Annotated in this window: 62 protein-coding genes and 1 riboswitch (2 of these 63 cut by a window edge); of the genes, 24 read left to right on the forward strand and 38 right to left on the reverse strand. The window is 47.7% G+C overall.

Annotation, left to right across the window (positions count from 1 at the left end; all coding sequences use genetic code 11):
- Nucleotides 1–203, forward strand: the 3' portion of a protein-coding gene (locus BBR47_RS22935; protein WP_015892814.1) for a Fur family transcriptional regulator. Its footprint begins 94 nt before the window's first position; 203 of the gene's 297 nt are visible here — the last part of the coding sequence; its start codon lies beyond the left edge, outside the window; its stop codon occupies nt 201–203.
- Between the two features lie 71 nt (nt 204–274).
- Here BBR47_RS22935 and BBR47_RS22940 read toward each other — a convergent pair whose 3' ends face one another.
- Nucleotides 275–1,117 (reverse strand): aldo/keto reductase, encoded by an 843-nt coding sequence (locus BBR47_RS22940; protein ID WP_015892815.1) that lies wholly within the window; start codon nt 1,115–1,117, stop codon nt 275–277.
- Nucleotides 1,118–1,291: 174 nt separating this feature from the next.
- Here BBR47_RS22940 and BBR47_RS22945 point away from each other — a divergent pair, with 174 nt between their 5' ends.
- Together BBR47_RS22945 and BBR47_RS22950 are read left to right on the forward strand one after the other, a co-directional pair.
- Nucleotides 1,292–1,651, forward strand: a complete 360-nt coding sequence (locus BBR47_RS22945; protein WP_015892816.1) for a winged helix-turn-helix transcriptional regulator — start codon at nt 1,292–1,294, stop codon at nt 1,649–1,651.
- A gap of 75 nt (nt 1,652–1,726) precedes the next feature.
- On the forward strand, nt 1,727–2,671 hold the full coding sequence (locus BBR47_RS22950; protein WP_015892817.1) for an aldo/keto reductase: 945 nt from the start codon (nt 1,727–1,729) through the stop codon (nt 2,669–2,671).
- 13 nt (nt 2,672–2,684) lie between these two features.
- Here BBR47_RS22950 and BBR47_RS22955 read toward each other — a convergent pair whose 3' ends face one another.
- Nucleotides 2,685–3,494: a serine hydrolase gene (locus BBR47_RS22955; RefSeq protein ID WP_015892818.1), complete on the reverse strand. Its 810-nt coding sequence runs from the start codon at nt 3,492–3,494 to the stop codon at nt 2,685–2,687.
- 166 nt (nt 3,495–3,660) lie between these two features.
- Here BBR47_RS22955 and BBR47_RS22960 point away from each other — a divergent pair, with 166 nt between their 5' ends.
- On the forward strand, nt 3,661–4,773 hold the full coding sequence (locus BBR47_RS22960; protein ID WP_015892819.1) for a GerAB/ArcD/ProY family transporter: 1,113 nt from the start codon (nt 3,661–3,663) through the stop codon (nt 4,771–4,773).
- Between the two features lie 20 nt (nt 4,774–4,793).
- Here the strand turns inward: BBR47_RS22960 and BBR47_RS22965 are convergent, their stop codons facing one another.
- The gene (locus tag BBR47_RS22965; RefSeq protein WP_015892820.1) at nt 4,794–5,474 is read right to left on the reverse strand and encodes a copper homeostasis protein CutC; all 681 of its coding nucleotides are present in this window, start codon (nt 5,472–5,474) and stop codon (nt 4,794–4,796) included.
- 18 nt (nt 5,475–5,492) lie between these two features.
- Complete coding sequence (locus BBR47_RS22970; protein ID WP_015892821.1) at nt 5,493–6,518, reverse strand: asparaginase; 1,026 nt, start codon at nt 6,516–6,518, stop codon at nt 5,493–5,495.
- Nucleotides 6,519–6,672: 154 nt separating this feature from the next.
- Nucleotides 6,673–6,716, forward strand: a riboswitch (PreQ1 riboswitch).
- 97 nt (nt 6,717–6,813) lie between these two features.
- On the opposite strand from BBR47_RS22970, the gene queC reads away from it, so the two are divergent.
- The 12 genes from queC (at nt 6,814) to BBR47_RS30575 (ending at nt 13,316) form a co-directional block, all read left to right on the forward strand.
- The gene (gene queC, locus BBR47_RS22975) at nt 6,814–7,482 is read left to right on the forward strand and encodes a 7-cyano-7-deazaguanine synthase QueC (RefSeq protein ID WP_026134122.1); all 669 of its coding nucleotides are present in this window, start codon (nt 6,814–6,816) and stop codon (nt 7,480–7,482) included.
- On the forward strand, nt 7,482–7,970 hold the full coding sequence (queD, locus tag BBR47_RS22980) for a 6-carboxytetrahydropterin synthase QueD (protein WP_015892823.1): 489 nt from the start codon (nt 7,482–7,484) through the stop codon (nt 7,968–7,970). Before queC ends, queD begins: the two co-directional genes overlap by 1 nt.
- Nucleotides 7,967–8,686: a 7-carboxy-7-deazaguanine synthase QueE gene (gene queE, locus BBR47_RS22985; protein ID WP_015892824.1), complete on the forward strand. Its 720-nt coding sequence runs from the start codon at nt 7,967–7,969 to the stop codon at nt 8,684–8,686. Before queD ends, queE begins: the two co-directional genes overlap by 4 nt.
- A 41-nt stretch (nt 8,687–8,727) precedes the next feature.
- A complete protein-coding gene (gene queF, locus BBR47_RS22990) occupies nt 8,728–9,225 on the forward strand; it encodes a preQ(1) synthase (protein ID WP_007729714.1) in 498 nt (165 codons plus the stop codon).
- Between the two features lie 138 nt (nt 9,226–9,363).
- The gene (locus BBR47_RS22995; protein WP_041749594.1) at nt 9,364–9,567 is read left to right on the forward strand and encodes a hypothetical protein; all 204 of its coding nucleotides are present in this window, start codon (nt 9,364–9,366) and stop codon (nt 9,565–9,567) included.
- A 131-nt stretch (nt 9,568–9,698) separates the two neighbouring features.
- A complete protein-coding gene (locus tag BBR47_RS23000) occupies nt 9,699–10,064 on the forward strand; it encodes an HsmA family protein (protein WP_015892826.1) in 366 nt (121 codons plus the stop codon).
- 222 nt (nt 10,065–10,286) lie between these two features.
- Nucleotides 10,287–10,823 carry a hypothetical protein gene (locus BBR47_RS23005; RefSeq protein ID WP_041749595.1) on the forward strand — a complete coding sequence of 179 codons (537 nt, stop codon included), beginning with the start codon at nt 10,287–10,289 and terminating at the stop codon, nt 10,821–10,823.
- Nucleotides 10,824–10,962: 139 nt separating this feature from the next.
- Nucleotides 10,963–11,319, forward strand: coding sequence for a group I truncated hemoglobin (locus tag BBR47_RS23010; RefSeq protein ID WP_015892828.1), 357 nt, complete (start codon nt 10,963–10,965; stop codon nt 11,317–11,319).
- Between the two features lie 178 nt (nt 11,320–11,497).
- Complete coding sequence (locus BBR47_RS23015) at nt 11,498–11,677, forward strand: hypothetical protein (RefSeq protein ID WP_015892829.1); 180 nt, start codon at nt 11,498–11,500, stop codon at nt 11,675–11,677.
- A 26-nt stretch (nt 11,678–11,703) separates the two neighbouring features.
- Nucleotides 11,704–12,174 carry a GNAT family N-acetyltransferase gene (locus tag BBR47_RS23020; protein WP_015892830.1) on the forward strand — a complete coding sequence of 157 codons (471 nt, stop codon included), beginning with the start codon at nt 11,704–11,706 and terminating at the stop codon, nt 12,172–12,174.
- Between the two features lie 111 nt (nt 12,175–12,285).
- Nucleotides 12,286–12,849 carry a signal peptidase I gene (gene lepB, locus BBR47_RS23025; RefSeq protein WP_015892831.1) on the forward strand — a complete coding sequence of 188 codons (564 nt, stop codon included), beginning with the start codon at nt 12,286–12,288 and terminating at the stop codon, nt 12,847–12,849.
- Between the two features lie 128 nt (nt 12,850–12,977).
- A complete protein-coding gene (locus BBR47_RS30575; protein WP_015892832.1) occupies nt 12,978–13,316 on the forward strand; it encodes a YmaF family protein in 339 nt (112 codons plus the stop codon).
- A 44-nt stretch (nt 13,317–13,360) separates the two neighbouring features.
- Here the strand turns inward: BBR47_RS30575 and cydC are convergent, their stop codons facing one another.
- The 6 genes from cydC to BBR47_RS23055 form a co-directional block, all read right to left on the reverse strand.
- On the reverse strand, nt 13,361–15,115 hold the full coding sequence (gene cydC / locus BBR47_RS23030) for a thiol reductant ABC exporter subunit CydC (protein ID WP_015892833.1): 1,755 nt from the start codon (nt 15,113–15,115) through the stop codon (nt 13,361–13,363).
- Nucleotides 15,112–16,857 (reverse strand): thiol reductant ABC exporter subunit CydD, encoded by a 1,746-nt coding sequence (cydD, locus tag BBR47_RS23035; RefSeq protein WP_015892834.1) that lies wholly within the window; start codon nt 16,855–16,857, stop codon nt 15,112–15,114. Before cydD ends, cydC begins: the two co-directional genes overlap by 4 nt.
- The gene (gene cydB / locus BBR47_RS23040; RefSeq protein ID WP_015892835.1) at nt 16,857–17,870 is read right to left on the reverse strand and encodes a cytochrome d ubiquinol oxidase subunit II; all 1,014 of its coding nucleotides are present in this window, start codon (nt 17,868–17,870) and stop codon (nt 16,857–16,859) included. The genes cydD and cydB overlap by 1 nt, the downstream gene beginning before the upstream one ends.
- Nucleotides 17,860–19,275 (reverse strand): cytochrome ubiquinol oxidase subunit I, encoded by a 1,416-nt coding sequence (locus BBR47_RS23045; RefSeq protein ID WP_015892836.1) that lies wholly within the window; start codon nt 19,273–19,275, stop codon nt 17,860–17,862. Before BBR47_RS23045 ends, cydB begins: the two co-directional genes overlap by 11 nt.
- Before the next feature lie 393 nt (nt 19,276–19,668).
- Nucleotides 19,669–20,403: a hypothetical protein gene (locus BBR47_RS23050; RefSeq protein WP_015892837.1), complete on the reverse strand. Its 735-nt coding sequence runs from the start codon at nt 20,401–20,403 to the stop codon at nt 19,669–19,671.
- Nucleotides 20,393–20,977, reverse strand: coding sequence for a sigma-70 family RNA polymerase sigma factor (locus BBR47_RS23055; protein WP_050763842.1), 585 nt, complete (start codon nt 20,975–20,977; stop codon nt 20,393–20,395). The genes BBR47_RS23050 and BBR47_RS23055 overlap by 11 nt, the downstream gene beginning before the upstream one ends.
- Nucleotides 20,978–21,105: 128 nt before the next feature.
- On the opposite strand from BBR47_RS23055, the gene BBR47_RS23060 reads away from it, so the two are divergent.
- Nucleotides 21,106–21,501, forward strand: a complete 396-nt coding sequence (locus BBR47_RS23060; protein WP_041749596.1) for a hypothetical protein — start codon at nt 21,106–21,108, stop codon at nt 21,499–21,501.
- A gap of 79 nt (nt 21,502–21,580) precedes the next feature.
- Here BBR47_RS23060 and BBR47_RS23065 read toward each other — a convergent pair whose 3' ends face one another.
- The 4 genes from BBR47_RS23065 to BBR47_RS23080 all read right to left on the reverse strand — a co-directional run bounded on the left by BBR47_RS23065 (nt 21,581) and on the right by BBR47_RS23080 (nt 26,098).
- Nucleotides 21,581–22,444, reverse strand: a complete 864-nt coding sequence (locus BBR47_RS23065; protein WP_015892840.1) for a pentapeptide repeat-containing protein — start codon at nt 22,442–22,444, stop codon at nt 21,581–21,583.
- Between the two features lie 145 nt (nt 22,445–22,589).
- On the reverse strand, nt 22,590–24,332 hold the full coding sequence (gene spoIIP, locus BBR47_RS23070) for a stage II sporulation protein P (RefSeq protein ID WP_041749597.1): 1,743 nt from the start codon (nt 24,330–24,332) through the stop codon (nt 22,590–22,592).
- A gap of 231 nt (nt 24,333–24,563) precedes the next feature.
- Nucleotides 24,564–25,508: a GNAT family N-acetyltransferase gene (locus BBR47_RS23075; protein WP_015892842.1), complete on the reverse strand. Its 945-nt coding sequence runs from the start codon at nt 25,506–25,508 to the stop codon at nt 24,564–24,566.
- Between the two features lie 380 nt (nt 25,509–25,888).
- Nucleotides 25,889–26,098, reverse strand: a complete 210-nt coding sequence (locus BBR47_RS23080) for a hypothetical protein (RefSeq protein WP_041749598.1) — start codon at nt 26,096–26,098, stop codon at nt 25,889–25,891.
- A gap of 167 nt (nt 26,099–26,265) precedes the next feature.
- Here BBR47_RS23080 and BBR47_RS23085 point away from each other — a divergent pair, with 167 nt between their 5' ends.
- On the forward strand, nt 26,266–26,799 hold the full coding sequence (locus BBR47_RS23085; RefSeq protein WP_015892845.1) for an acyl-CoA thioesterase: 534 nt from the start codon (nt 26,266–26,268) through the stop codon (nt 26,797–26,799).
- A gap of 73 nt (nt 26,800–26,872) precedes the next feature.
- Here BBR47_RS23085 and BBR47_RS23090 read toward each other — a convergent pair whose 3' ends face one another.
- Nucleotides 26,873–27,370 (reverse strand): GNAT family N-acetyltransferase, encoded by a 498-nt coding sequence (locus BBR47_RS23090; RefSeq protein ID WP_015892846.1) that lies wholly within the window; start codon nt 27,368–27,370, stop codon nt 26,873–26,875.
- A gap of 31 nt (nt 27,371–27,401) precedes the next feature.
- Between BBR47_RS23090 and BBR47_RS23095 the strand changes: the two genes are divergently transcribed.
- Complete coding sequence (locus BBR47_RS23095; RefSeq protein WP_231850512.1) at nt 27,402–27,590, forward strand: hypothetical protein; 189 nt, start codon at nt 27,402–27,404, stop codon at nt 27,588–27,590.
- Between the two features lie 51 nt (nt 27,591–27,641).
- Here the strand turns inward: BBR47_RS23095 and BBR47_RS23100 are convergent, their stop codons facing one another.
- Nucleotides 27,642–30,551, reverse strand: coding sequence for a WG repeat-containing protein (locus tag BBR47_RS23100; RefSeq protein WP_015892847.1), 2,910 nt, complete (start codon nt 30,549–30,551; stop codon nt 27,642–27,644).
- 203 nt (nt 30,552–30,754) lie between these two features.
- Here BBR47_RS23100 and BBR47_RS23105 point away from each other — a divergent pair, with 203 nt between their 5' ends.
- Nucleotides 30,755–31,816, forward strand: coding sequence for an AI-2E family transporter (locus tag BBR47_RS23105; RefSeq protein ID WP_015892848.1), 1,062 nt, complete (start codon nt 30,755–30,757; stop codon nt 31,814–31,816).
- A gap of 51 nt (nt 31,817–31,867) precedes the next feature.
- Here the strand turns inward: BBR47_RS23105 and BBR47_RS23110 are convergent, their stop codons facing one another.
- Nucleotides 31,868–32,761, reverse strand: coding sequence for an NAD(P)-dependent oxidoreductase (locus BBR47_RS23110; RefSeq protein ID WP_406797827.1), 894 nt, complete (start codon nt 32,759–32,761; stop codon nt 31,868–31,870).
- 182 nt (nt 32,762–32,943) lie between these two features.
- Between BBR47_RS23110 and BBR47_RS23115 the strand changes: the two genes are divergently transcribed.
- Nucleotides 32,944–33,642 (forward strand): cyclic nucleotide-binding domain-containing protein, encoded by a 699-nt coding sequence (locus BBR47_RS23115; RefSeq protein ID WP_015892850.1) that lies wholly within the window; start codon nt 32,944–32,946, stop codon nt 33,640–33,642.
- Between the two features lie 23 nt (nt 33,643–33,665).
- Nucleotides 33,666–34,094: a DMT family transporter gene (locus BBR47_RS23120; protein WP_015892851.1), complete on the forward strand. Its 429-nt coding sequence runs from the start codon at nt 33,666–33,668 to the stop codon at nt 34,092–34,094.
- Between the two features lie 25 nt (nt 34,095–34,119).
- Here the strand turns inward: BBR47_RS23120 and BBR47_RS23125 are convergent, their stop codons facing one another.
- The 3 genes from BBR47_RS23125 to BBR47_RS23135 form a co-directional block, all read right to left on the reverse strand.
- Nucleotides 34,120–35,232 carry an aminopeptidase gene (locus BBR47_RS23125; RefSeq protein WP_015892852.1) on the reverse strand — a complete coding sequence of 371 codons (1,113 nt, stop codon included), beginning with the start codon at nt 35,230–35,232 and terminating at the stop codon, nt 34,120–34,122.
- Between the two features lie 574 nt (nt 35,233–35,806).
- Nucleotides 35,807–36,280 carry an MgtC/SapB family protein gene (locus BBR47_RS23130; protein ID WP_016740341.1) on the reverse strand — a complete coding sequence of 158 codons (474 nt, stop codon included), beginning with the start codon at nt 36,278–36,280 and terminating at the stop codon, nt 35,807–35,809.
- Between the two features lie 189 nt (nt 36,281–36,469).
- Nucleotides 36,470–36,862, reverse strand: a complete 393-nt coding sequence (locus BBR47_RS23135) for a hypothetical protein (RefSeq protein ID WP_015892854.1) — start codon at nt 36,860–36,862, stop codon at nt 36,470–36,472.
- A gap of 187 nt (nt 36,863–37,049) precedes the next feature.
- On the opposite strand from BBR47_RS23135, the gene BBR47_RS23140 reads away from it, so the two are divergent.
- Complete coding sequence (locus BBR47_RS23140) at nt 37,050–38,018, forward strand: MraY family glycosyltransferase (protein ID WP_015892855.1); 969 nt, start codon at nt 37,050–37,052, stop codon at nt 38,016–38,018.
- Between the two features lie 66 nt (nt 38,019–38,084).
- Here BBR47_RS23140 and BBR47_RS23145 read toward each other — a convergent pair whose 3' ends face one another.
- From BBR47_RS23145 to BBR47_RS23225, 18 genes are all read right to left on the reverse strand, one after another.
- Nucleotides 38,085–38,948 (reverse strand): GNAT family N-acetyltransferase, encoded by an 864-nt coding sequence (locus tag BBR47_RS23145; protein ID WP_015892856.1) that lies wholly within the window; start codon nt 38,946–38,948, stop codon nt 38,085–38,087.
- A 25-nt stretch (nt 38,949–38,973) separates the two neighbouring features.
- Nucleotides 38,974–39,693, reverse strand: coding sequence for a 3'-5' exonuclease (locus tag BBR47_RS23150; protein ID WP_015892857.1), 720 nt, complete (start codon nt 39,691–39,693; stop codon nt 38,974–38,976).
- A gap of 152 nt (nt 39,694–39,845) precedes the next feature.
- Nucleotides 39,846–40,748: a serine hydrolase gene (locus BBR47_RS23155; protein ID WP_041749599.1), complete on the reverse strand. Its 903-nt coding sequence runs from the start codon at nt 40,746–40,748 to the stop codon at nt 39,846–39,848.
- 74 nt (nt 40,749–40,822) lie between these two features.
- Complete coding sequence (locus tag BBR47_RS23160; protein WP_015892859.1) at nt 40,823–42,460, reverse strand: peptide ABC transporter substrate-binding protein; 1,638 nt, start codon at nt 42,458–42,460, stop codon at nt 40,823–40,825.
- Between the two features lie 223 nt (nt 42,461–42,683).
- A complete protein-coding gene (locus tag BBR47_RS23165) occupies nt 42,684–42,965 on the reverse strand; it encodes a DUF2325 domain-containing protein (RefSeq protein ID WP_015892860.1) in 282 nt (93 codons plus the stop codon).
- Between the two features lie 36 nt (nt 42,966–43,001).
- A complete protein-coding gene (locus BBR47_RS23170) occupies nt 43,002–43,196 on the reverse strand; it encodes a YezD family protein (protein ID WP_015892861.1) in 195 nt (64 codons plus the stop codon).
- Nucleotides 43,197–43,363: 167 nt separating this feature from the next.
- The gene (locus BBR47_RS23175; RefSeq protein WP_015892862.1) at nt 43,364–44,329 is read right to left on the reverse strand and encodes an ABC transporter ATP-binding protein; all 966 of its coding nucleotides are present in this window, start codon (nt 44,327–44,329) and stop codon (nt 43,364–43,366) included.
- Entirely contained in the window at nt 44,319–45,305 is a 987-nt protein-coding gene (locus BBR47_RS23180) for an ABC transporter ATP-binding protein (protein ID WP_015892863.1), read from the reverse strand. The genes BBR47_RS23175 and BBR47_RS23180 overlap by 11 nt, the downstream gene beginning before the upstream one ends.
- Nucleotides 45,306–45,616: 311 nt before the next feature.
- Nucleotides 45,617–46,543 carry an oligopeptide ABC transporter permease gene (opp4C, locus tag BBR47_RS23185; RefSeq protein WP_015892864.1) on the reverse strand — a complete coding sequence of 309 codons (927 nt, stop codon included), beginning with the start codon at nt 46,541–46,543 and terminating at the stop codon, nt 45,617–45,619.
- A gap of 13 nt (nt 46,544–46,556) precedes the next feature.
- A complete protein-coding gene (locus BBR47_RS23190) occupies nt 46,557–47,513 on the reverse strand; it encodes an ABC transporter permease (protein ID WP_015892865.1) in 957 nt (318 codons plus the stop codon).
- A gap of 86 nt (nt 47,514–47,599) precedes the next feature.
- The gene (locus BBR47_RS23195; RefSeq protein ID WP_015892866.1) at nt 47,600–49,348 is read right to left on the reverse strand and encodes an ABC transporter substrate-binding protein; all 1,749 of its coding nucleotides are present in this window, start codon (nt 49,346–49,348) and stop codon (nt 47,600–47,602) included.
- A gap of 241 nt (nt 49,349–49,589) precedes the next feature.
- A complete protein-coding gene (locus tag BBR47_RS23200) occupies nt 49,590–50,537 on the reverse strand; it encodes a phosphotransferase (RefSeq protein ID WP_231850513.1) in 948 nt (315 codons plus the stop codon).
- Between the two features lie 651 nt (nt 50,538–51,188).
- Entirely contained in the window at nt 51,189–51,575 is a 387-nt protein-coding gene (locus BBR47_RS23205) for a VOC family protein (protein ID WP_015892870.1), read from the reverse strand.
- A gap of 58 nt (nt 51,576–51,633) precedes the next feature.
- A complete protein-coding gene (locus BBR47_RS32030) occupies nt 51,634–51,729 on the reverse strand; it encodes a DUF5710 domain-containing protein (RefSeq protein ID WP_015892871.1) in 96 nt (31 codons plus the stop codon).
- Between the two features lie 74 nt (nt 51,730–51,803).
- Complete coding sequence (locus BBR47_RS23210) at nt 51,804–52,529, reverse strand: metal-dependent hydrolase (protein ID WP_015892872.1); 726 nt, start codon at nt 52,527–52,529, stop codon at nt 51,804–51,806.
- A 15-nt stretch (nt 52,530–52,544) separates the two neighbouring features.
- Nucleotides 52,545–52,922 (reverse strand): carboxymuconolactone decarboxylase family protein, encoded by a 378-nt coding sequence (locus tag BBR47_RS23215; protein WP_015892873.1) that lies wholly within the window; start codon nt 52,920–52,922, stop codon nt 52,545–52,547.
- Nucleotides 52,915–53,334, reverse strand: a complete 420-nt coding sequence (locus tag BBR47_RS23220; RefSeq protein WP_015892874.1) for a MerR family transcriptional regulator — start codon at nt 53,332–53,334, stop codon at nt 52,915–52,917. The genes BBR47_RS23215 and BBR47_RS23220 overlap by 8 nt, the downstream gene beginning before the upstream one ends.
- Before the next feature lie 183 nt (nt 53,335–53,517).
- Nucleotides 53,518–54,582 carry a CapA family protein gene (locus tag BBR47_RS23225; protein ID WP_041749601.1) on the reverse strand — a complete coding sequence of 355 codons (1,065 nt, stop codon included), beginning with the start codon at nt 54,580–54,582 and terminating at the stop codon, nt 53,518–53,520.
- Between the two features lie 238 nt (nt 54,583–54,820).
- On the opposite strand from BBR47_RS23225, the gene BBR47_RS23230 reads away from it, so the two are divergent.
- Nucleotides 54,821–57,150: the 5' portion of a LuxR C-terminal-related transcriptional regulator gene (locus BBR47_RS23230; protein WP_041749602.1), read on the forward strand. 265 nt of this gene lie beyond the right edge of the window; only the first 2,330 of its 2,595 coding nucleotides appear in the window; its start codon is at nt 54,821–54,823; its stop codon lies beyond the right edge, outside the window.

Consider the following 57,150-nt stretch of genomic DNA (forward strand, 5'->3'; position numbering starts at 1 on the left):
CTACTCGGAAATTCTATACAGCCAAAGACATTTATCACGCTTTGAAAAACGAGATGCCAAACATCACACTCTCAACCGTTTACACCAGCCTGCGCTTTTTCGTGAAAATGGGTATTTTCAAGGAGCATGTTCACCACGACTCGCCCAATCAATTTGAATGTGTGGTAACGATGGACGAAATTCAGTTGCCAGAAGTCATTTGATTCCTATTCCTTTTTCCTCAACGCAAAAAAACTCCTGAAATCATCAGGAGTTTTTTGTTTGCTGTCAGCTATTAAAAATCAAAATTATCTGGGTCTGGACCAACACGGTGATTTTGATTCAGGGAATGAATCATTTCCATGTCTTCTTTCGATAGTTCGAAATCAAATACGGATGCATTCTCGACGATTCGATGCTCTTTGGTCGACTTTGGAATGGTTACGACGCCATTTTGCAAATCCCAGCGTATAATGACTTGGGCAATGGACTTCCCGTGTTTTTCTGCAATTCCTTTTAGTACTGGATTGTCCAATAGCTGACCTTGCATAAGCGGAGACCATGCTTCAAATTGAATCCCTTGCTCCTTGCAGTAGGCACGCAGTTCATCTTGGGACAAGCGCGGATGGAATTCCACTTGGTTGACCATCGGCTTAATTTCAGCGTCTTTAAGCAGCTCTTCTAAATGATGAACGTGGAAATTGCTCACCCCGATCGCTTTTACCAATCCTTTTTTGTACAGCGTCTCCAATGCTCTCCATGCTTCTTTGAACTTTCCTTCTACCGGCCAGTGAATGAGGTACAAGTCCAAGTATTCCAGCCCGAGTTTTTTCAGGCTCGTTTCATATGCTTGCAACGTTGACTCATACCCTAAATCCGCATTCCATACTTTAGAGGTAACAAAAAGATCTTCCCGAGTAATGCCCGCTTCCTGCAAACCTGCACGGATTCCACGGCCAACACCCTCTTCATTGTTATAAATAGCGGCTGTGTCGATACTGCGGTAGCCATGCTTGATTGCGTTTTTTACAGCTAGCTCAAGCTCCTGACCTTCCTCTACTTTAAAAACACCCAGACCCATCCAAGGCATTTTTACTCCGTTGTACAGTGTAGTTGTATCTTGCAAATGTTTTGGCATAACTTGTCTCCTCCATCCTTGTACTCTATGTTAGTATGACTGTTTCCAGTCACCTAATGTGCTTCATGTCGTTTGACAAGTGTTATTATGAGATAAACTAACGAAAAGAAAAAGTACGCACTTTTTTGTGTGATAGGCACTAATAAGTACCTATCGTTTAGGAGGAAATCAACAGTGAAAAAGAAGTATAACATTTCAGTGGAAGCTACACTTGAGGTCATCGGCGGTAAATGGAAATGCGTTATTTTGTGTCACCTGACTCACGGAAAAAAACGTACAAGTGAGTTGAAACGACTGATGCCGGGCATTACGCAGAAGATGCTGACACAGCAACTTAGAGAACTGGAAGAGGATGGTATCATCTGCCGGATCATTTACAATCAAGTTCCGCCCAAAGTGGAGTATGAGCTCAGCGAGTACGGCTGGACCTTGAAAAGTATTCTCGATTCGCTCTGCTTATGGGGCGAAAAGCATATCATTAAGGAGTACGGCGACAAGTATGCTGTATTGGAAGAAAGCATCTTAAATCAATAAGAGAACGGGAGTAGGTGAAGTGGCTTGGGAGCACTCGAAACGTCTGTCTTGCGTAAATTGGGGAGCTCAGACCTGATGCTTTCTCCACTAGGTCTCGGCTGCTGGCAGTTTAGCAATGGACACGGAATGGTGGGGAAGTTTTGGCCTGTCATTGGACCTGACGATGTTTTAAAAATTGTGCAGACGAGTTTGCATGGGGGCATTAACTGGTTTGATACCGCAGAAGTATACGGCAAAGGTCAATCAGAACAGATGCTGGCAAAAGCCCTTAAAGACGCTGGGACACTAGCTGATTCTGCTCATATTGCGACAAAATGGTGGCCTGTATTTCGCACCGCCAAAAGCATCGGGAACACAATCGACGAGCGCATTCGTTTACTCGACAACCGCACCATCCATTTGCATCAAGTCCACCAGCCCTACTCCTTGTCATCTGTTGCAAGCGAAATGAATGAAATGGCCAAGCTCGTCAAGCAAGGCAAGATACAGAACGTAGGCGTCAGTAATTTTTCCGCCAAAAACATGCGAGAAGCCGATCGCGTATTGCGCGAGCATGGCCTGCGTCTCATCTCCAATCAAATGAAATACAGCCTGCTGGACAGGAGAATCGAACAAAACGGGATTCTGGATACGGCAAAAGAGTTGGGCATTGCCATTATCGCCTATTCTCCGCTTGAGCAAGGGATTCTAAGCGGGAAGTTTCATAAAAATCCAGCCCTTGTTCAGTCCATTACAGGACCCCGAAAATGGACATCACCCTTTCGTTCCACCGGGCTAAAAAAGTCCCAGCCGCTCATCACAGTCTTGGAGGAGCTTGCACGTAAATACGATGCATCCGCTACACAAATTGCCTTGAACTGGTTGATTCACGCTCATGGCGAAACGGTCTTTGCGATTCCAGGCGCGTCCAAGGTCCATCATGCGGAGGAAAATGTCAAAGCTATGCGCTTTTCTTTGACCTCGTCGGAATTGCAAGAGATCGATAAGGTTTCCAAACAAGTTCTGTCCATCAACAATTAAAAAAGCTGCCGATCTAATTATCGACAGCCAAAATAGCGTAGTCATACACAGCTCTTCCCAGTAATCCCAGTGTGTTCAGAGCAGATTGAGCGGTTACATCTTTGGATAAGGCCGTAATCGAAAAGCAGCGATTGTTCGTATATAGCAAGCCTACATCATGCTGTCTGCCGGTATCCCAGCCGGATTTACACGGCAGTTCCCATCCATGATAATTGGATTCTTCCTCATTTGGCAATTGGGACGGCAGACCATTACGGACTTGCTGCTTTTTCATAATGGCGATCATCTCTTTGCAGGCACGCTGAGACAGAAAACTGCCCGTTGCCAAATGACCTAGCATACTCGCAACATCCCCAGCGGTTATCTTATTGTTTTCTGTGATATCGAGTGGATAAATCATGAGTTTGCGTGAATAACAGCTTTGGTGCATTCCCAAATCAATCATGGTCTGATCAATCTGATCTTTTCCTACCAAATCAATCAGCATATTTGTCGCCGTATTGTCGCTCTGAATAATCATGAGGGTCACCAAGTCGCGAATCGTGAGCCTCAAGCCTGGGGATAGCGCGTACAAAATCCCCGATCCCCCTACCAGATCCTCTTGGCGTAGAACAAGCTGATCATCCAAACGAAAATGCCCCTGCTCACTTGCCGCGAAAACGGCAGCCATGATCGGCACTTTGATGACGCTCTCCGCAATAAACAGCTCGTCCGGTACATGTTCAAAACGGGTTTCTTTCGCTGAGCCCTGTTCCTCCACAACGACGCCCCAAGTCCCCTCCGCTTGTCCGATAATAGCCGACAACCTTTTTTCCAGCTCCACAGCTTTTCTTCCCTTCTCCCGTTGCTCGTAGTTTTTTGTTGTCCCCTGATTATCATACTATTCCGAAAACAAATCAAACAAGAGACCGTACCCGCTTACCATTCGTTTATCCATCCTAAACTTGGAAATAATACGTAAGATAAACCTACGGACAAGGTGAGGCATCATGCAGAACTCCGATAAAATTGGCAGCCGTCAATTTGTCATCCTCGTAACATTCATCACCATAGGAGATTCCATCTTGATCTTACCTTCTGTACCTGCGACTGAAGCGGGTCACGATGGATGGCTATCAGGCTTGATCGGCATGGCGCTGGGGCTAGCCATCGTATACTTGTTTTGTCTAGTCGGTCGCATCTACCCCGAACAAACGCTGATTGAAAAAAACAAGCTCATATTTGGACGTTGGCTCGGGACAGTCTTTTCCATCCTCTTTATGGGGGCCGTGTTAATCAATGGCGCAGTCTATATACGAACAATTGGCGATTTCATGACTACGCACATTATGAAAGCAACACCTATCCAAGCTGTCATGTTTTTACTTGTTGCCTGTGCCATATACGCTGTTCGTTTAGGCCTTGAAGCTTTTGCACGGACCAGCGAAATCTTTTTCCTCTGGTTTGTCCTTACGTTCGTTTCGTTTTTTCTTTTGTTAACCCCTCAGTTCCAATTCGTGAACCTTCTCCCCTTCTTGGAAAATGGCATGAAGCCCGTTATAAGAGGAGTATTTTCCGTGACCGCTTTTCCCTTCTCAGAGCTGGTTATTTTCCTCATGATGACTCCACTCCTAGATGCAAAACAAAAGCTCACATCTGCATTTTTGCGAGGAGCGATATACGGTGGCGTTTGTCTGCTTGCCGTCATCTTCTTATCGCTTTTAGTGCTCGGCCCAGAATTGGTTTCCCGTGAGACGTTTCCTAGCTACTCCCTCGCCAAACGAGTCCATGTAGGAGAGTTCTTTCAAAGGCAGGAAGCAATGATGGCTCTCATGTGGTTTGTCTCCATTTATTTCAAAGTCGTACTGTATATGTATGGTTTCTGTGTAGGGATAAAGCAGCTTCTCCATTTAAAGGAGCATCAGTCGCTCACCTTGCCCATTTGCATCTTATTTGTCGCCATCGCGATTATCATCGTTCCAAACCAAGCTTTTTTATACGAAACGTATACGTACTGGCCATTCTTTGATTTAACAATAGGGTTCTTGTATCCGTTGATTCTTCTCGTCGGTTACTGGATACGGAAGCAAATGAACAACAAGCCGGCTACCCTCCAGAAGTAAGGTGTCGGCTTGTTTTATGCTTACAGTAGTTGTTTGATCGCTGCCACTCGCTCTGCATCGACGTATCGGAGAGCCTGTCCTTCTTCTCGTACTGCCGATCCAAAATGAACCTCTTTGACACCCGTACGTTTCACGAGGTCTCCCACGTTAGCTAGCGACAATCCGCTTCCTGCCAAAATCGCAAGCTGTGTGTTCTCTGTCAGCTTGACGAGCTGCCCGATGCAATCAGCTCCCTCGATTGCCGTTTTTTTGCCCCCAGAAGTTAGAATCGTACGAACCTGGGGATATTCCAGAAGAATACGTGCTGCTTCCATTTGATCGACGGCATTATCAAACGCACGGTGGAATGTCACATGTAATGAACCTGATTCACCAAGCACCTGCTCCATCCCCCTCTGATCAAGCCTATTTTCCGGAGTCAGCATGCCAATTACGACACCTGCCGCCCCAAGCTCACGGATGATACGTACATCCTGCCGCATGACAGAAAGTTCTTCTGCTGTATAGCAAAACAATTGGCTATGCGGTCGCACCATGACGTTTACGGGGATCGAAACCGCCTTGACCACTGCCTCAATCAATCCCCAGCTCGGAGTAATGCCTCCCTCCAAAATTCCCGAGATGAGCTCCAGCCTATCAGCTCCGCCCTGCTCCGCACGTTTTGCATCCTCAACTGAAGTCGCAATCACTTCCACTAGCATGATACTTCGCCTCCATTTTTAGCATTTGTTCAAGACAAAAACTGATCGTTTCTCCCCGACCACCAGCTGATTGTCGTTTTTAATGGCTTTTGGTGCCAGCGCATGGAGTCTGTCGATGGTTTCCGGATTATCATACTGAATCTGCTCCAAGATCGACGCGATTATAAGCGGCCATACTAGTTCAGAGCCATTCAGTACCTTCAGCGAAAAGCTGAGTCTCTCCTTTTTCAAAGCAAAGCCGTATACGCCCATTGCTCCGCCTTTGGCGATTATATTTTCATCCATTAAAAGGGCTGTACAGATGAAGTTGTGACTGGCAATGATCTCGGGACTGCTCGTCATCCAGCCTGTCACTCTCTCTACTGCCTCACGCGTCTTCTGATCCTCGATCAGATCCGGGCACGCGAGCTTTAGATAAGCAATCGCCAGGTTCTTGAGCGGCAATGCAAAAACCGGGAAACCACAACCGTCGACACTTAGCTGGACCTGCGCTTTTGGATAGTCAGCAAGGCTGGCAAACACCTCCAAGGCCTCTTGTTGCGCTGGATGCTCTGCCTTGTAGTAATCATGAGTGGAATATCCTTGATCCTTTGACAGCGCCAAGTACCCCAAATGCTTTCCCGCACAGTTATGAAAGAGCCTGCGCTTTTCTTTGCCTTGGGACAAGCAAGCAAACTTCGGCTCCTCGTTGAGTGGATAAGTCGGGCACGTAAGCAATTCGTTTTCCTGAATGCCGGTCTTTTGTAAAATCGACTCCAAGCGTTCTATATGATAGACTTCTCCACGATGTGAGGCTGCAAAGAGTGCTGCTTCGCCGTTATTCAGTCCGAATTTTTCATCAATTTTACGTTTGGCGATCGGAATGGCTTGAAAGGGCTTAGCTGCTGAACGCAATAAGGTGATATGATTCACATCTCCTGCCCGATAAGCCACCTCTCCTTTTTCATTCACGCCGCACACGATGCCGTTATGTACGTTCTCCAGAATACCACCGCGATACTCTTCTACTAAAGGGACGTCTCTTATCAAAATCACCAACTCCACTCCATGTTGATCGATTATGAAAAAACACTAGCAGTAGCACCCTCCATCCGTCAATCTTTTTCCAAGCGATAATCCCCCCACTTTTGCGGTGATTGTTGTATAATGTCTCAAGGCACCCACTTGGGTTCCACAAATAAGAAATCCGTGCATCTGCACGGGAGAGGTTCGCGAACTCCCTCTATAAAAAACTAAGCTGGATAACAGTACCTTTCTTTGGTATTGTTATTGTTTTTTTGCAGGAAAGTTCAAGAACTCTCTTTCTTCCCATTCAATTAAGAGGAGATGGAGAGCAATGATGAAAAAGGAAAAAGCCGTTGTTGTCTTTAGCGGAGGTCAGGACAGCACTACCTGCCTGTTTTGGGCAAAAGAGCAATTCGGCGAAGTAGAAACCCTCACATTTGACTACGGTCAGCGACACAAGCTGGAGATCGAGTGCGCCCAGCAAATTGCCGCAGAACTCGGCGTCAAAAACTCCGTATTGGACATGAGCCTGTTAAACCAGCTCGCGCCCAATGCACTCACCCGCACAGATATCGACATTACCCAGGAAGAAGGCCAATTGCCATCCACGTTCGTCGACGGACGCAACTTGTTGTTCCTTTCCTTTGCGGGCGTTTTCGCCAAGCAACGAGGAGCACGTCACTTGATTACTGGTGTATGCGAAACGGATTTTAGCGGTTATCCCGACTGCCGTGACGCCTTTATCAAATCACTCAACGTGACATTGAATTTGTCGATGGACTATCCGTTTGTGATTCATACGCCGCTCATGTGGCTGAACAAAGCACAGACATGGAAACTGGCGGACGATCTGGGTGCCTTCACCTATATTCGCGAAAATACCCTCACCTGCTATAACGGCATCAAAGGAGACGGCTGCGGCGAATGCCCTGCCTGCCACCTGCGAAAAGCCGGTCTGGACACGTATCTTTCCGAGAAAAATCAACCTGGAGAAAAAGCCTGATGAGCGCGAACTTTGATTTTCGTATCGTCGATCGCATGCAGGCACTGGGTACCCATATTCAAAAATCACAGCTTCGCTACCATAACAAACGCGTTTTGGTAAGCAAGGAATTTACTTTTGACGCTGCCCATCATCTGCACGCTTATGAAGGAAAGTGCAAAAACCTCCACGGCCATACGTACACGGTCGTCTTTGGCATCAGTGGCTTTCCGGACGAGATCGGACTCGTGATCGATTTCGGTGACATCAAGCAAATCTGGAAAGAGCACATCGAAATTTATTTGGATCATCGCTATCTGAATGAAATGCTTCCTCCGATGAATACCACTGCTGAAAACATGGTCGTGTGGATTTTCGAAGAGATGGAAAAGCAATTGCAGTCAGATGCCTACCGCGACCGCTACGACGGCGCTCGGGTGGAGTTCGTTCGCCTGTTCGAGACACCGACCAGCTATGCCGAGGCAAGACGGGAGTGGATGATGGAATGATCCCGGTCTTGGAAATATTCGGCCCTACCATTCAGGGCGAAGGAATGGTTATCGGACAAAAAACGATGTTTGTGCGAACCGCTGGCTGTGACTATCGTTGCAACTGGTGTGACTCCGCTTTTACGTGGGATGGATCTGCCCGTGATGAAATCCGGCAAATGTCGCCCGAGGCTGTCTGGGAGGAGCTCACTCGCTTAGGCGGGGACCGTTTTTCTCATGTCACGATCTCCGGGGGAAATCCTGCGCTTTTGGCTGGCATCGGTGACTTAATCTCCCTTTTGAAGGAGCATGGCATTCGCACAGCAGTCGAAACACAAGGCAGCAAGTGGCAAGCGTGGCTTCCACTGATTGACGATATTACGCTATCTCCTAAGCCGCCTAGTTCCGGGATGCAAACAGATTTTCAAGCGCTTGATCGAATTGTGCACGAGCTCCTGGATCAAAAGCATCCAGGACTTAGTCTGAAAGTGGTTGTTTTCGACGACGCCGATTTTGCCTATGCACGAACCATCCATCAGCGCTTTCCAGGGGTTCCCTTCTACTTGCAGCCAGGAAACAGCGATCTGACTGACGCTGATACGCCTTCGCTTCGGGATAAGCTTTTGGAGAGCTTTGAATGGCTGATCGATCAGGCGATGGAGACAGCTGACATGAATGACGCGAAGGTTCTTCCCCAACTACATGCGCTTGTCTGGGGCAATAAACGAGGCGTTTAAACGATATTTTACTTTCATGAAGAAAAGAGGACTGTACTCATATGGCACACCAACAAGAACGCGATTTATCCTCCCTCACTCTTTTGGGAAATCAAGGGACAACGTACAACTACTCCTATGATCCGAGCGTATTGGAGTCTTTTGACAACAAGCATCCGTACCGCGATTATTTCGTAAAATTCAACTGCCCGGAATTCACCAGCCTGTGCCCGATTACCGGACAACCAGACTTTGCGACGATTTATATCAGCTACATTCCTGATATCAAAATGGTAGAGAGCAAGTCGCTCAAGCTATATTTGTTCAGCTTCCGTAATCACGGTGATTTTCACGAGGATTGCGTCAATGTTATCATGAACGATTTGATCAAGCTGATGGACCCGCGCTATATCGAGGTATGGGGCAAGTTCACTCCGCGCGGCGGCATCTCGATCGATCCGTATTGCAACTACGGGAAACCGGGGACGAAGTACGAGGAGATGGCGAGCCATCGGATGATGAATCATGATATGTATCCGGAGAAAGTGGACAATCGGTAGAGCGAATAGGTGATGTGAAAGGAGAAACCCTTATTTTTTATAGGGGTTTTTTCCTTTTCTAATTGGAAATCAAGATCATGATCGTTGGTGAGATTCTACTCCTTCTGCTACGTTTTAGTGCGGAAGGAGGTGATTACCATGACCAAGCAACTGTATTTCTATGCAAGTTTCGAAGATGCAGCGCGACTCAATCGGGAGTTGATTCAGCTCGGCTACAGGAATTACTATCTGGAGCCACATGAACATCTGGTTGCTTTTGTTTTTGAACCAGTGACCGAAGTGAGTCAAGCGATCTTGAGACACTTGTTTCATGCAGATGGTCCATCGCACCTAGACAACTAGCTTTGCAGTACTGGTGCTCCTCATTTGAGGGGCATCGGTACCTCCATTTACACTGTCGTTCATCTTGTGTTCATGTTCAACGATTACACTTACAAGCGTAGTCAAAAGAAATGAACAGGAGATGATCTTACGTGTTAGTAGCAGCTGTGATTTTTATAAATCTTGCTCTCATTGCCTATACGATTGGGGTATGGAGCGAAAAACGTTCAGGAGAGCTAAAGTTAAAACACCTTATCTTTTTTGGTCTTGGCTTAGCATTCGATACGATCGGAACTACGTTTATGAAACTACTTGCTGAGAACTCCAGTTTAAATTTGCATGGCATTACTGGGTTGATCGCTCTGATCTTAATGTTTTTCCATACAGTGTGGGCCTGTGTCGTCCTATGGAAAAAGAAAGAACATCAAATCAAGCAGTTCCATAAATTTAGCTTGATCGTATGGATTTTATGGCTTGTACCTTATTCCATTGGCGTCGCTTTAAGCTTTATGAAATAAGAATGCTCTCCATTACGCTCCGCACGCGGACAGTCTACCTTTACCTCAACCCTCTCAACCGATGAGAGGGTCTTTTGCTTTTCTAGTGGCTGTTTAACCCATCGTCAACTTTGCCTACCATTCGACAATATCTCTTAAAGTAATCAGAATGATAATTGTATAAGATGTAATAAATTGGCATTTTCAGAATTATACTGAACCATTTCGGAAAGGTTGATGCCCATGTTTAAAAAAGCACTTATAATCCTGTCATTAAGTTCAGTCGTCGTAGTACCCTCTCTAGCCACACAAGTCCAAGGGGCGGCGCTCGCTCCACAGGAAAAAGCAGCCACGTATGGTGAAGAATTCTGGGTGTCGCTTACCTCACCTATTCCAGCCGGATGGGTTATCGTTAGAACGTTAGGAACGCAGAACCTGATCAGGAATGTGAGCGGTGCTTCTTATGGCACGGAGGTAGAGGTGATGCTAGCTTCGCCTATCCCCAGCGGATGGGTCATGGTTCGAGCCTTTAGAGGATCGAATGTCATCAAGAATGTGAACGGTGCTTCTTATGGTACGGAGATAGAGGTGATGCTCGCCTCACCTATTCCAGTCGGATGGGTCATGGTTCGTGCCTTTGGAGGATCGAATGTGATCAGAAATGTCAATGGTGCTCCTAACGGAACGCAGATTGAGGTAATGCAAGCCTCGCCTGTTCCTGAAGGATGGATCATTGTCAGTTCAGGTGGAAATTCGAAAGTAATAAGGAAAATTGGCTAAAACAAAGCGCACATGGCAGGTATCTAGTCCGCAGGCTGACGTCGAAATGCAATCGGCATCAGCTTGCGGGCTTTTCTTTAATAACTTTCCATCCATGGTGGAATATATAAGGGGAGCAACCGTCCTAAGGAGGCCAATGATGAGTACATTTTACGAGAAATACGGCGGGGAAGATACGGTCGCGAAAGTAGTGGACTACTTTTATGATTTAGTTTTAGCTGATGACACCGTGAACCACTTTTTCAAAAACACGGATATGGAAAAACAACGTAGACACCAAACTAAGTTCATCAGCTATGCCCTCGGTGGTCCGAATCAATACACTGGACAGTCCATGGCAAAGGTTCACGAAGGGATGAATCTGCAACCCATTCATTTTGATGCCATCGTTAAGCATTTGCGTGATGCCTTGGCTCACTTTGGTGTCAGCGAAGAGGATATTGTCGATGCTCTCGGCAAAGTAGGATCACTCCGGGATGATATTTTGTATAAATAACCGAGCATCAAAACGCCTGATGCAATGGTTCAAGACCCCCTTCCGTTCCCGAACCAGTTCCTCTCAGTGGCCCTCGTTTTCGAGTGGCCATTTTTACTTTTTTCTTACACATTTTGTAAAACTCTTAGCAACTCTATATAATAAGAGCAATATTTCAACAATGGAGGCTGATTCGCAAATGAAAGATCAATATGTTGTTGGTTGGGGTACATTGGCCCTCATCAACGCTGGACTCGCTCAAGGAAAAAATCGTAGCGGTCTTAATTGGTTTTTTCTCTCTTTATTCCTCGGCCCTATCGCAACGCTAATCATTGTAGTCTGGGAAAAATTGCCCGAGCAGAAGGACTTGTCACAGTAAGGCATGTTGATAAGGAGGCACGCATGATGCAAATCCGAAATATACAAGAGCAAGACTACCTCAAAGTTATTACCGTCCTTAACGATTGGTGGGGTGGGCGACAAATGTCTGATATGTTACCCAAGCTGTTTTTTATCCATTTCCAGTCAACGAGCTTTATTGTTGAAGAGAAGGGAGAAGTCATCGCGTTCCTCATCGGCTTCTTGTCCCAGACGTTGCCTGGCGAAGCTTATATTCACTTCGTCGGGGTACATCCAGACAAGCGAAAAGATGGCTGGGGACGCGAATTATACCACCATTTCTTTCAAACCGTAGAACAAAAAGGATGTAATACGATTCGATGCATTACCTCCCCTGTTAATAAAGGCTCAATCTCCTTCCACACGAAGCTAGGTTTTGTCGTTGAGAAAGGAGATAAAAGCGTGGATGGAATTGATGTGACTTCTAATTATGATGGAAAAGGAAATGACCGGGTTACTTTTGTTAAAAAGCTCTAATCTTATTTTGGCGCTGTTTTGCTAGCTTCTCTTTTTCATTAATGTAACCCAAAAGCACCATTTCACGTACTAATCAGTAGCCACACTAAAGTAAATCTTTCACGGGGAAGGATGCGGTCTGATTTGAAAAGCGCAAAAGAAATATGGGGCTGGACCAAAACATTGGGCATCTCCCTTTCACTCGCAATGCTGGTTAACGTATTTGTCCTCCAACCTTTTAAAGTGAATGGACAATCGATGGAGCCCACTTTGCAAAACGACGAACGCATCTATGTGTCGAAATTGTCCCACACATTCTCTTATCTCCCTGAGTACAACGATATTGTCGTGATCGACAGCCGTGTAAACCGAGATCGTACGTTAAAAGATGACATCCTTGAAAATCCTCTACTCATGCTTGCCATGGGGAAAAGCGAAGCCAAAACATTCTGGGTAAAACGAGTCATCGGAAAACCTGGCGATACGTTGGAGTTTAAGAACGAGAGCCTGTATCGGAATGGACAGCCGTTAAACGAGCCGTACATAAAAGAAAAAATGGTCGACTTACCTGACGCCAAGATCGTCATACCAGAAAACCATGTGTTTGTGATGGGGGACAATCGTAACAATAGCGATGATAGTAGAGTCATTGGCGTGATTCCACTCGATCATATTATGGGGAAAAAACTGTTTTAATCAGACGTGAGAGAGCCTTTTCCACTGAGGAGGGCTCTCTTTCCTTTTCCCAATAGACGAATGCCCGTTTCGAAACGGCTGACAAACGCATTTATTAGTGATAAATGCATGCAAAGGGGCGTTTCTTGATGAGCTCTCAGCACTCTCATTCATTACGCTTTATTCGATTTGCAGATCGACCCGGGCATTTTCATGGGTATGACACACTGACGAGCATTTCGGATCGTCATCGTCACCGAATCCGTGGCAGAACATCGCCCCCAGAAGGAATGAGAGATCGGCACGTCCATTACTACGAAGGTACCACTACTTTTAATGATGGACATGTGCATCACTACAGGGGATGGACGGGTCCGCCTATTCCGTTGCCAGACGGAAGTCATTACCACGAGTTTTCAGGGCAAACCACTTATGATGACGGGCACACTCATTACTACCGGGGTGTAACCAGCGAGGCCCTATCTTAAAAGAAAAAAGCTGTCCCTCTCCGGAACAGCCTCCCTTCCTCTTCTCATTTTTCCAACATGGACACCAACGGACAGTCCATTGTATACAGGTTGCGATACCTTGGATTGTCCTGATACAACTCCTCATGTGTCCCTCGCATCGAGATGAATCCCTGCTCCATAAAAATGATCTCGTCCATTTGCTCTAACCCGCTCAAGTGGTGCGTCACCCAAATCAATGTTTTCCCTTGCAAGACACGGAAGATCGTTGCCATCAAATCGCGTTCAGTCAACGGATCTAATCCCACCGTCGGTTCATCCAGGAGAACAATCGGCTTGTTTTGCAGCAAAATCCGGGCAAGGGCAATACGTTGCCTCTCTCCGCCAGAGAAGCGCAGACCGGTTTCCTGCATCCGTGTTTGATAACCGTCTGGTAGGGATTCAATCAGCTGATCCAGACCGACTTGAGCTGTCACGGCACGAACCTCTTCATCGGACGCATCGGGTCGACCAAGCCTAATGTTATTTGCTACGGTTGTGTCAAACAAATACGGCTGCTGATTCAACACGGAAAACAAACAAGCAGAAGCCTCTTCTGACTGGACAGGCTGTCCATTTACAGTCACCTGACCTACTTCCGGCTGTAAGGCCCCTCGAATCAAGTTCAGTATTGTCGATTTACCAGCTCCGCTGCGGCCGAGCAACGCAATTTCCCCCCCTTGAGGCACATCAAAAGACACGTCCTGCACACTCCAACTGCTGGCTTGTGGGTAGCGAAAACGAACATGCTCGAACTTCAAAATGCCCCCAGCTTGATCTGCCACCTTTTCCTTCTGCGCTTCCACAAAGGGACGACCGCCCTCGATCTCCCGAAGCCGCTCCAGAGACTCCTTGTATTCTGGCATTCGCACAACTGCATCAGAAATACGGGCAAACGCATCCATCAACGGAAATGCGACCAGCCCAATCGCAGCAATCAACGTAACAGGAATCTGATTCGCACCGGCAAGTCCACCCGCCCAGATGACCAGTAAGACAATGGCTCCACCGATTGCACACTGCGACATCCACTGTACTCGCCATTCTCCGCGTCGGATGCCGTTTTCGATCTGGGCAGCTGTCTTTTGCCGTCTCGAAAATAACTGGAGAAACTGCTGGGTACGACCACTAAGAATCCAATCACTCATGCCAAAAACAGCATCAGTCAACTCCCGATATGCGGCCTGTCTCTCCTGCTTGAACCGACGACTCTTGGCAATGGATGACCACAAGACTACTGCGGGTGCAACAAGCAGCAGAAAACCACAGTACAACGCCATCAGCAGCGCGAACATCCCGTCCATTCGTCCAAGTGCCACAATCCCTGCCCCGTAGAGGAGCACCGCCGAGACGGCTGGCAGCACAAAGCGCAGATAAACATTTTGTAGTTGCTCGATGTCATCCGCTAGTACACCAAGCAGATCTCCCGTACGAAAACGAGTGCGGAGGAGCTGATCTTGCAGTTCGATTGTCTGGTACAATCGCACACGCATACGCGACAACACACGCAGAGCTGCATCATGTCCAACCAAACGTTCCAGGTACTGAATGACTGCTTTGCTAAAGCCAAATGCCCGGACAAGTACGATCGGAACATAGACCATTAAGACGTTTTCGGGCTTGAGTGCGGAGCGGGAAATCAAATACCCGGACGTATACAGCAAAGCACTCGCACATGCCACTGCCAAGGTTCCCAGCAAAGCCGCTGCGGCAAACTGCCAGAAAAACTGGCGAAAGTATGGAAGAAACCACCCCTGATTGCCTTCTCGCGCTTCCTTCATCCTTTCTCCCCCTTGGCACTAGCTGTCAACAACCGATAAAATACGCCTTTTTGTGCAACGAGCTGTTCATAGGTACCCGTTTCTACCAGTCGTCCCTGGTCCATTACCCAAATCCAATCCATGTCTCGCATCCAATGCAAGCGATGTGTGGCCAAAAATACGCGCCTGTCCCCCAACACCGACAACATGGTCTGTTTGAGCTCCCATTCCGTTTCAATATCTAAGTGAGCAGTCGGCTCGTCGAGCAAAATCACTGGTCGGTTACCAAGCAGCGCACGTCCTAATGCAACCCGCTGTGACTGTCCGCCACTTAACGTGCGTCCCCCTTCGCCAATGATTTCGTCACAGCCATTTGGCAAGCTGTCCACCAGCTCTCCCAGACCGACATCACGAATCACCTGCTCCACCTGTTCCTGCGTCGCTTCCGGTTCATAGAAGCGAATGTTATCCGTCAACGATTGATTGAATAAATACGGATGCTGTGGAATGTAAGCGATTTGCCGCTGCCACTCCTGCTTCGCATCCCACGAAATGGGTTGACCATTTACTTGTATCACGCCAGCTTCGGGTTCAGAAAAGCCGCCTAGCACTCCGAGAAGGGTTGATTTTCCTGCCCCGCTCGCCCCTACAATGCCCACTCTTCTCCTATTGCTGCCCAATTCCGCGGATACCTCACCCAGTACCTGTCTGCCATCCTCACCGACGACCCGAATATCGGACAAGGTAATCGTTCCATTCCATACACCTGTCACAGATGTCTGACTAACCGTTACTTCCGGTTCCGCCTTATGTTCATCTGTAGCGGCCCTATCGATAATGGTACGAATCGTCTCCAGCGCTTCCTTGCCATCCAATGAGGCATGATAATCCGATCCAAGCATCCGTACTGGCAAAAAGTATTCTGGTGCAAGAATCAGGATGACCAATGCCGTTTCAAAGCCAACGTTCCCTTCAATCAGCCGCAACCCAAGACCAACCGCCACAAACGCAACTGACAGCATGCTGAAAAAGTCGAGTGCCAAAGAAGACAAGAAGGCCACGCGCAACGTTCGCATCGTAGCGGATCGATATTGATCGCTCACTCTTCCGACAGTCTCCCCGTGGTCTTTGCTGCGTCCCAAAAACCGGAGCGTCGCAAGCCCGCGGAGCGAATCGGTGAAATGATGGGAAAGCATTCGATACGATCGCCATTGTTTGTCTGCCTGTTTACGCGCCGCCAGACCGAGAACGATAAAAAATCCGATGAGAACCGGCATCGTTACTATCAGGATTAGTCCAGAAATCACATCTTGCCTGTAGACAAATGCCAGAAGCGGAAACGTAACAAAAACCATATCCAGCGTACGCGGAACAGACAACTCCAGGTAGGTACGTACACGATCTACCCCTTCCAGAACAAGCGTAACAAGCTTTCCGCTTCCTTCACTGGCTGCAAAACGTGGACCACGCTCGAACAATCGGGATAGAACGCGCCCTTGCAAAGACTCACTGGCAGCTTCTGCAAAACGGCCAGCGACTTTCTTTTGTAGCCAAACGATGGTATGGCGAGCGACTATCAGGACCAAAAACAGGGCAAGCGGCTGATACGCCATCTGAACCGTTTGACCTTCAAACAAGATCGCAATCGACTTCGCCAAAAACAAGGCCTGACCGATAATCGCCGCACTTTGCAGGAGGGAAAGACCGGCTAGCAGCAGCATAACCGGTCGGATTCCTTGTAAGCGGAACAATTCCTTGTCCATTAGTACTCCAAATGATCCTTTTCAGTGACTCGTTTGTGGAAAACGAAGTAGCTCCAAGCCTGATAGGCTAGCACAAACGGTAAAAGCACTGCTGCAACAATGGTCATTGCTTTTAACGTGTATGGACTCGAAGCAGCATTATAAAGGGTCAAATCAAACGCACTATCAATCGTGCTGACCATCACCCGTGGGAACAAACCGATAAACATCGAGACGAACGTCAACAGGATCATCGCACCTGTCATCCCGAAAGCCCAGCCTTCTCTGCCTTGTCTCAAGTAGTGACGAGCCAGTACAAAAGCGATAACACCTAAGAGTACCGCTACTGTCAACAATACACCCTGCCGCTCAAACAGATCCGTTACCATGAATGTCCACCCTACAAGCACTGCCATGAGAACCGCCTGCATCGGTAACAGCTTTGCTGCCAGTACACGTGATTTTTCACGCAGCTCGCCCACAGTGCGCAGCGAGATAAAGTTCAGACCGTGCAACAAGCATAGTCCTGTAACTGTCACACCTGCCCACAACGAGTATCCATTCACAATATCAGAGAAGCCCGCAGTCATTTCCATATTCTGATCAATCGGCACACCCTTCACCAAGCTGGCAAACACCATTCCGAACAACATCGGCGGGACAAAGCTTCCAATCAGAATCGCTGCGTCCCACGTCTTTTTCCAAGCCTCGCCTTTCCCTTTGCCTCTAAATTCAAAGGCTACCCCTCGCCCAATCAACGCAAGCAGAATCAGCGTAAGCACGAGATAATATCCGCTAAACATCGTGGAATACCACTCTGGAAACGCTGCGAACATCGCACCAGCGGCTGTAATCAGCCACACTTCATTGGCATCCCAGAACGGGCCAATCGTATTGATCAGAACCCGGGTTTGCAAATCATTTCGTGATAGCAGGCGTGTCGCCATGCCGACCCCAAAGTCGAACCCTTCGAGAAAGAAAAATCCGGTAAACAGTACGGCAATGAGCAGGAACCACAGTTCATTAAGCTCCATAACGTTCACTCCTTACACGATCAAATGGATCCTGAAGCTGCAAATCCTCTACTTCCTCATGACCATCCAATTCCGGTCCTTTTTTGGCCACACGAGCAAACAGATAAGCCAAGAGGCACAGCAGGATGAGATAAATCGTCGTGAAGGCGATGAGAGAGAACCATACCGCTCCTGTGCTAATGCTTGGGGAAACCGAATCTTCAACACGCAACAGCCCAAATACCGTCCATGGCTGACGACCTACCTCCGTCATGATCCACCCCGCTGAGTTTGCGATGAATGGCAACGAGATACCCGCAACCATCAGCTGCATGAATCGCTTATTTGGCTGTTCCAGCTTTTTGCGTAAAGCGAGATATGCCCCGTACAAAGCCAGTAAAATCATCGCACTACCGCCCGCCACCATGATGCGGAAGCTCCAGAAGGTCGTCCGAACTGGTGGGATGTAGTTTCCTGGACCGTAGGTTTTCTCATACTCTGCCTGCAATTCCAGCATGCCCGGTACAGAACCTGAAAGCGAGTTGTACGTCAAAACGCTAAGCAAGTAAGGAATTTTTATTTCAAAGCCGTTTTCTTGTTTTTCTGGATCAATCGTTGCAAAAACCGTCCAGGGAGCTGGGTCAGCGCTTGTTTTCCACAGCCCTTCACTCGCTGCCATTTTCATCGGTTGGGTAGCAACCAAATACTGTGCCTGACCATGACCAAATTGAGCAATAGCGAGCGAGGAAATCAATGCGACCACGATCGCAATTTTGAAAGATTGCACAAAGAATGTAACATCTTGTTTTTTCAACAGCTTCCAAGCACTGATACCTGCTACCAGGAAGGCACCTGTCGCAATTGCCGCAAATACGGTATGCGGGAATTCATATAGTAATTGTCCATTGGTAAGAAGAGCAAAGAAATCGACCATCTCTGCACGTCCGTTATTGATAGCGAAGCCAACTGGCTGCTGCATGAACGAGTTGGCTGCCAGAATCCAAAGAGCCGAAAGAATCGTTCCGATGGATACGAGCCAAATACATGCGAGATGCACACCTTTGGACAAACGATCCCAACCAAACACCCATAGTCCAATAAAAGTCGATTCGAGGAAAAATGCTAAGAGGGCCTCAATCGCTAGTGGTGTCCCAAATACGTCACCGACGAATCGTGAGAAATCAGACCAGTTCATCCCAAATTGGAACTCCTGCATAATCCCTGTCACAATCCCGACAGCAAAATTGATGAGCAAAAAGGTTCCCCAAAACTTGGCCATCTTTTTGTACAAATCATTCTTTTTTACTACATACATCGTTTCCATAATGGCTACCAATAAAGACAGCCCAATGGAAATCGGCACAAAAACAAAATGAAAGATCGTTGTTATCGCAAATTGAAGTCGTCCCAAATCCACTATGTCCATGTACAAGATCCCTTTCTATTCGCGTTTTGGCCTTTATGTACCAGAATTATATCTGTGGGGAAACCGGCATACATGACGACTTTGTGAAAAACATCACAATTATACGTGAAAAAATTCACAAATAATTCTCTCTCCTGTAACCCCCTTTTCGCATTCATCTTCGTGAGAGAGTTTTTTGATTTACCCAGTATATCTCCGGTCATGTGTCATTGTAGCAGGACTTTTGACCCTAGAGGGTGTCTGATTCGTTACATGATTTTTAACACTCTGTGACGGCACATAGAAAAATGGGCCCTGTATTAGGCCCATCTTGAGTGGAATACCTAGACGATCACCGACCTCGAAAAGCAATCGAAGTCAGTGTGCCGCGGTACGTGGTTAAGTAATAACTGCTTATTTTTTAATAGTGAAGGATTTGATGATGTTGCCAAGGGTCGTAGTATCAAGGTCCTTCTGATGGTACAGCTCAACCGTAAATCCTTCATGCTCCCAAATCACGATTCCGTTAGCGAAATATACCTTTTTCCCGCCAATGGTTTCGATCTTGACACCCTCTGTCGTGTTGATGCCGTTTTCGCCACCCTTTGAAATCAAGAAGGAAATAAACTCTTCCTCTTTTTCATACTGAACTTCTACCATACCCTCGGCTTGAATGAGGGTGTTGTAATTGGAATAATGCTCTGGCATCCATGTCGGTGCGGGAAAGTCCATTTTGCTAGCTGCGCGTGCTTCTTCCAATGTCATCTGTGGGTGTTCCTTTAGTTCTATAGGTGTATTGCTTCCTTGGGTATTGGACTGTGTAGCAGGCAGCTCTTTATCGTATTGGGTAATTTCCATGTTCCCCACCTGAAAGCGTGCCAAGATCGTCTGGAGCATTCCTTGGGCAAACGACGTAGTCGAGAATGCACCTAACAGGCAAACAACAGCAACAGCACTAACTGTGGCGGCTTTCCATTTATTCATTTTCATATAAATCCCGTCCTTTTCATGTAGTTGTATGTTTCCTGATTCCAATTTGAATTTCAACCGATTGTATATGTTGACTTTTGGAGTGGCGTCATCCAGCTCCAGATCAGTAAGCAAGTCGGTGAGTTCACGAAAATCGTCGAGATTATGCTTACTCTTCATAACGGAAGCCCCCTTTTTGCAATTCCATTTGCAGCTTTTTCAAGCATCTGTAGAGCACGACGCCAATATTTGAACCACTCACACCAAGCAGTTCTGCGATTTCTGCGTTTTTAAGACCAGCCGCATATTTCATGGCGATAATATTGCGTTCCTTGTCACTCAGCTTCGTCAGCGCTTGAAATAAGGCTTGATGATTGTCGTCGCGGATCACGATGTCCTCCGGTGACGACTTCGGCAAGACCAAATTCAGAATCGAATCCAATGAAAAGCTGATTCTTTTTTTCTGTGAGCGGAAGTAATCTGTCACCGCGTTTCTAGCGATCGCAAACAACCAGACCTCAAAGTTTGATTTATCCGGCGAGAAGCTGCTGTATTTTGAAATCACCATTTCAAACACATGACTGCATATTTCTTCCGCTGTGTAGTGATTATTGATACGATAGCAAATATATTTGTAGACGCGCTTATAGTACGCCCCATAAATGTGGGTAAAAGTTTCGGTCGACATGCCTTCCACTTGCTTTTCGTGTTCTTCTGTTTGGCAGATGCCTGTGTTCACTGGGGCAATCTCCAACTACTTCCCCTCCCTTCTGGATGGAATAAACAAATTGCGCAATTTGTTTGGTTGTGAGCCTCACGATAGTTAATACGGCAAAAGTAGAAATGTATTAACAACGTTTTTCAAGGATCGGAGGAAATAACGTGTGGATACCCTATGAAGAAATAAGGAGACACCCCGCTGATTTTCGGGTGAAGTATCGATTTTACTCGGAAAATGAAGGCGGGAGAAAGTCGACACCGTTTCAAGGCTATCGAAGTGATTTTTCTTACGAGGGGGATGACATAAGCATAACAGGCATCTTTGCCATCCATCCTGAATTTGAGGATGATCACGGAGAAATCATTTTAGATAACACAAGCCCTGTTCCTACAGAAGGAACTGCACGCATGTGGATCCTTTTCCCCCATATGCGTAAAGAGGTCCACACAAAAAGAATGGAGCTTGGCGTGATCGGATATTTTATGGAAGGCCCGAAAAGAGTAGCGGTAGTCGAAACAATAGAAATAATCGGCCTGCATTTAAATCCACACTCGTAAAATGCATCTGATCTTGGAGGTAAACAAATGACGGAAAAAAAAGCAGGCTGTCAACGAATGACATCCTGCTTTTGGTTCATTATTTAGCCCAATGCGATGGACGGGTGAACGATGGTGGCAGCTTGGTGCTTGCATCGCCCTTCGCCGCGTTGAGCTGAACCTGCGTGAGAAACAACGTCTCCGTCAAGTTCGCTCCGCTCACGTCTGAATCGCGAAAATCAGCACCAATGAGGTCAGCTCCCCGCAAATCTGCTCCTCTCAGATCAGCAGCAATCAAATAAGCACCGCGCAATTGGGCTCCTCGCAAATCAGCGCCTTTGAGCTTGGCACCGATGAGATCAGCGCCTCGACCGTAGGACTTTCCTTGCTTGCCCCCTTTGTACTTGGCAACAGCGTCCTTGCGTACCAGTTCACTTGTCCGTAGCAATAGTTCGTTAACTTTTGCTCGATGAAGAGCGACGTCCAGCTTCAGGATGGCCTCGGGACTCTGATCCGCCAAGCGCTGTGTCTCCTCCAAAGCTTCCTGCAACGCGGGATGGAGGGACTGGGCAGCTTCCTTGGTCAACGCCTCCGTCATATACCAGAGAAGCTCATGAAGCTGCCACACGATCGGAAATACTTCGTACATTTGTTTCGCTGATCCGGGTTCTTTACGCCAATCTTGGCCCCCATAAGTGACTTGAGACACCTTTTGACCCGCTCCAAAACAATCGTAGACCGTACAACCGCGAAAGCCGATGTCTCTCAGCTTTGTGTGAACACCACACCGGAAGTCTGCCTGTAAGTTACTACAGGGCTTGCCTGCGTCTTTATTGATAGCAAAGTCAGAGGAAGCAGCAAAAGGCAATGCCACACAGCACAAGCCAAAGCAGCTTTCACAGTCACCTTGAAGATGACCGCGACTGTTATTGTTAGATTGGATGTGTTCTTGATGCGTAGCCATAGTAATGATCCTCCTGGAAAAAAACACGATTCTCTCGCGTGTGGCGAAAAGAATCGTGCTACTTTAACCTGTGAAAAACATCTCGATGTTTTTCATAAAACAGAATGTGACCGCTTGCGGTCTTCAAATAAACGGTCAATACCGTTTATTTGAATGCGATTTGAGATTCGATCAGGTAATTCCCAAAGACTTCGGCAAAGGCTTCTGCTGTATTATAGCCTTCTTCCAAGGTGTTGTTCGTACCACCGAATTCCAAAAGCAGGGCTCCCTCTGAAATGGACTGATTGTACACCCCATTCCCTTGATTTGAACCTTTCAGGATAATCCCCCGCGACAAACCGGGATAAGAGGCTTCCAGACGGGCGTTCAGCTCTTCTGCCAGCTTTTTGTTCGCCAGATGGTTCGGGTTCGCTGTTCCGATTACAAACAGCATCCGGGAATAGGTTTTGCCATTGATCGTGATCGCTACCTTGCTGCGTGGCTCATCACTGTCCCGATGAATATCGAATATGTACTGCAAGTGCGGACTGGTTGCAGCCGCTGCCGCTACCGCCTTGTACGACTCGGTATAAGACATCGAGTAGCTTTTATTTTGTTCCCTCAATCTCTGAGCGAAATCGTCCTGGCTCGCCATTGCTGAAATACCTCTTGCTTGCAACAGCTCGCCCAGCCTTTTTCCAACAAGCGTGATGTTAATCTCGGGATCATCTACCGAGCTCCCTTGTTGGTTCCGTGCAACATTTCGCCATGACTCACGATTATGGGTGTGATAGATATACACTTTCTCGTTTCCAATCATCCCACTGTTGTACTCGTACGTTGCTCCTGTCGGTGGCAGAGTACCCGCTGGTTGAATCTTATCTACGATCCACCCCGCGATGTAGGCGGTCGAATTGTCTGCCAGCCTGATGAGGTACCAGTCTCCTACGGTTTGCACAACCGGGAATACTTGTCCGGGTTGAACGGTTCCGATAATGGCATGATCGGTTGTGGGACCGTTACGGATGTTGGAATCAGGATTTTTGACGCGAATCTGTAGTTCTTGTACAGAGGGAGGCGGTGTTGTTGGCAAAGTCGCTGGTGCCCCCGGTGTTGGAATCGACGGTGGCTGAACGCCCCCAGTCTGTTCCATTGGTTTGAAGATATAGGCATAGGTCCCGTTAAAGTTGATGGTGTACCAGCCATTTGCATATCCGTAATGATTGATTGTCATCCCGCCATGGATTTCACCAATGACGGTACCAAGAATATCTGGCTGTGCATAAACTTCATAGCCTTCGGTTAATACGATTGTCCCTTGCCCGAATCCACTCCCTGTATTGGATGGGAGTACAGGAGGGGGAGGGGGTGGTGCTGGAATTGTTGTCGGGTCTGGGATTTGTGCTGGTACCTGGGGTGGTTTTGGTGGTGGTGGTGCCGTTGTCTCCGTCAAGAAACTAGCTTTCACCCAGCCGTTCTTTTGATCCGACAGCTTAATTTGTGCCCATTCCCCTTGCTTTCTCATTTGCAAAAACACACCGTTATTGTCGATGATCTGCAAAATTTGTGCAGTGGGATTTGGTTCTGCCCGAACATTCAGCATGTCCACATTGCTTTTGACATATTTGATCTGTGGAACTTCTATCATTTTCACATACTTATTATTGATCCATCCGGTATTGCCGTTCGGCAGCTTTACCTGTGTCCAATCTTTTTGCTGTTTGGTGATTGGCAATCGCGTCGCTTTTTTGAGTGTTGCAACAATCTGGGTAGTCGTACCTGGCTCGCTTCGAATATTTAACTGATCGACCGCCACTTCTACATGGGTGGCCGCTCGCGCAATGGACAGAGGCATCAGCAAAATCAGAAAGAAAACAGCTAGCAAGCTGACATTTACTCGTAAAAGCAAGTTCCTCGTTCCCCTCTGTTTTTCTCTTATTTTTGGAAAATCCGCTAATAGAAAGAACTTCTCGATTCGTCCGCATATTCCTTCATGTTTTGACATCTTTTGCTCTCAAAACAGCAATAACGTCACGATCTTTCTATCTCCTGAAAATAGTGACGTATTTGCTAGAAAAAAGTTACAGAAAAAAGGATGAAGCAAAAAGCCTCACCCTTTTCTTTCTCCTCTATTTCCTTCCTACCATTTCGCTGCCCAAGCTTCTATCTCCACTTTGAGCGAAGGGACTGCCAATGACGGGACGTAAGACATGGTCATCGCTGGCGGTGTCCCCCCATGGAACTTCTCCCACACTTGATTAAAATGCTTCCAATCCATTTGCTCGGTTGCCCATATATTGATTTTGATGATATGGTCCGCAGTTACGGACTCACTTTCAAAATTGCGCAGTATGTTCTGTAGCGTGTTTTCTACTTGTTCTTTCATATTTGTCGGCAACTCTCCGTGAAGGTCCATTCCTACCTGCCCAGAAAGTATGAGCAAATCGGCTCCTTTTGGAACGACCGTCAGATGTGTATAGGGTCCCATAGGCGGAGCAACTGTACCAGGATTTTTGCGCTGAACCTTGGGCTTCACCTGGTCGGCTTGTTCTTCTTTGACGATCGCCAGTGTTTGGTGATCTTCCCACCGTCCATTAATTTTCACGTTTTTCTTGGCAATCCCTTCCTTGTGGAAACCAGCTTTTAGCAGCACCTTGATCGAGCCTATATTATGCGGCATCACTCCTGCTTCCAAACGGTGAAGACCTAATGTATCGAAGGCATAGTCAACGACGAGCTTTACGGCTTCCGTCATGTAGCCTTTTCCATTATGCTCTTTGTCCAGGAAGTAGCCGATCCAGCAGCTTTGCAGATTAACTCTTACGACCTCTGAAAGGATGACTTCCCCAATGATTTCATCCTGTCCTTTTTTTGCGATGACAAAAGCATATCCTCTGTCTTCTTCTTTTAATGCCATCGCGCTCTTGATCCTGTCGATTTGTCCTTCCAGCGTGTAAAACGCCTCTTCTCTCGTCCCTGTGAAGTTTTGAAAGAAGTCTCTGTTTCTCAATTCAAGCGCCAAGAGGCTCTGTGCATCCGATTCTTGTACCAGTCTTACGTAAATGCTCTCTCCGTTTCTTTGCATACAATCCATCTCCCTTTTTCGAAATAAAAAAACACCACAGGAAATCCTGCGGTGCCCTAAAAAGAAAACCACAGGAATGCGACCTGTGGCGTTTTTCCACTGTATCCTGATGAATCCCACTACATCAAAGGATGGTCGCTATATCCGTTTTTGGACATACTTCTCCCGTGATTGAGCCAGATCAAAGAAAACAGCGGTGGAGTATCCAATTCCTTTTGGCAAAGACAGTAATGATCTTTTTTTCATGTGGATACCCTCCTTTCCGCTGTTTTTACGTGCATACCATTTCGATATAGAGACGGTCGTAGCAACAACCGTTACATTATTATCCAGAAACTACTCCACAAGTATAGCGGCAAATGACATTACTGGCAACAGCATCAGTGTCTCTTTTTGCCGTTTCGCCAAAGCATATACACATTCGCAATGGAGGTCAGTACAAGTAGACCCAACAGGATGTTTGTGACAATCAATGTGTTCGTCAAATGCTGAATAGGTGCATGAATCACAGATACAACGCTCATCAGCTTGTTCGGAATATCATTGATCGAGGCAACCAGATTATTGAAATACTGCACATAGTCCCCCAAACCAGAAAACCTCCTCTTGCATACCTTATCCCGTCCATAGCCTTTGATAAAATTCGCCGCCTTACTCCACTGAAGAAGAATAGATCCATTTTTTTGTGGAACAATGAAAAGAAGAGAAGATTTTCATCATTCATAATCTGATTGCAAGAAAGAAGGGAGCTACCTTTATGACGATTCAACGTTTTGTTCGGGAGTCGCGCACGTTTAAGGCAAGCCATGTGCTGCCCCCAGATACAAACAATCACAATACGCTGTTCGGCGGCAGGCTGATGGCGCATATCGACGATGTTGCATCGATCTCTGCCATGAAGCATGCCCGGGGGCCGGTTGTGACCGCCTCCACAGATTCCGTCGACTTTTTGCAGCCAATCCGGGTGGACAATGAGGTTGCACTCGAAGCCTTCGTCATATGGACGCATAACACGTCGATGGAGGTATTCGTCAAAATTGTTGCGGAGGATTTGCTAACGGGCGTACGATGCGTCTGTGCCACATCCTTTCTCACGTTTGTAGCGATTGGCGAGGATGGGCGGCCTACCCCTGTACCCAAGATCGTGCCGGAGACGGAAGAGGAGGTATTCCTGCACAATGGTGCTGACGAGCGTGCTGCGGTACGAAAAATCAGGCGCAAGGATAACAAGCATCTCGCGGATATGCTCGGAACGAGACGTCCGTGGGAGCCATTACTGAACACCCCGTAACGCCAAAAGTCCCCTTACCTTTTACAGGCAGGGGACTTTTGGCTGTAGCTTCCTACCTTCAGCCAGCAGCTTTTTAAACAACGCACAAGCGATAGTGGAGAAAGTCATCCGGTGTTTCCGACTCCATGTCATAGGGTTCGAATCCATTTTTCAGCAACACTTTTTGCGAGGAGATGTTATCCAGTGTGGTTTTCGCACAGATCATTCTGACATTCAAGTGGGGAGCATGCCCCTCCAAAAAGAGCTTCAGTGCCTGTGAAGCCACTCCTTTTCCAGCGGTATCTTCCCCGACTCGATAGCCGAGATGTCCGATTCCTTCGTCTTTCTCGATGTCTACCAAATTCATTCTGCCCAAGATGTCACCCTGGCTGTTTTTGATGAGGCCAAAAAACGAGATACCTTGCTCCTGCTCGTCGAGCAAGGCTTGCAGCCCCCGTAAAAAATGGTCATATTGGTAGTAAGAGTCTCCCCGGCTGGGAACCGATTTTTCGAAAAAGGCGCGATTACGCACTTCAAATTGAAACAAGCTGGCTGCATCTTGTATGCTTAATTTTTCGACAGTAATCATCATGAGTACGTATCCTTTCTTGAATCGAGGTGGAATGAATTTGGCAGTTGCTTATTTGGAAGAAGGCACGTTTATCGCCTTTATTGCCTTTACGATATTTTTCTTTGTCGCTTACAAGCTCGATCAGATTTCGTTTGTTTCGTTCATTGTGTCCTTGGCCGTCTCGGCTTGCGTTCACGCTGCCTTCTATTGGTTAATTGTAAAATATTGGCCGTTTTTTTAATAGCACGTAAAAAGGCGCAGGATGAACACCCGCGCCTGTATGTTTATCTGCTCACAGCTTCGCTTCATAGGCCGCCAACAATTGAGCCGCTTGCTTGTTGTACTGGTTGACCAAGCCTTGAATGGCTTTTTGCCACTCGGCTTGTGGGAGCGGCACTCGCAGTTGATTGGCTGGCTTTCCATTCACGATCAGTGCTGTTGTGAGCATTTGCTGTTGTGCGTCACTGAGTGAAGTCGTCGTTAACACCTTTGGCTTGAGCACTTTTTTTCCTTTCAGGGAACGCATGAGCTCTGTCATCAAAATGTGCTGATACTCCGCGTACAAATTCATGGTCATGTAGTAGCTCATTCCCTCTCGTACCGGCACAATTCCCCGCTTCTGTGCCCACTCCATCACCTGTGGCGCCGTCATCGCTTGGCTTGTTTTGCCTGTCGCCATGAAATAAGCCACTCGGAACATATCCTCGTCACTCATAACAGAGCAGTTCTCATCTGCCTTGACGATTCCCTTGGACACCAGCTCAGCAAGTACCGCCTGCTTTCCTGCATCCTTCGGCAGATTTAAATAAAGCGCCAGATTGGCAAAAAAGTGGCTCTCGCTGTTGCCTCCAGCTGGCCAGCTATACGGTTTGCCGAAATCGATCAGCTCAAGCGGGCGTGCTCGCATTGTATCCGAGTAGGCCGTAAACGATTGGAACGTGATCGGACTATAGGAGACCACAGGTTTTTTCGTCAGGAATCTTGTAGCAAACTGCTCTTGCCCACCTTGATCGAGATAACCGAACTGGTCTTTGGTTGTGAATACATAAGGCGTCTGAACGTCTGCCTCGCTCCACACTTGTGGGAATACTTTGCTTGTTGGCAAAATCGCCTCATATTTGGCCGCTGTCAGCACCTTTCCTTCCAGCGACATAAGGCCGTACAATCCCGTCTTCTTGTCCTGGTAGGCAATGGCACCCGTCTTAAGATCATATACGTGCATATACTTCATGGACTGATAATCGCCCGTGCTTAAGCGGAGCAACTGTGGTGAATAGACATCCCATCCTGTAGTTGACTGAATCAATACCCGATCAAAATAAGATTCCGTGTGAAAACCGTTCACGCTCGTGAGCTTGCTTACGAGCTGGTTCCCTTCTTGCGCCCATACATCCTGGGTGCCGTCCAACCGTGCTGTCATCACGATCTTTTGATTTTGTACTATCATTTGGTTTGCATCACGATACACAAAATCGCTCACGGCCTGGAGTTGCCCGTCATCGACCTTGATCATCGCCATTCCGACATTCCCCGCTCTCACACCCATCGTGTATACGGAATCAGCAACTTTGATCAAGGTAAGAGGCGGTCCGTCGTTGCCTGATTTCCACACCGCGACTTTGATCTCCGTAGTCAACAGCTTGCCATCAGGGGTATAAAGATCCGCCCAATCGTGATCCATTGCAACGATGACATTGGTATCGGAATCCATATAAACATATTGGTAGAGCTTGCTGATTGGTTGGTTCGTCTTGCGGTCCACAATCATCTCGCCTTTTCCCGGCTCATACTTTTTCGTCAAATCATCGGACAACGTATTGGGATTGACAGCTTCTATTTGTTTCCCACCGATGCTGTATCGCAGCACCCTTCCATCCGGCTCTGTTACCAGCACCTCCCCCGTTACTCCCTCGTGGCGAATGATTCGATTCTCAACAGGAGACAGGACCAAGCCTTCATCTTCAGAATAAAGTCCGATTTTGTTTCCGTCCTTAATGCTAAGCATGCTGTAGCTGCCCAACGTCACATACGAGTCGAACCAAAAATCTGGCTCCTTGACTTCTTTTCCCCAGCCTGGGAGGATCGCTTTTTTCCCATCGCTGCGGACGAGCAAGCGCGCCGCTGGCGGACCTTCTACCGAAGAATAAGTGAACGGTATGACCGTTCCTCCTCCAACCTGGACGACTCCGTACAGATTCGTCTTAGGGTCCTGTCCCAACACATAGCTGCCATGCAAAAACTGGGCACCTTTTTTCAATGGATGTGACGTACCTTTGGATCTAGAATGATAAGTAATGATATCTCCAGAAACCGTGTAGTACACATCCGTATTTTGCTCGATCGCCACTTCTTTATATATGGGCTCTGCCAGCATTCGTCCGTCCTTCCACAGCCCTTGTCCCTTGGGGCCGATCACCTGAAAGTATCCATTGTTCCAAATATAGAGCGCATTGTATTTCGGCTCGAGTACGTACTTGCCATTGCGATCAATCAAGCCTTCTTTTCCACCGGATCGCACCTTGAGATAGGCAGTGTCAGGACCGCCTTCGTTTGGAATCAGTTCTGCTTTTGGCAGCGCAAACAGCTTTTTGCCGGAAGCAGGATCGTACATGATGAGCTCTTTGGGAGTAGTCGCGACGAAATAACGCTTTTGCTCCGCCTCTTTATTTTCCGTCTGATCAGGAGCAACGAGTTGTACCATCGACAGCTTGCCTGCAACTGGCGGAATCAGCACCTTTCCATCTACATGGATCACCATCGATGATTTTCCTGAGAACATAATCGCTGTCCCCTGCTCATTGGATAAATAATACGGATGCGCCCCAGCAAACTTCATGGTCGACAGCTTGTTCGTCTTCAAATCGATATATTGGAACCAGCCGCCTTTTTGAACAATCGCGATATTTTTGGAATCCGGAATGTCGATATAATCCCAAATCGCGGGAGTTATTTCTTTCCCTGTCCGCGCGTCGAGAATTCCTTTTTTACCGCCCTTTGTTACGATCATGTTTTTGGAAGATAGCTCAAAATCATCATAAATGGCCTGAGTGACCAGCTTGTTACCGTCCGTAAAACCGATCTTGTAGTCTGTTGTATACGGCTGAATCTGGGAAAACGTAGCCGCATGGACAGAAGAAGTCCACGCACTTGCCCCGAGTACGACCGCCGTAACGAGACTCACGGTTTTTGTTTTTATGTTCATTGGTGATTGGCCTCCCTTGTCAAACATTCCCTTCCTTTGACGCTTCGTTGGGCGAAATAGTTTCGTTGCACTTTTTCAAGCAACTGGAACCTTTTCTTTCCCTCCACTCGCTTTTAAGCGTGCTATAATTGTTCACACCGACGCAGTATAATCATCGTATACGGATGGGAGTGCTGAAAAGAGCACTTGGAAAGGATGTTCCCATGAATTTCTTTGCTGCCGCCTTGCAAAAGCCGGATGTAAGACGATTTGGGATTTTGGCGTTGTTTTGTTTGTTGCTTTACTCCTTGGGAAGTATGCTGAACATGGTTTTGCTTACCTTTTTAGTTACCTATTTAATGAATCGGCTGCATCAATACCTCACGCGTGTCACACACAAAGTCGTGCCGATCCATCCCAAGCTGATTCTCATTTTTCTCTATATGTTGCTGACGTTCTTTCTCGTTGTAGGTGGGATGAAAGCCATTCCGGCTCTGATTCACCAAACCGGACAATTGTTCCATTCCATCGAGGAAGTGTACCACCAAAATCAGAACAATGAGTTTGCCCCCTATCTTATGTCTGTTGTTGGGAAGCTAGATATGAAGGGCATCGTTCAAGGCAGCCTTGATTTTCTCGCAGTGGTCAGAAACGTTGGGTTCAATGTCTTTCTGGCAATTATTTTGAGCCTGTTTTTCCTGCTCGGCAAAGACAATGTCGTTACGTTTACCGCTCAATTTCGTACGAGCAAATTATCCTGGTTATACAACGAGATCGCCTACTTCAGTCAAAAGTTCATCCTGACCTTTGGCAAAGTAATCGAAACACAGTTGTTGATCGCCTTATTCAATACGACCTTCACCGTCATCGGTCTATGGATCATGGGCTTTCCGAATCTATTGGGACTCGCGATCATGGTCTTCATACTGGGACTCATTCCGGTTGCAGGTGTCGCCATTTCATTGATTCCACTCAGTGCCATCGCCTTCAGTGTCGGTGGTATCCCAACCGTCGTCTATTTGCTCATCTTCATCATGGTGGTTCACGCGCTGGAAGCATATGTGTTGAATCCTCGCTTAATGGCGACGAAGACTCACTTGCCAATTTTCTACACGTTTATCGTTTTGATCTTTTCAGAGCATTTCTTTGGAGTATGGGGACTAATTGTTGGAATTCCGTCCTTTGTTTTCTTGCTCGACATCTTGGAAGTGAAGAAAATGGAACAACCCCCTACCAAAAATAAATCTGTTCCAAAGGATGCACGAGATGTGCAAGTCAACACGTAACATGATGGACATAGAGAAGGAGCCCCTCGTGAAAAGGGCTCCTTTTTGCCTTTACTTGCCTTCAAACCATTTGATCAAAGCTTGCGTGCCGCTATCTGCCTCGCCGTTTGCTGCCAGTTCTTCATAAAGCGATTTGGAGAGTGCGAGTCCTGGTGTCATCAGCCCCATTTCCTCCGCTGCTTCCAAGGCGATCCCCATGTCCTTGATAAAATGTTTGACGTAAAAGCCAGGGGCAAAGTTGCCTGCGATCATGCGCGGCGCCAGATTGGACAGCGACCAGCTGCCTGCGGCCCCCGCTCCAATGCTCGTCAGCACTTTCTCTGGATCCAGGCCTGCTTTTTTCGCATACGCGATCGCTTCACATACACCGATCATGTTCGTCGCAATGCAAATCTGGTTGCACATTTTCGTATGCTGACCTGCACCTGGTCCACCCTGCAACACGACGTTTGTCCCCATGATCGTAAACACAGGCTCCATCGCATCAAATACTTCCTGATCGCCACCAACCATGATGGTCAGTCGCGCTTCACGTGCCCCCACATCTCCACCGGAGACAGGCGCATCTAGGGAATGCAGCTCGTGCTTTTTGGCTTCCTCATAAATATGTTTCGCCAGCGACGGCTTTGATGTCGTCATATCGATCAAATAAGTGCCCGGCTTCGCATTTGCCACAATTCCATCCGCGCCGAGATACACTTCCTCGACATCAGATGGGTAACCCACCATAGTGATGATGACGTTTGCCTCTTTTGCGAGCTCACTGACATGTTCCTTCCAAATCGCGCCGGCTGCCAGCAAATCTGCCGCTTTTTCCTTTGTCCGCGTGTACACCAGCACTGTATATCCTGCTTGCAGAAAATGGTTTGCCATGCTTTTCCCCATGACACCCGTTCCTACAAATCCAATGATTCTTTCACTTACAGGTAAAGCCATGTGAACCACTCCTTCGTTTCTCTCTTTCCTATTCTCTCGACAATTGTACTTCTCGAATCTATCCGAATATTCCTGCTACGCGTCTTCTGTGTTTCCATGCAAAAAGGGACATATGTCCTTTTTTTTCGCGCGCAAATGTCTTTTACTAGAGAGGGTATAACCTGCAAGCAAACGAGCAGGAGGCTTGATACATGAAAGAACTTCACGACCGTACCCTTTTGCATACGTTGGTGCAAAATAGTCCCTTGCCCGATATTTTTGATGCCGTTACTCTCCATGAAATGCGCCTGTATCAGGCTGAGAAGGGTGATATCCTCTGTTCGAAGGGCGATCAGCTTCACCATATGTACTTCATTCTGAAGGGAAAAATCAAAATTTTCACGACGCTCCCTAATGGAAAATCGTTGTTGCTTCGCTTTAACAATCCACTCGCGATTATCGGAGACGTCGAGTATGTCACACAATGCGAGGTTCGCAATACGGTTGAGTTTGTCCATCGAAGTCTCGTGGTTAGTCTCCCCTTTCACGTTTTGCAGGAAAAGTACCAGAACCACCCGCCTTTTTTGCAATTCATTCTTCATAAAATCAGTCACAAGCTGTATACATCATCGAACTCCACCAGCCTGAACCTGCTGTATCCCGTGGAGAATCGCTTTGCCAGCTATTTGCTCTCCACATTGTCCAGCGATACAGGGTCGACGGCTTCCGAGGAGCTAAAGACGGCGAAGCTAACAGAGGTTGCCGAGCTGTTGGGTACGAGCTATCGGCATTTGAACCGGGTCATCCGCAATCTTTGCGCAGCATCCGTGATCGAACGCAAAAAAAGCGCACTAATTATCAAGGATCGAGAAAAAATCAGTGAGCTTTCAAGCGGAAACATCTATGAGTGATCAACCACATAGGAGGTCTTATTGTGCAAGGCATTCTCTTTTCGTTACTCGCTGGCGTTTTTATTTGTCTGCAAAGCGTGTTCAATGCGCAAGCCAGTACAAAGCTCGGATTGTGGCAAACCAATGCAATTGTTCATGCCGTAGGCTTTCTTGTATCGTTCTCGATCTTTCTTTACGTTCGTGATGGCGATTGGAAAAGCATCGGGGAAGTGAACAAGGTGTATTTGCTTGGGGGCGTTTTCGGGGCAGTGATCGTTTTTAGTGTGATGAAAGGCATTACGTCCATCGGGCCTGCTTATGCCGTATCGATTCTGCTCATTTCACAATTGCTCGTCGCTCTGCTCATTGATTCACTCGGCCTGTTCGGTGTGCAAAAGGTTCCAATCACCTTGAACAAGATCATCGGAATCGGCATCATGATCGCAGGCGTAGTCGTTTTCAAACTCAAATAAAGGAGGAGGGCATTATCGCCCTCCCCTACAGGATCAATTGCTCCGGATTCAGCCCCAGCAACGCCTCATGTACAAACCTTCCGTCTTTTCGAATGAGTACATCGTCAAACCAGATTTCGCCGCCACCGTATTCCGGACGCTGAATGCAGATCAGGTCCCAATGAATCGCACTGCGGTTGCCGTTATCCGCCTGATCATAGGCACGACCCGGTGTGAGATGGAAGCTGCCAGCGATTTTTTCATCAAACAAAGTATCCCCCATCGGGTGCAAAATGTACGGGTTAAACGCAATGGCGAATTCACCGATGTAGCGTGCCCCCTCGTCCGTGTCCAATATTTCGATAAGCTTGTCTGTATGGTTAGCGTACACCTCGACAATCTTTCCCTCTCGAAAAGTAAACCGGACGTTTTCAAACGTTGTTCCTTTGAAGTTGCTGGGCGTATTGTAGCTGATCGTCCCGTGAATCGAATCGCGCACGGGAGAGGTATACACTTCGCCATCGGGAATGTTTCGTTTGCCTACCGCTGTCCGCGTCCCAATTCCTTTGATCGAAAACGTCAGGTCTGTCCCTGGTCCGACGATGCGCACCTTGTCCGTTTTGTCCATGAGGTCGTACAACGGCTGGCACGCTTCGGCCATTTTCCGATAATCGAGTGAACATACGTTGAAATAAAAATCTTCAAATGCATCTGTCGTCATGTTGGCCTTTTGAGCAAGGGCCGAGGTCGGGTAGTTTATGCGCAGTCCTGTAATTTGATTGTCGACATGATGGAAAATGGAATCATACGCTTCTGCGTACAGACGGTATTTCTCCTGCGGAACATCCTTCATCTCACTGTCATTTGTCTCGCCATGAATGCCGATATAGCCCTGTATGCCAAACCACAGGTCCTTTTCCAACTGAACGGTCTGGGCAAGCTGCTCTTCGGTTAGCCCTTTCAACCATTCCCGCTGGACCTTTGGCCGTACAAAACGCAGGTGAGGATACGCTCCCTTCGCATACAGGCGCTTCACCAACTCCATTGCCAGCGCTTCTCCTTCATCCACGACCATGATCATAATATGCTGCTTAGCTTGCACATCCAGGCTGTACGAAATTAAGTTGTCGGCTATTTTGCCTAGTCTTTCATCTCTCATCGCGCACGCATCCTTTCAGATTTTCATTGCTCTTCCAGCATAACGCGCGTTTGTCAGAGGAATATCATCTGAAAACAAGTGATCACCACACTGTTGTGGTCGGGAGAAGCCCTGCCACATGTTTTCCAGTCGCCTATATCCTCTCTTCGTTCGGGCGGTCTCCTTCCAAACATGTGGCAGGGCTTTCGGACAGCAGTAAATTCCTTCGTGTTATTAAAACGTTTTGCAAGTTAACGCAAGGAAGCTTGTGAAAGTCAATTCAGTTGAAATAGAACATCTTAGAACCACTTTCAACGAATGAACGATTAGCTACGTAGGAAGAAGCGAATTTCCAGTCCAAGCGCCTCTGGAGCCCAACCTAGCTTCGGAATAAATGGCGGGGAATTTAAGCTTCACTTATGAAATACTTCCTCGAAACTTCTACGTTTGAAGCGCTCCCGCCATTTATTCCGAAGCGGACAGTCACACTTCTTGCGGGGCGTAGGCCGAAGCGTAGACTGGAAATTCGCTTCTTCCTCCCACTCGAGTCACTTATAAACGAAAAAGCGATGCTAATGCACCGCTTCTCCATGATTCACTTTCCTAACCGCTTGTGCTGGACATCCTCCACACGCTGACTGATCCTCGCAAGTACAAAGGAAATAATGACCGAGAATATCACAATGCCGTAAAATCCAGCACCGATCCCTATGCCAATCCCTCCAGCGAAAAAGATCATGGCTGCGGAGGTCAGGCCTTTTACTTTCAAGCCGTCCTTCAAGATAACGCCTGCTCCCAAAAACCCAAGACCTGTGACAATCTGCGCAGCCAAGCGCATCGGGTCCATCATCGTTCCGTTGCCAGGCGCACTGTACAGCTTTGTGCTGTAAATGGAAACGAGTGTGATGAGCGTGCAGGCTACAGACACGTACATATACGTTTTCAGCCCGGCAGGCTTGTTTCTGTGCGAGCGATCCCACCCGATGAACAAACCGAGAATCGCGCTCACCACTACCCGCACATACATTTCCAAGTCATACTGCACATACAACCATTGAAGAGTCTCCATCCTCGTCACCTTCTTATTGCGATAGAGACATGATATGTGCAGATCCGAAAAATAGACCCAGCATCGGAAACTTTTTAAACAGAAAAACGGACGCCTGTTAACCGTCCGCTTGTAGCTTGTACAACTATTCCAATGTTTTAAATTTAAGGACGGTATCATGCAGGCTACAAATAATCTGACATCCCTTTATTAAGGTCGATATCCGTACATACTGAAAACAAACAGCAAGCATAGATAGATAATCGCTGCGGGTACAATGGTAAGAGAAATGAGAAACCGTTTCTTCACACCGTTGGCATTTCGAAACAGCCAAAAGTAGATGAACAGCAGGATGAGAAGAAATGGGACAAAATAAAAGCCGAGCATGAGTCCCACCCAATCCGAGTTGGTTTCCCAGAACTTCTCTGGCACGGGCACCCGATGATATTCACTATATATCTCTTCTTTACGAGAGATAAATAGGTAAGATAGCACGAGATAGTAACCGAATATAACGAATTTCAGCCAAGGCTTGATCTGTTTCGCGGCGAGTGTTATGGAAAAAACGATTCCCAGAATAAACCATAATGCCATGTATTTCATCTGGATCCCTCCTACGAAGGATTATAGGGATCCGTTCTGTTGGAGATAAGTACCAACTTTTTTTGGTACCTCACCCCTCACGTGATTACAAGAGTCGACAAAATTTGGAATCCTTCCTATAATAGACTTGTCAAACAACACGGTATGCGGGTATCTTTGCATATAGAAAGCTCACTACCTGTAGGAGATGGTCACGATAACGTACGCTCTTTCGTTTTTACTGTCGTTTTGTATCGTTATGGTGCTGATTCCGCCTCTGGCTAAATTGGCATTTCGCCTTGATTTTGTGGACAAGCCACGTAAAGACGTGGAAAGAAAAATTCACCGGGAGCCTATCCCCTTGACCGCCAGCTACGCTATTTTTGTCGGCTTTGCTGCATCGTTTTTGCTCTTCTCGAAAGAATCGACTGGGCAAACGATCGCTGTTCTGTCAGGCTCACTACTGCTGCTGATTATCGGTACCATTGATGACTGGTACAAAACGCAAGGCAAGGATTTTTCCGCCCTGCCCAAGCTGATCGTCCAAATATCAGCCGCTGTGATTGTCTACTTGTCGGGTATTACTTTTTCCGGCTTTTACAATCCATTGAGTGGCGAATACATACTGCTCCCGCAATGGTTGCAGTTCATCCTGACCATCCTGTGGATTTTCGGAGTAACGACGGTCATCAATTTTTCGGATGGCATGGACGGTTTGGCTGGAGGGCTTTCTGCGATCTCCGCAGGCACTCTCTTCGTAGTCGCTTTGGTAAAAGGACAAAGCACATCTGCGATTATGGCCATCAGTCTGATCGGTGTTGCCCTGGCTTATCTGCGGTACAACAAACCGCCGGCCAAAATTTTCATGGGAGATGCAGGCGCGACCTTCCTCGGCTTTATCTTGGCGGTTATCGCGTTGGATGGTGCTTTTAAGCAGGCAACTGTTCTCTCCTTGTTCATTCCGATTTTAGCACTCGGTGTGCCGATTTTTGATAATCTGTTTGTGGTGACCAAGCGCTTCCTGCAAGGAAAGCCGATCTACCAAGCAGATGCCAGTCAGGTTCATTATCGCCTGCTGCGTTCTGGACTTAATCCAAAACAAGTCGTCACCTTCCTGTGCTTGATCAGTGTTTGCTTTAGTCTGACGTCTATTATCCTGCTCCTGCTCGGAGTATAGTTATTTATCGGTCACAACGAAAAATGCCGCTTGGGTCTAATCCCTGCGGCATTTTTTTATGAGCGATCATGCGAAGTCTCTCTTCGCTGTCGTGGTTGTCTGAAACGTCTGGAAGCCTGTCCGTTCGTACAACGCTATCGCGGATTCGTTGTGAGTACCTGTGACGAGATACGGCTGCAAGCCCTTTTCCAGCGTCTGGTTCACAAAAAAGCGGACAAGCTCTTTACCGTAGCCTTTGCCTTGATGCACGGGATCTACGAATACATCGTAGACTTCGCCATGTCCTGTGATGATCAAGGAGCCTACAAATACTCCCTCATGCTCGAACAAATAAATGTCCTCCCTCATCTCACCCAGCAACCAGCTTTTCCATGCGTTCATCGTTTTCTCAGGATAGTCTGCCAATCGGTATGGCTGAAGATCGATGCCTTTGCGCACCTCATAGTAGGCGTCACTCTGCGATTGAATGTACATATCCATATCAGACTCCGAGAATTTTCGTACGTCCAGTGTCGGCGCAGGCCCGATCTCTCCTGTGTATTTCATCAGATGATGTCCCCAGATAGAAGCAAAGCCTCTCTTGGCAAAAAAATCAGCACCTTGCCCGTGGTCTACCCGATAGGTAGCCATGACTGCCCTCGGCTTCTCCTCGTGCTGTTGCAGGTCCAGCCATAGCTGATCGAACAGCCGGGAGCCGATTCCTCGCTTTCGATGGTCTGGTCGTGTATAGACGTATATTTCTGCTGTCCCGTCTTCTCCAGAGGAGTTCAAATCATATGTTCCGCAGCCGATGAGTTGATCGTTTTCCTCCCAGATGAAAACCGTAGCTTTTTCCACGATATCAACAATCTCTTCTGTCCTCCAAAGCATCCCCTCGCCAATCATCGTCACGATTGACTCTTTGTCATTGGATTGTGCTTGTCGTATCATCTACGCACTCCTCCGCTCTCTCCCGCTAGCTCTGCTGGAAAGTTGCTGCTTCTGCGGCTTTTTCCAACTTCTTGCGATGTTGCAGGCAAGCCTCGCACCTTCTGCTTTTTCGTCCGAAAGCCGTGTAGTATTTGCTTTTTTTGCAAGACCGGCACGTAATGTACAACGAGCTCGACAAATTGTAGTTCTCTTCTGGCGTGTTTTCTTTCAAGTGTACGGTCTTGTTATATTTGATCAGCAAATGAGCTGTGTGGATAGCATCGACCAAGGCCGAGTGCAGCCTGCCCTCCTGGATGATTCCTGCCGTGTCGATCGCTTCTTTCAGACTCATCTGTTTGCGATCAGCCAAAAGCAGGCTAATTGGCGGCTGGATGTCATTGTAATTGCGCATCCAGTTGAAGTCCAAACCGAACCGCGCACAATGCTCGATCATCAGCCGCTTGTCGTCTTGCCCCCATGTGCACAGGTAGTATTCAGAATCGTTGCCAATCCACTTCAGAAATTCTGCGAATGCCCGGCGAAACGGGATAAAGGTTGGCATGTTCTCTTTATCGAGACCGATGAACTTACGGGTTCTCTCTGAGATTCGGCGCTCGATGGCTGGAAAGGTATAGCGCTGAAATGTGTCGACCTCCACGCCATTTTTTCCGGGTACGACTTTTGCCGCTCCGATCTCAATAATTTCCGGAATCTTGTCTCTCTGATAAGTCAGTGTCGTTTCAAGGTCAAAAACAATGATCTGCAAGCGTAATCACATCCTGTATGTATTGTCTCTATTATGGCTTGGATCGGGTACAGAAAGCAAAACAAAGACAAAAGGGCTACCTGATTGAAATGAAAAAGGATAAGAACCCATCGGATTCCTACCCTTGTTTATCTGTTTCGCTTGATGGTAACTCAATCTGCTGTACGTACATTTATCGCTTGCTCATAAATGGCCTTTGCAACACGGGCGATGGTAAGTTCTGCGGCTTCTGTGTCAGTCACATCGCGTGATAAGGCAGTGATCGCAACCATCCCTTTTTCTTCGGGCAAATAAATGATGCCAGCATCATTGACGACTGCATTGACGGTCCCTGTCTTATGCGCGACCTTTGTTCCTTCTGGCAACAAGTACGGCAGACGACTGTTGTAATGCTGACGTCTCATGATGTCTAGCATCAGCTCGCAGGAGGCTTCCGTGAGAATTTCTTTTCGCGCAATCATGATAAGCAGGCGGTTCAGCTCGGAAGGTGTCGCTACGTTATTGTCACGGGTAGGCATCGATACATCGTGGAGCAATTCGTAATTGCCTGACTCCTCCCGTCGCATGAACTCATCGAACCCCGCCTGCGAAGGTGCAGGCTCATTCATACCTACACAGTGGTTGAGGAGCTCCCAGCAATTATGCCGCAAATGAATCTGCGAAAGACCCAGCTCATGCATGTGCTCATTCACCTTGTCAATGCCGCCGATCAGCTCGAGGATTTGGTCCGTCGCATAGTTATCGCTGACAATCGTCATTAGTGTCGCCAAGTCTTTGACCGTTAAGGCTGCTCCGGCATCCAGCTCTTGCAAAATGCCTGACCCCGGCACGCGATCCTCCCATTTCAGTGTCACACGCTGGTCGAGACGGATTCGTCCTGCTTCCACCTCGCGCATCATGGTGACCATGATCGGAATTTTGAATGCACTCGCCAGTTGAAACAGCTCTTCATCCAGATGTCCTGCTGTCTCTCCTGTTTCCAAATGCATAGCTGCGATTCCAAAAATACCGGGTGCTTCCTTTAGCACGTCTTCTACTACTTGCTGCCATGTCATGAAAATTCCTCCCCCATCGCTCGCGAAACGGCCCACACATGGATTTTCGTATCGGCCATTTCTTTTCAGCGCTATTATTCTTTGTATCCCCACTTGAAGTCGATGTAGCCCAAAGGATCGACCGTGATGCCTTTTACCTTTTCATTTTGCACCCATGAATTGACACTGGAGTACACACCCGTGACCGGCATTTCTTCCATCAGGATGCTCTCCGCTTCAACCAGATACTGATTGCGTTTGGCCTCATCTGGTTCGGCGTACGCCTTTTTCACCAGTTCTACGTACTTCTCACTAAACCAGAAGGTAGAGTTATTGGAGCTGTACTTCTCCATCATCAGCTCCAGGAAGTTGACGGAGTCGTTGTAATCTCCCGTCCAACCTGTTCGGGAAATCATGTACTTCCCTTGCTCCTGATCGTCAAACATGACCTTCAATTCTTTGTTAATCAGCTTGACGTCCACACCGAGAGCTTGCTTCCATTGCGCCTGCAACGCTTCGGCAATCTTCTTGTTGAGGTCGGAGGTATTGTAAAGGTAGGTGATTTCGGGCAGCTTAGTGATACCCATCTCCTTCATTCCTTCTGCCAATAACTGTTTCGCCGTCTCCACATCGTTATCCTTGAAATATCCTTCCGGCTTTAGAGAAGCGGAAAGTGGGACGAAGCCCATCAAGGGGGTCTGTCCAGCCTGACCAATGTTTTCAGCAATGTCACTACGGTTGATCGCGTAGGCAAACGCTTTGCGGATTTTGCTATTCGTAAATGGCGGCTTCTGTGTCTGGAACAAGAGATAGTAGTTGGTCGCACGTTTCATGGTTTGCAGCTTGCCTTCGTCGCGCAACGGTCCAATGGCATCCGCAGGTAGTCCACTAATCGGGCCGCCTGCCCAATCCAGCTCGCCGCTATTGAACAGCTCCAGCTCGGTATTCGTATCTTCGATCATGGAAAACTCGATTTCGTTAAACTTCACGACGTCTTTGTCCCAATAGTGCTCGTTTTTCGCCAGCTCAATTTTGTTTTTATGCTGCCAGTTCACCAGCTTGAACGGCCCATTGGTCACGATGGATTCGGGCTTTTTCGCCCAATCGGGATTGGCTTCTACCACCTCTTGATTGACCGGATAGTAGAAGGTCGCAAGTGTCAGGAAGTAAGGAGTGGGGTTTTCCAAGGTGACTTGCAGTGTCTTGTCATTGACGACCTTAATGCCGACATCCTCTGCTTTCGCCTTTCCTTCGTAAAAGGCACGGGCATTTTTGATTGGATAGTACTTGTAGGCGGAGCCGCTGGCTGTCTTCGGATTGAGCACGCGCATCCAGCCGAAGGCGAAGTCTTGAGCCGTAACCGGGTCACCATTGCTCCATTTGCTGTCGCGTAAAGTAAAGGTGTACACCTTTTTGTCCGCCGATACTTGAATGTCGGATGCAACGGAATGGACTGGCTTGCCATCCTTGTCCAATCGAACGAGTCCGTCGTATAACGAACGGATGAAGGCACCAGAAATCACATCGTTGGACATGCCTGAATCAAGTGTTTCAGGCTCGGCAGCATTCATGTGCAACGTCTGCTCTACCGCACTCTGCACAGTTTCCTGCTGTGTTGGCGTTGGTTGCTGCTTGTCTGGTGTGGTTTGAGTCGGCGTATTGCCGCTGCTACAGCCTGCAACTAGTCCTGTAAGCAAAACGAAGAGACTCGTCATGACAACTGGTCTTTTCATGCTGTACCCCCTTGTTTGAGTCGGATATCTGATTATTGAATAAATATTCTGCAAATTCCGTGCCATTCGTGTTTTCGGTTGTTCTTTTGTTAGTTTTATTCTCTGCGGAATACTTTTACCAGAGTCGGTCCGACAAGTTTCTACCAATAGTCTCTGTCACGCAAAAAAGAAGTATTCATCGTTGAATACTTCTATTCATTCGCGCATATGGGAGCTGTCCTCTCTAGCTTATCGCTGGTTCATAAATGGCTACCGCATCACATGACCGCCGGCAAAAAACGATCGGGACATGCTTTTGCTTCGCCAGCTTCTTTATATTTTTACTCAAGCTGTGACTCACGAAGTTAATAAAGACAAGAACAAGCTCCGTATCAGAAGGAATCGTCGCCTTCACATCGGATTTTTTGCGACCTGATACGTGATAGACATTCTGGAACCCTTTGTTTTGCAACAAGCTCTCGATTTCTCCTACCCGATCTCCTCCAACCACAAGAACGCCTGCCATAGTCCTTCCTCCTCTCTTTTCCCCATGCTTTTTCTTCTATTTTCCGGTCCGCGCTTGCGAAATCTTTGCCTCAGGCTTTTCCACCGGGAGTCTGTATTTTTCCGTTCGCTCAATCTGAACGACCTGTGAATCGTGGACCACAATATGTATGGAGCCGTATTCCAGACCGTCCAGTGCGCGTGCGATTTTCTCAAGTAAGAGATCATCTAGGGAAACCTCATTCTTTGCCACGGGGATCACCTTCCTCTTTTGTCAAAATCAATACATATTATTCCTACCTACTTAGTGTGTTTTATAGTCTGATAATACCCCTTGATCCCGACTGCTGTCAATGTCAAACAGTTTAGGCATCAAGAGGCTTTTCTCACCTCATTCTCCTTCGATTGACTTCATTCCCGTTACACCAAATGGCAGGCGACAAATCGGTCCGTGCTAACCTCACGAAAAGCAGGCATTTCCTGTCGGCAAATCTCTTTCACATACGGGCAGCGCGTGTGGAATTTGCATCCTGCCGGAGGATTCGCCGGACTTGGCATGTCTCCCTGCAGGACAATGCGTTCGCGCTTGTACTTTGGGATCGGGAGCGGCACAGAGGAGAGCAATGCTTTCGTGTACGGATGGAGCGGCTCCAAAAACAACTCATCACGAGATGCCAGCTCCAGCAATGATCCCAAATACATGACCCCGATCCTCGTGCACAGATGCTCCACGACGCTCAAATCATGGGAAATAAATAAGTACGTCAGCTTCCTTTGCTCCTGCAACTCTGCAAACAAATTGATGATTTGGGCTTGGATCGACACATCCAGAGCAGATACTGGCTCATCCGCGACGATAAAATCAGGATTCATCATAATGGCTCGTGCGATACCGATCCGTTGACGCTGACCTCCCGAGAACTCATGCGGATACCGATCAACATGATAGGGCGCCAATCCACATAAATTCATGACCTCTAAGACCCTTTCCCTGACCTCCGCTTGTGGAAGCAGCCCGTGATCAAGCAGCGCTTCTCCCAGTGCTTCTCCGATTCTCACGCGCGGATTCAGCGAGCTGTACGGGTCTTGAAAAATATATTGCATCCGTGGACGCAATGCTCGGAGCTCTTGGCGATTTAAAGCGTGCACATCGATACCCTGGAAGCGGACTTCTCCCTCTGTCTTTTCCAAAAGGCGAAGGATGGTGCGACCTGTCGTACTTTTCCCGCTGCCGGATTCACCGACCAGCCCGAACGTCTCCCCTTTTTGAATCGAAAAGCTGACGTCATCCACTGCTTTAACCTGGCCGATCGTCCTGCCTAATAGCCCTCCGGTAATCGGGTAATATTTTTTCAATCGGCGCACTTCCAGCAAATTATTTTCCACCGGCGATCTCCTCCTCATACAGCCAGCACGCGACCTTTCTACCGTCTCCCCCATCACGCAAAGGCGGCTGCTTCACCCGGCAAATGGCCAAGCACTGATCGCATCGCTCAAGAAAATAGCAGGCTTCACCGAGTGTCGTCGGATTCGGTACTTGACCAGGGATGGAATACAGCTTGGCTCTGCGTTGATTCAACACAGGCTTGGAGCGGAGCAAGCCTTGTGTATACGGATGCTTCGGCTCCTCAAACAGCTCGACGACCGGAGACACCTCTACCACTTTCCCTGCGTACATCACGACCACTTGATCGGCCATTTCCGCAACAACACCCAGATCATGCGTGATAAATAGAATCGCAGTTTGGGCTTCCTCCTTGATTTTGCGAAGTAGATCGAGAATTTGTGCCTGAATGGTCACATCCAAAGCAGTCGTCGGCTCATCGGCGATCAACAGGCGCGGATTGCAGGATATTGCGATCGCAATCATTATGCGTTGCAGCATGCCTCCGCTCAATTCATGGGGGTATGATTTTGCGATTTCTTTTGCCCGTGGGATTCCGACTAGCTCGATCAGTTCAATGGCTCGTGCTTGGGCTACTTTTTTGCTTAAGCCCTGATGCTCCATGATCGGTTCCATGATTTGCTCACCGATGGTCAGTACGGGATTGAGGGACGACATCGGCTCTTGAAAAATCATGGCCAGCTCATTGCCGCGGAGCTTGCGCATTTCTTCTTTGCTAACTTTTCGCAGATCACGGCCTGCAAACCATATCTCACCCGAAACGATACTGCCTACCGCCTCTGGGATTAGTCCCATCAATGACATGGCTGCCGCGCTTTTGCCGCAGCCTGACTCGCCTACGATGCATACGGTCTCTCCTTCATGGATACGCAGATCGAGGGCATCGACTGCTTTGACCACGCCTTGTTCGGACTTGAAGTAGGTGCTTACATTTTGGATTTCGACTAGAGCATTCATGCTTGGCTCACCTGCCTTTTCTTGTATTTGAAGAAGCTGTAGTGGGGAGGGAGAAGTGATTTCCAGTCTACGCTTCGGCCTACGCCCCGCAAAGATGTATCACTGTCCGCTTCGAAAAAAATGGCGGGAGCGCTTCAAACGTAGAAGTTTCAGGGGAGTAATCCATGAGTGAAGCTGAAATTCCCCGCCATTTTTTCCGAAGCTGGGATGGGCTCCAGAGGCGCTTGGACTGGAAATCACTTCTCCCTGCGCTGCTTCAGTTTTATCTTGAAAGTAGGTTCAAGAAGTTATAAATCATTCAAAAACACCCATCAACGCTTCTGCTTCGGGTCCAAAGCATCTCGCAATCCATCCCCCAGCAAATTAATCGAGATGACAGTAGCGAAAATAGCAATACCCGGAGGAACCCACAGCCATGGTCTTTTCTGAAAATCGATTAAGGTATTCGCTGCATCCATCATATTGCCCCATGTCGGGGTTGGCGGGACGACTCCGAGGCCGAAGTACGATAATACGGATTCGCTCAGGATCGCACCACCGACGTTCAAGGTGGCAACGACAATCAAGAGTGGTGTCAGATTGGGCAGCAAATGGAAGAACAGCTTGCGTCTGTCGCGCAGACCGAGTACTTCTGCTGCTTGCATGAATTCACTTTCACGCAGGGTGAGCATCTGGCTGCGGACCATTCGCGCCAAGCCGGGCCAGCCGATCAGGCTCAGCATGACCATGACGATATAAATGCGGTAGTCGGTCGGGATTTTCCACTCGGAGAGGACTGCGCCCATAATAAACAAGAGCGGCAGACCAGGAATGGTCATGAGCACGTCTGCTACACGCATGATTACTTGATCGACCCATCCGCGGTAAAAGCCAGCCAGTGCCCCGAGAAGGGCGCCAATGGAAACGGAGAGCACCATGGAAGCAATGCCGACTGTCAATGAGATTCGGCCAGCCTGCATCAATCGCGTCAAAATGTCTCTGCCCAAGCTGTCCGTCCCGAGCCAATGGGAGAAGCTTGGCGGCTTGTTGATCATGGCCGTATTAATCTTGCCGGATGCGTACGGAGAAAAAAACGGACCGATGAAGCATCCCACTGCCATAACGAGTAAAAACACAAGTCCAACCATGGCCAGACGCTTCTTTTTCAGTCGCAAAAAAGCCTCGTGCCACAAGGAAGAACGCAACGTTACCTGCTCCGGTCTCGTCACCTCCGCTACTTCACTTACCGTCGATGCCATCGTTTTTCCCCTCCTATTTCAACCGAACCCGTGGGTCGGCCACTCTGTACAGCAAATCAGCAGATAAGTTTCCGATGACGGTGAGAATCGCCAGGAACATCGTAAAGCCCATCAAGAGCGGGTAGTCCCGTACAGAAAACGCCTGCATGTACAACTGTCCGACACCGGGCCAGTTAAAGATTTTTTCCGTGATGATCGCCCCACCAAACAGAGCTGGCAGCTCAAAGCCTAACAGTGTAATGGCAGGCAGAAGCGCATTGCGCAGCGCGTGCTTGTGCAGGACGACTTTTTCCTTCAGGCCTTTTGCCCGGGCCGTGCGCACGAAGTCTTGTTGAATGACCTCCAGCATGTTCGTGCGGAAATAGCGGGTCAGCGTCCCCACGCTCAGCAAAGTTAGCACCGTCACAGGCAAAAACATATGCTGAACCACGTCCCACGCATAGGTGAGCCCTGTTTCCTTGCTGCCGATCATCATCATGCCCCCTGCGGGAAACAGCTTGGCATCGACGGCAAACAACTTGATAAACAGCAGCCCAACGAAAAAGACAGGCAGCGACATCGCAGCAAAAACACCGATCGTCACGAGCGCATCGAACCAGGAATGCTGCCTTGCAGCAGACAGAACTCCGATTGAGATCGCGATCAGCCATGTAAAAAAGGTGGAGGTAATCGCCAGCAAAAACGAATTCCAGATGTAATCGTTTAGCAGCGACATCACCGGCTGTTGGTATTGCAGAGAATAACCAAAATCGCCTTGGAGGGCGTTTTTCATCCAGATGAAATACCGTTCGACGACAGGCTTATCCAGCCCGTACATCGCTTTTAGCTCCAGCTTTCGTTCGGCTGTCAGCTTGAGACTCGTATCGACGAAATCACCGGGCGTTAGGGCATACAGGAAAAAAATTAAAATGGATGCGCCGAAGAGCGTCAATGCCATGTAAAAGACCCTTTTCAGGAAGTAGGACGTCATCGTTTGCCTCCTTTCATGCTTGGGAAAAAAAGAAAGCCCAGCCCCAGGGCCGGGCACAACATTCGTGAGTCAGTTACTCGAACTTGTTACTCGATTTTGATGCCAGGCAGGCTGGTCGAAATGCCCGTGAACGGATTCGGCTCCAAGCCCTTGATCTTGCCGTTGTGCGCAGACAAAATTTTGCGGTAGCCGAGGAGGATGTACGGTGGATCATCGCTCAACTCTTTGTACAGATCTTTGTAGATTGCTTTGCGCTTCTCGATGTCCAGCGTAGATAGGCCTGCTTCCAGCAATTCGTCTACTTTGGCATTGGAGTAGCCATTCGTTCCGGTAAATCCGCTCTTACCCTTTTTCGTCGAGAAGGCGTCTACACCGTCATCTGGATCGATCAGCATCGTGGTTGAGAACGAAGCGAGGTCGTGATCGCCTTTTTCCGTCCGTGCCAATACGGCGTTGTAGTCCATCATTTCTGCTTCAAACTGGATGCCCAGCTCTTTGTAGTTTTCTTTGGCAATCGGGATCAGAACTTCTCCCAGCTTTCCTTTTGTCGTGTAGTAATGCACGATCAGCTTTTGTCCGTCTTTTTCACGGATTCCATCCGCGCCAGGCTTCCAGCCCGCTTCATCCAGGAGCTGCTTCGCCTTTTCCGGATTGTAGGCGTACGGATTGACATCCTCCGTATAGGCCCAGGAAACAGGGCTGATCGGTACATTGGCGACTTGCGCGTATCCTTGGTAGGTCAGATCCAGAATCTTTTGGCGATCCAGTCCGTAAATGAAGGCTTGGCGGACGCGCTTGTCTTTGAAAAATGGCTTGGAATGATTGAACTTGATGTACGAATAAGCGCTGGATGTGTACAGATTGATATTCACATATCCCAGCTCTTGCAGCTGCTCGATGTTATCCGAGTTGACGGTAAAGGAGTTGTAATCCATTTCCCCTGTCTGGATAAACTGTAGAGCGTCGCCCTCTGTCGTCTTGTAGATAAAGTGCTCAACCTGCGGCTTGCCCTTGTAATAGTGCTCGTTTGCGAGATAGCGGACTTCTTGACCAGGAATGTACGCTTCCAATTTATAAGGTCCAGCTCCTAATGGCTTGCCGTGTAAGGTGCGGAGATACTCCAAATTGCCTGGTTTGTACTCCTTGCCGTAGTACGCTTTGGAGAGCACCTGCCCGCCTAACAGGACAAGAGACTTGGCGTTCACTTTTTCCGTCGTGATCTGGATCTTCTGTGGATCAATCACCTTGATCCCTTCGATCGTGTTCGCTTTTCTTTCCTTGTATTCACGACCACCCTTGATACTTGCTACGAAAATGTCCGTTTCGCCGTCGTACGTTTTGTCATGCAGAATCGTCAGTGTAAAGGCTACATCCTCTGCCGTCAGCGGTGAACCATCGCTGAATTTCAGATTCGGTCTCAGGTGGAACGTATACGTAAGCTGGTCAGGTGATACATCCCATTTTTCCGCGAGCTTGGGTACTGGCTTTCCTGTCGCATCGACATCGACCAGTGATTCGAAAATCGCTGAGGTGACGTTGCCATCGTAGCCGTTGTGGTAAAAAAACGGGTTAAACACGCCGCCCGGCTCTGTCAGCCCCGCAATGAATGTATCGGTCCTTTTGGCTGCGGCTTCCGGTAGCTTGGATAAATCCGTAGCCAAATTGATGCCGTCTTTTATGTCTTGCACCTTGCTGGCAGCAGGTGCTGTTGCATCTGCCGACGGAGTTGCCGTTTGTGTCGAGGTAGCTGGCGCGCTGCCTTCTGAGCTGCACCCTGTGACCAGGAGCGTTCCTAGCAGTAAAGTTGAAATGATTTGCGAAAGCCTTTTTCTCATGGTGATCCTCCTTCATATGCACTCACTCAGTGAAACCGTTCCTCCGGTGGTCCGGTCGGATCAAAAAATAATAACTTATAATTCCTACATGTTTACTATGAATTAGATTATAGGTATCTACACCTGAACGGTCAACATTTTTTTCCAAACAAAACGGTCATGACCGTTTTGTTGACCGCAAGCGGTCGCATCCACCTTTATGAAAAACGTCGAGACGTTTTTCACAGAAAAAAAGCCCCGATTATTCGAAGCTCTCATAAGTGGCATGTCTTTTATACGGAATGCCTAGTTTTTCAAATGCCTGCATCACGAATAGAGAATGTCGCTCGCGCATGGTTTTCTCCATACTCTTTTCCAATCCCCAATCAGATAGATTCGAGGCTGGCCGCAGTGCAGCGCACAAATCCCAGTACGGAAGCTGGGTGTAATCGAGAGTCTTGCTGCCAGATTGATAGCAAAGGGTAAAATCATTCATGGCCTCCACTCCAAATGCCCACAAAATCTCCAGTCTGGCATTGCCGAGATCAGACAAGGGGTCGCCTGTCGCAGCGTCCTCCCAATCGATAACTGCAGCCAGCTTCTCTTCCTTCCACATCGTATTTCCTGGCCAGAAATCGCCATGCAAAAGCGATGCTGCATTCGCTTGACGTAGCGGCCAAACGGACTCCAGCACTTCGCGAATGAGTCCCTCATCCAATGATTTGTCCAGGATCGCAGATCTTTTGTAGAGCTTTTCCGTTATCGCTTCTTCTTGTTTCGGCAAATAAGTGCCAGCCAGCCTAGAAGCGTCTACCGAATGGATGCGAACCAGCACCTCAGCTGCTTGCTTTAGATAGCTGGATAAGTCGGCTGGTTTGGTGACTGTCTGGCCTTCTATGAATTCGATGACAAGGCACGGTGTGGGAAATATCTCGCTGGATGCTTCGAGATGATAGGGCGTTGGAGTCGGCAAGTCAGCGGACTTCAGTATTTGCAAAAGTTTGAATTCATCTGATGCGATCTGCGGATTTCGCTTGAGGTCAGCCTGACCATGCTCGCGGACGACTACTATTTTCTTCTTGCCGTCAGGAATCTCCATTTCAAGCGCGGTGACCTGTGCAGAAATCCCTCCTTTTAGCTCCCATGCACGGAGGAGCTTGGCAGACGGGTTCATGTTATGTACCAGGCGTGTCCATTTCTCATCCATCATGTTTCCCCCTTTATTCTCCACTGTCTGATTATCTATACAGCCCTACCTTCATTATATCAATGTACGATTCTATTTCTGTAAAAAAGGATTGGACATGTGCGAAGCATTTATCGTTGGCTACGTAGTTTTCGTCAGTTGATGATGATGTTGAAAAAAGATGTATTCCATCGATTGTGGTCGGAGAAGCCCTGCCACATGTTTTCCAGTCGCCTGTATCCTCTCTTCGTTCGGGCGGTCTCCTTCCAAACATGTGACAGTGCTTCCGGAAAGCTGTAGATTCTTTCGTAGGTTTAAAACGTTTTGCAAGTAAACTCATGGAAGCTTCTGAAAGTCAATGCAGTTAGCACAAACCATCTTAGATCCACTTTCAATGAACTAACGAAAAGCTCGTAGGAAGAAGCCAATTCCCAGTCCAAGCGCCTCTGGAGCCCGCCTCAGCTTCGTAATAAATGGCGGGGAATTTCAGCTTTTATTACATACAAAAACGCCTGCGCGTTTTCGGGTTTGAAGCGCGTAACGAAGCGGACAGTGATACCCCTTGCGGGGCGTAGGCCGAAGCGTAGACTGGAAATTCGCTTCTTCCCCCCACCACAGCAGCGTTTATTATCCTATAAAAAAGCCAGTACCAAGAGGTGTACCGGCTTTTCAATATCATCTTTTCGGTAAATGAATCTGCCAGGATAATCCGTAACGATCTTGAACCCATCCGAACTTTTCACTGAACGGATATTGCCCGAGCGGCATGAGTATTTGTCCATCTGCGGAAAGCTGTCCGAAAACCCGATCAACCTCTTCCTCCGTATCGCAGTCCACAAACAACGAAATCGCCGGAGTAAAAGCATGATAGTCACCGTTCGTATTGTCGATACACATAAAGGTCTGGTCTTTTAAGGTGAAAGTAGCGTGCAGGACTTGTCCATTCTCGTGATGCAATACCTGCCTGATTTCGGAGCGATCAAAAATAGAAGTGTAAAACTTCATCGCTTCTTCCGCTTGTCCGTGGAACATGAAAAACGTAGTGATAGCTTGCACTGACAATCACTCCCTTTCGTGATGTTATACACCTCCATTCTGCCCATTCCTCAAATATGCATAACTATGCCCCATCCGGGATATACCATACTTTTTTCTCAAGGTCCCATTTAGCCCCCGGACTCTTTGCATAGTCTTTCTCAACAAAGGGACTGTTCAATGAAAATAAGGTTCTAGACTGACCAGAAAGTCATTGCCGTTATAACATCCTTAACTGAATACTATCTCTCTTTCTCATTTATTGTGATTGATAAAAATAGTATCACCAGGACTTATATCGTAAACTGTTAAATCTTTAACATCAGAAAGCAAAGCAGAGAGTTCGCTTGGCCGACCAGTTAAAAAATCAAATACGCCAAAATGTGTCGGTATAACATTTTTTATATTTAGCAGGCGGACTGCCTTAGCAGCCTCTCTGGGGGACATCGTATAAGCATCACCGATAGGCAATAATGCCAGGTCTGGAACGTATAATTCAGCAATTAGAGCCATATCACCAAATACGTTTGTATCCCCAGCGTGATAGACAGTGTATCCATTTTCGAATTTGATTACGTACCCCATAGGCTCCCCGCCATAGAGAATCTGATCACCATCAACGAAAGCCGAGGAATGGTCTGCATGTACAGCAGTAACCGCTATATCTTCAAATTGTCGAGTTCCACCTTTATTTATGGCAACGATATTTTGAACACCTTTTTTCTGGAGAATAAACGCCAGTTCCCAGCCTGCCAATACGCTGGCACCTGTTTTTTGCGCAAGCCAAACGACATCTTCAGCATGATCTCGATGTGCATGTGTTAAAAAAATGTAATCTACTTTTTCTATGTTTTTAATCGTTTCGGGACAGGAGGGATTGTTTTTAATCCATGGATCAATAAGTATTTTTTTATTTCCAGATGTTTCTATATAAAATCCACCAAAACCAATCCAGGTAAAAGAAATATTTCGGTTTAACATGTTGATACTCCCCTTTTATAAATTTCTAGCTGTAAAAACTTCCTTAGCTGCATTCAGTCCATTTAAAGCGGCGGGGAAACCAGCATAAACGGCCATTTGCATCATTATTTCCATGATCTCTTCTTTTGTCCATCCAACATTTAAGGCACCGTTAATATGAACTTTCAGTTGAGGAATTGCGTACCCAAGAGCGGTTAAGGCTGCAACGGTCGCAATCTCACGAGATTTCAAGTCCAATCCTGGTCGGCTATAGATGTCCCCAAATGGGAATTCAACTAAAAAACGTTCAAAGTCAGGCGCGATTCCTTTCAAAAACTCGCGAGTATGAACACCAGATTCTCCGACAACCTGATTCATTACTTGTGAACCGACTTCATACCTTATTTCAGCCATCTTTAAAATCCTCCACTTCATTGTTATCTGTACCTTCAATGTAACTCTCATAAAATGAAATTTTTAGAGTTACAGCATTTATAAATAATTCAATATTTCGTTGTTGTTCGAGCAACTTATTCCGATGATCCATAAGAATCGAAAGTCGATTCCTAACTGGTTCTTTGGGCATCTCCCCGGATTCCAAACGTTCAAGTATGCAGCCATCTTTTGTGAACTCCGAAATATCTTCAAGTGACATCCCTGTTTTTTTGAGAGTTGCCATGAAAATAAGAAAGTTTACATCAGAATCCCTAAATTCGCGTATTCCATTTTGGGATCTCTTTATTTTAGGAAATAACCCACTTCTTTCATAAAATCGAATGGTATGTGCAGAAAGTCCGGTTCTTTCCGCAACTTCTTTAATATTCATTTCGAGGAGCTCCTTCGGTTGTCGACTTGGTCCAATCTTACACCTTTGAGTTGACTCTAAGTCAAGTTGCCCGTTTGCTTAACCCATTCAGTCAAAAACGTTATTGTTGGAGTCGAAAAAGACAGGCAAACGCCTGTCTTAGTTAATGTTTTTTCACACGCAGAGAAATGATGCGACGACTCGCTATTGAGGCTTAGACTCGGTTACCTCCCCTTTTTCGGATATGCTCGCCCCATAGGAAATGCGGTTGAGCTTATCGATGATCCGCTGTTTGTTTTTCTCGTCCATCGGAGCAGGCTGACCGTTCGTGAGCTTCACCGGGATTACGCGGCTCTTGCTCCCGTCTTTTGAAAAGGTCAGTTGGACCATCATGGCTTCGCGACCTTTCGGATTGCGCGAGGTGGTAAACACAAAATTCCCTACACTGTAGTAAATCGGCGCCTTTTTATAAAACTCAACGCCCATAATCGAATGGCTATGCGACCCGACAATGGCATCCACACCGCTGTCGATCAGCTTTTTCGCCATCTCACGCGCATATGGTTCTGGGTAATCCTTATATTCCTGATTCCAGTGCATGACCGCTATCGTAATGTCTGACTCTGCCACTGCCTTTTTTACATAGGACAGCATTGGCTCATACGAGTAAGCATGCGCGAGACCTGGCTTGTTTTTTCGCGCATACCAGCGCTCATTTGGAAGGACACGGCTGATCCCGATGATTGCCACGCGTTTTCCCTTGATCGTTTGGATGTAGGGAGCGAATGCTTCTTCCTCGTTTTTCCCTGCCCCCACGTAACCGATCTTTGCCTTTTTCAGATGCTCCATCGTGTCAGTGAGCGCGTCCATTCCGTAATCCAGCGAATGATTATTCGCCAGGTTGACCACGTCGAAGCCCGCGTTCACGAGCCCCTTCAACGACTCTGGCTTCGCACGATAGGTATATTCCTTTTTCTCCGGACGTCCCCGCGTACTGACTGGTGTCTCCAGATTGCCAATCGTCAGGTCTGCCTGCTTGAGAAAATCGGCGGTTTTTTGAAACGGATAATCTACGCCGTACCGTCCGATCTGATTCCCAACGCTCTTATCCAAAATCATATCCCCGACAAAGGCTACCTGAATGGAATCCTGCTCCTGCACCTCCCCTTCGCTACTCGCCTCGACGGCGCCAGATTCCGTTCCCATCGCAACACAGAGCATCCATGTAGCTACCACCATAACAGCGTGTTTCCATCGTCTCATCTTCATGCCTCTTTCGCCCACTTCTCTTTTTTGCTTCCATTCTAGAAGCGGCGGGATGTGAAGCCTGTTGAAGCATGTCTGGCTTCCGTGGAAATTTCTCGCCGAAAAGTGACGGGCATGCAAAAGATGGCGGTTTGGGGCCTGCTCCTCAAGTCAAAATATTCCTCATTTTTCCAAATGTCGATTTTTGCCGATTACAAGTATAATGGACACATAAAATTCTAATACATAGGACGGTATAAACATGCTCCATCATTCCATTATGCTGAAAACCAAAACAGCTATGCCCGCCGTTCGGTCGAATAGCGTTCACAGGAGCCGACTGCTGCAAAAAATGGACGCTGGTCTACAATGCCGACTAACCGCACTGTACGCCCCAGCCGGTTACGGAAAAACGACCTTGCTCAGTCAATGGGCTCATCAGTACGGCGGTTCCACCGTATGGCTCTCACTCGATGAGATGGATAATGACCTGATTCGCTTTTGGAGATACATCGTATTTACGCTGTCCGAATCTGGATTCGCTGAACTCTCCGAGCGAATGGAACCAGCCATGAAGGCAACCAGTCATACCTCGATCTTTACCTTCATCGATTCTCTGCTCAATGAACTCGCTGCTACGACACAGCCACTTGCTATCATTCTCGATGACTATCACGTAATCTCGGATGAGACGATTCACAACAGCTTGGCTTATTTTTTGGAATATCTCCCGAGTCACGTCCATCTGTACATCGCCAGTCGCAACACGTTGCCTTTTTCTACAGTCAAATGGAACGTACGCCATGAAGTATGTCACATTGAGGCAGGACAATTTCTTTTCAGTTATCAAGAGACAGATAGCTTTTATCGGCAGGTTCACGATTTACCTCTGACCGAAACCCAAATTGAACAGCTAGTGAAAAGTACGGAGGGCTGGATCGCCGGCTTGCAGCTCGCAGCTATTTCACTCGTGAATACGGAGAATCACGATCAATTTTTCGCCGGATTTACTGGATCTCATCGCAATATCTCAGAGTATTTGTTTCATGAGGTAATCATGCGACTTCCGGAAGAGGAGCGCAGCTTCTTGCTCAAAACCTCTGTGCTGGCGAGAATGGACGCTCACGTATGCCAAGCTCTGACCAGCCTGCCCCAGTGCCAACAAATGCTGACCCGCTTGCACCGCCAAAACATTTTTTTAATCCCGCTGGATGATTATGGGACGTGGTATCGATACCATCACTTGTTTGCCGATTTTTTGCTCAGTCAATTGGAGCAGACGGCTCCCGGAGAAGCACGTAAGCTGCATCGGCTAGCCAGTGAGAGCTATGCGGAGCGTGGAATGATGGACGAAGCGATCGAACATGCGATTGCCGCTGCCGATTATACGCTGGCTGCAAGCTTCCTTGCGCAACATATTCCGGTACTGCTCCAACGCGGCGAGTTTTCCAGCTTTCTCAGAACGCTGGACAGCATCCCTGATCACGCGAACCATTTCTCACCACTTTTTCGCCTGATCTATGTGTTCCTCTTGGTTGCTTGCGGTTTTACGGATCGGGCAGAGCTTGCCCTCACCCAATTGGAGCAAAGCGCTGCGAGCCTGGAAGACTCGACGGAGCATCAACAGTTTTTGAGCGGGCTGTTTTTTGTGCGAGCGAATCTAGTGTTTGCAACCGGAGATTTTGAGAGCTGGATTGCCAGTTCCTCACAGTTAAGTGGTGAGCTGCCAGAGAGTCCGTTGTTTTACCATTTTAATTACAACACGACTGAGCCGTTTATTCGCCGTACGCGATTCGGGTTAAAAGGGATGCTGTCTGATCAAACAGAGGCTGTCGGCAAGCATTTTTCCAGCATACTCGAAGCTCATGGCTGGAAGGATTCTCTGATCAACCTGTACACCATTCAGGCGTTGGCGGAGGGGCTGTATGAGGAAAACAGGCTGGAAGAAAGCCTCGATCATCTTCAGCGAGTTCGTTTAGTCGCACTTCAAAAACAAATACCTGGCCTGCTCGTCCCCTATGCGCTGACATCCGCCAAGCACAAGCTAGTGGAGGGGAATTTTGTTGCGGCACGAAAAATCATTTCAGAGACACGGGAGACGGTCACAAGCTGGGGTGGTTCTTATTGGTTAAACCCATTACAAGCATTTCTCGCACACATCGCGATCCAGGAAGGGGACATTGCTTTGGCAAAAACGGAGTTGTCCAAGCTTCCCCCTTCCATTTTGAATCAGCCTAGCATTCAGAGAGAATTAGAGGTTTTGACCTATGTCCGTTTGCTGCTCGCCCAGCAGCAGGAGCAGGAAGCCTTACGTATTTTAACGATCCTAAAGCCATCCAGTATTCGCGAGGAGCTGTTGATCAGCCAAGTAGACATCGCCATTCTGCAAGCGCTCGCCCACCAACAGTGCGGCAACAAAAAAGAAGCACTGGCTTTCCTCCACGAAGCACTCTTGATTGGGGGAAACAACTGCTACGTCCGAAGCTTTCTGGACGAAGGTACGGCGATGTCTCACCTCTTGCACGATTACCAGCTACGCTTGAAAAAACGATCCCAACAGCCAGGTCCGTCCGTACCAGCAGCGTACGTCAA

The organism is Brevibacillus brevis NBRC 100599, from assembly GCF_000010165.1.
Taxonomy (GTDB): Bacteria; Bacillota; Bacilli; order Brevibacillales; family Brevibacillaceae; genus Brevibacillus; species Brevibacillus brevis_D.

Bases quoted from the DNA above. Each gene is read 5' to 3' on its own strand.
- BBR47_RS23145 (WP_015892856.1), bottom strand. From the start codon at position 38,948: ATGATACGACAAGCACAATCCAATGACAAAGAGTCAATCGTGACGATG.
- cydC (WP_015892833.1), bottom strand. From the start codon at position 15,115: ATGAAGGAAGCGCGAGAAGGCAATCAGGGGTGGTTTCTTCCATACTTT.
- queD (WP_015892823.1), top strand. From the start codon at position 7,482: ATGAGCGCGAACTTTGATTTTCGTATCGTCGATCGCATGCAGGCACTG.
- BBR47_RS23125 (WP_015892852.1), bottom strand. From the start codon at position 35,232: ATGAGAGATGAAAGACTAGGCAAAATAGCCGACAACTTAATTTCGTAC.
- BBR47_RS23165 (WP_015892860.1), bottom strand. From the start codon at position 42,965: ATGGCAGGCGTTCTTGTGGTTGGAGGAGATCGGGTAGGAGAAATCGAG.
- BBR47_RS23075 (WP_015892842.1), bottom strand. From the start codon at position 25,508: ATGCAAAGAAACGGAGAGAGCATTTACGTAAGACTGGTACAAGAATCG.
- BBR47_RS22940 (WP_015892815.1), bottom strand. From the start codon at position 1,117: ATGCCAAAACATTTGCAAGATACAACTACACTGTACAACGGAGTAAAA.
- BBR47_RS23095 (WP_231850512.1), top strand. From the start codon at position 27,402: ATGAATTTGGCAGTTGCTTATTTGGAAGAAGGCACGTTTATCGCCTTT.
- BBR47_RS23220 (WP_015892874.1), bottom strand. From the start codon at position 53,334: ATGAATATTAAAGAAGTTGCGGAAAGAACCGGACTTTCTGCACATACC.
- BBR47_RS23195 (WP_015892866.1), bottom strand. From the start codon at position 49,348: ATGAGAAAAAGGCTTTCGCAAATCATTTCAACTTTACTGCTAGGAACG.
- BBR47_RS23050 (WP_015892837.1), bottom strand. From the start codon at position 20,403: ATGAAGAGTAAGCATAATCTCGACGATTTTCGTGAACTCACCGACTTG.
- queF (WP_007729714.1), top strand. From the start codon at position 8,728: ATGGCACACCAACAAGAACGCGATTTATCCTCCCTCACTCTTTTGGGA.
- BBR47_RS22995 (WP_041749594.1), top strand. From the start codon at position 9,364: ATGACCAAGCAACTGTATTTCTATGCAAGTTTCGAAGATGCAGCGCGA.
- BBR47_RS23135 (WP_015892854.1), bottom strand. From the start codon at position 36,862: ATGAAATACATGGCATTATGGTTTATTCTGGGAATCGTTTTTTCCATA.
- BBR47_RS23020 (WP_015892830.1), top strand. From the start codon at position 11,704: ATGCAAATCCGAAATATACAAGAGCAAGACTACCTCAAAGTTATTACC.
- BBR47_RS23010 (WP_015892828.1), top strand. From the start codon at position 10,963: ATGAGTACATTTTACGAGAAATACGGCGGGGAAGATACGGTCGCGAAA.
- BBR47_RS23200 (WP_231850513.1), bottom strand. From the start codon at position 50,537: ATGATGGATGAGAAATGGACACGCCTGGTACATAACATGAACCCGTCT.
- BBR47_RS23180 (WP_015892863.1), bottom strand. From the start codon at position 45,305: ATGAATGCTCTAGTCGAAATCCAAAATGTAAGCACCTACTTCAAGTCC.
- cydB (WP_015892835.1), bottom strand. From the start codon at position 17,870: ATGGAGCTTAATGAACTGTGGTTCCTGCTCATTGCCGTACTGTTTACC.
- BBR47_RS23160 (WP_015892859.1), bottom strand. From the start codon at position 42,460: ATGAAAAGACCAGTTGTCATGACGAGTCTCTTCGTTTTGCTTACAGGA.
- BBR47_RS23155 (WP_041749599.1), bottom strand. From the start codon at position 40,748: ATGACATGGCAGCAAGTAGTAGAAGACGTGCTAAAGGAAGCACCCGGT.
- opp4C (WP_015892864.1), bottom strand. From the start codon at position 46,543: ATGGCATCGACGGTAAGTGAAGTAGCGGAGGTGACGAGACCGGAGCAG.
- BBR47_RS23215 (WP_015892873.1), bottom strand. From the start codon at position 52,922: ATGGCTGAAATAAGGTATGAAGTCGGTTCACAAGTAATGAATCAGGTT.
- lepB (WP_015892831.1), top strand. From the start codon at position 12,286: ATGCGGTCTGATTTGAAAAGCGCAAAAGAAATATGGGGCTGGACCAAA.
- BBR47_RS23225 (WP_041749601.1), bottom strand. From the start codon at position 54,582: ATGAAGATGAGACGATGGAAACACGCTGTTATGGTGGTAGCTACATGG.
- BBR47_RS23130 (WP_016740341.1), bottom strand. From the start codon at position 36,280: ATGGAGACTCTTCAATGGTTGTATGTGCAGTATGACTTGGAAATGTAT.
- BBR47_RS23090 (WP_015892846.1), bottom strand. From the start codon at position 27,370: ATGATGATTACTGTCGAAAAATTAAGCATACAAGATGCAGCCAGCTTG.
- cydD (WP_015892834.1), bottom strand. From the start codon at position 16,857: ATGGACAAGGAATTGTTCCGCTTACAAGGAATCCGACCGGTTATGCTG.
- BBR47_RS22950 (WP_015892817.1), top strand. From the start codon at position 1,727: ATGCTTTCTCCACTAGGTCTCGGCTGCTGGCAGTTTAGCAATGGACAC.
- BBR47_RS30575 (WP_015892832.1), top strand. From the start codon at position 12,978: ATGAGCTCTCAGCACTCTCATTCATTACGCTTTATTCGATTTGCAGAT.
- BBR47_RS23115 (WP_015892850.1), top strand. From the start codon at position 32,944: ATGAAAGAACTTCACGACCGTACCCTTTTGCATACGTTGGTGCAAAAT.
- BBR47_RS23100 (WP_015892847.1), bottom strand. From the start codon at position 30,551: ATGAACATAAAAACAAAAACCGTGAGTCTCGTTACGGCGGTCGTACTC.
- BBR47_RS23210 (WP_015892872.1), bottom strand. From the start codon at position 52,529: ATGTTAAACCGAAATATTTCTTTTACCTGGATTGGTTTTGGTGGATTT.
- queE (WP_015892824.1), top strand. From the start codon at position 7,967: ATGATCCCGGTCTTGGAAATATTCGGCCCTACCATTCAGGGCGAAGGA.
- BBR47_RS23005 (WP_041749595.1), top strand. From the start codon at position 10,287: ATGTTTAAAAAAGCACTTATAATCCTGTCATTAAGTTCAGTCGTCGTA.
- BBR47_RS23105 (WP_015892848.1), top strand. From the start codon at position 30,755: ATGAATTTCTTTGCTGCCGCCTTGCAAAAGCCGGATGTAAGACGATTT.
- BBR47_RS23140 (WP_015892855.1), top strand. From the start codon at position 37,050: ATGGTCACGATAACGTACGCTCTTTCGTTTTTACTGTCGTTTTGTATC.
- BBR47_RS22960 (WP_015892819.1), top strand. From the start codon at position 3,661: ATGCAGAACTCCGATAAAATTGGCAGCCGTCAATTTGTCATCCTCGTA.
- BBR47_RS23190 (WP_015892865.1), bottom strand. From the start codon at position 47,513: ATGACGTCCTACTTCCTGAAAAGGGTCTTTTACATGGCATTGACGCTC.
- queC (WP_026134122.1), top strand. From the start codon at position 6,814: ATGAAAAAGGAAAAAGCCGTTGTTGTCTTTAGCGGAGGTCAGGACAGC.
- BBR47_RS23085 (WP_015892845.1), top strand. From the start codon at position 26,266: ATGACGATTCAACGTTTTGTTCGGGAGTCGCGCACGTTTAAGGCAAGC.
- BBR47_RS23015 (WP_015892829.1), top strand. From the start codon at position 11,498: ATGAAAGATCAATATGTTGTTGGTTGGGGTACATTGGCCCTCATCAAC.
- BBR47_RS23065 (WP_015892840.1), bottom strand. From the start codon at position 22,444: ATGGCTACGCATCAAGAACACATCCAATCTAACAATAACAGTCGCGGT.
- BBR47_RS22965 (WP_015892820.1), bottom strand. From the start codon at position 5,474: ATGCTAGTGGAAGTGATTGCGACTTCAGTTGAGGATGCAAAACGTGCG.
- BBR47_RS23045 (WP_015892836.1), bottom strand. From the start codon at position 19,275: ATGGACATAGTGGATTTGGGACGACTTCAATTTGCGATAACAACGATC.